General features: G+C 63.7%; 58 protein-coding genes, 1 tRNA gene, 1 pseudogene and 1 riboswitch (2 of these 61 only partly in view). Of the genes and pseudogenes, 18 read left to right on the forward strand and 42 right to left on the reverse strand.

Translation table 11 applies throughout. The annotated features are described in order from the left end of the window. Positions 1–265, reverse strand: partial view of a Wzz/FepE/Etk N-terminal domain-containing protein gene (locus AC0L4C_RS16240; RefSeq protein ID WP_473400740.1) — the 5' end (the start) only. The gene continues 2168 nt to the left of window position 1, outside the view; the window shows 265 of its 2433 coding nt (coding positions 1–265); its start codon is at positions 263–265; its stop codon lies beyond the left edge, outside the window. A 220-nt stretch (positions 266–485) separates the two neighbouring features. On the opposite strand from AC0L4C_RS16240, the gene AC0L4C_RS16245 reads away from it, so the two are divergent. The 4 genes from AC0L4C_RS16245 (at position 486) to AC0L4C_RS16260 (ending at position 5036) form a co-directional block, all read left to right on the forward strand. Continuing rightward, positions 486–977, forward strand: coding sequence for a polysaccharide biosynthesis/export family protein (locus AC0L4C_RS16245; protein ID WP_473400742.1), 492 nt, complete (start codon positions 486–488; stop codon positions 975–977). Further along, positions 977–2113 (forward strand): glycosyltransferase family 4 protein, encoded by a 1137-nt coding sequence (locus AC0L4C_RS16250; RefSeq protein ID WP_473400743.1) that lies wholly within the window; start codon positions 977–979, stop codon positions 2111–2113. The genes AC0L4C_RS16245 and AC0L4C_RS16250 overlap by 1 nt, the downstream gene beginning before the upstream one ends. A gap of 126 nt (positions 2114–2239) precedes the next feature. Continuing rightward, positions 2240–3763: an undecaprenyl-phosphate glucose phosphotransferase gene (locus tag AC0L4C_RS16255; RefSeq protein ID WP_473400744.1), complete on the forward strand. Its 1524-nt coding sequence runs from the start codon at positions 2240–2242 to the stop codon at positions 3761–3763. A 1-nt stretch (position 3764) separates the two neighbouring features. Further along, positions 3765–5036, forward strand: coding sequence for an O-antigen ligase family protein (locus AC0L4C_RS16260; protein WP_473400745.1), 1272 nt, complete (start codon positions 3765–3767; stop codon positions 5034–5036). Here the strand turns inward: AC0L4C_RS16260 and AC0L4C_RS16265 are convergent. The 13 genes from AC0L4C_RS16265 to AC0L4C_RS16325 all read right to left on the reverse strand — a co-directional run bounded on the left by AC0L4C_RS16265 (position 5022) and on the right by AC0L4C_RS16325 (position 13993). Then, positions 5022–5942 carry a phosphotransferase enzyme family protein gene (locus AC0L4C_RS16265; RefSeq protein ID WP_473400746.1) on the reverse strand — a complete coding sequence of 307 codons (921 nt, stop codon included), beginning with the start codon at positions 5940–5942 and terminating at the stop codon, positions 5022–5024. The genes AC0L4C_RS16260 and AC0L4C_RS16265 overlap by 15 nt on opposite strands. Positions 5943–5959: 17 nt before the next feature. Continuing rightward, positions 5960–7000: a hypothetical protein gene (locus AC0L4C_RS16270; RefSeq protein WP_473400747.1), complete on the reverse strand. Its 1041-nt coding sequence runs from the start codon at positions 6998–7000 to the stop codon at positions 5960–5962. Positions 7001–7111: 111 nt separating this feature from the next. Further along, a tRNA-Pro gene (locus AC0L4C_RS16275) sits at positions 7112–7188 on the reverse strand. Positions 7189–7356: 168 nt separating this feature from the next. Continuing rightward, complete coding sequence (locus AC0L4C_RS16280; RefSeq protein WP_473400748.1) at positions 7357–7962, reverse strand: DUF6680 family protein; 606 nt, start codon at positions 7960–7962, stop codon at positions 7357–7359. After that, entirely contained in the window at positions 7962–8312 is a 351-nt protein-coding gene (locus AC0L4C_RS16285; RefSeq protein ID WP_473400749.1) for a hypothetical protein, read from the reverse strand. Before AC0L4C_RS16285 ends, AC0L4C_RS16280 begins: the two co-directional genes overlap by 1 nt. A 177-nt stretch (positions 8313–8489) precedes the next feature. Then, positions 8490–9278: a HugZ family pyridoxamine 5'-phosphate oxidase gene (locus AC0L4C_RS16290; protein WP_473400750.1), complete on the reverse strand. Its 789-nt coding sequence runs from the start codon at positions 9276–9278 to the stop codon at positions 8490–8492. A gap of 62 nt (positions 9279–9340) precedes the next feature. After that, complete coding sequence (gene ybaK / locus AC0L4C_RS16295; protein ID WP_473400751.1) at positions 9341–9814, reverse strand: Cys-tRNA(Pro) deacylase; 474 nt, start codon at positions 9812–9814, stop codon at positions 9341–9343. Positions 9815–9839: 25 nt separating this feature from the next. Next, complete coding sequence (locus AC0L4C_RS16300; RefSeq protein ID WP_473400752.1) at positions 9840–10349, reverse strand: MerR family transcriptional regulator; 510 nt, start codon at positions 10347–10349, stop codon at positions 9840–9842. Positions 10350–10372: 23 nt separating this feature from the next. Continuing rightward, a complete protein-coding gene (locus tag AC0L4C_RS16305) occupies positions 10373–10684 on the reverse strand; it encodes an integration host factor subunit alpha (RefSeq protein WP_473400753.1) in 312 nt (103 codons plus the stop codon). A gap of 101 nt (positions 10685–10785) precedes the next feature. Then, positions 10786–11757 (reverse strand): beta-ketoacyl-ACP synthase III, encoded by a 972-nt coding sequence (locus tag AC0L4C_RS16310; RefSeq protein WP_473400754.1) that lies wholly within the window; start codon positions 11755–11757, stop codon positions 10786–10788. After that, positions 11754–12827, reverse strand: a complete 1074-nt coding sequence (plsX, locus tag AC0L4C_RS16315) for a phosphate acyltransferase PlsX (RefSeq protein WP_473400755.1) — start codon at positions 12825–12827, stop codon at positions 11754–11756. Before plsX ends, AC0L4C_RS16310 begins: the two co-directional genes overlap by 4 nt. Before the next feature lie 87 nt (positions 12828–12914). Further along, positions 12915–13469: a YceD family protein gene (locus tag AC0L4C_RS16320; RefSeq protein WP_473400756.1), complete on the reverse strand. Its 555-nt coding sequence runs from the start codon at positions 13467–13469 to the stop codon at positions 12915–12917. Next, positions 13466–13993: a ubiquinol-cytochrome C chaperone family protein gene (locus AC0L4C_RS16325; protein WP_473400757.1), complete on the reverse strand. Its 528-nt coding sequence runs from the start codon at positions 13991–13993 to the stop codon at positions 13466–13468. The genes AC0L4C_RS16320 and AC0L4C_RS16325 overlap by 4 nt, the downstream gene beginning before the upstream one ends. 182 nt (positions 13994–14175) lie before the next feature. On the opposite strand from AC0L4C_RS16325, the gene AC0L4C_RS16330 reads away from it, so the two are divergent. Further along, positions 14176–14622 carry an outer membrane protein assembly factor BamE gene (locus tag AC0L4C_RS16330; RefSeq protein WP_473400758.1) on the forward strand — a complete coding sequence of 149 codons (447 nt, stop codon included), beginning with the start codon at positions 14176–14178 and terminating at the stop codon, positions 14620–14622. Here AC0L4C_RS16330 and AC0L4C_RS16335 read toward each other — a convergent pair. The 5 genes from AC0L4C_RS16335 to glyA all read right to left on the reverse strand — a co-directional run bounded on the left by AC0L4C_RS16335 (position 14619) and on the right by glyA (position 19285). Beyond that, positions 14619–15809, reverse strand: coding sequence for an MFS transporter (locus tag AC0L4C_RS16335; protein WP_473400759.1), 1191 nt, complete (start codon positions 15807–15809; stop codon positions 14619–14621). The two genes, AC0L4C_RS16330 and AC0L4C_RS16335, sit on opposite strands and share 4 nt — an antisense overlap. Positions 15810–15875: 66 nt before the next feature. Further along, a complete protein-coding gene (nusB, locus tag AC0L4C_RS16340) occupies positions 15876–16388 on the reverse strand; it encodes a transcription antitermination factor NusB (RefSeq protein ID WP_473403538.1) in 513 nt (170 codons plus the stop codon). Positions 16389–16400: 12 nt separating this feature from the next. After that, entirely contained in the window at positions 16401–17495 is a 1095-nt protein-coding gene (locus tag AC0L4C_RS16345) for a bifunctional diaminohydroxyphosphoribosylaminopyrimidine deaminase/5-amino-6-(5-phosphoribosylamino)uracil reductase RibD (protein ID WP_473400760.1), read from the reverse strand. Then, a complete protein-coding gene (nrdR, locus tag AC0L4C_RS16350) occupies positions 17492–17974 on the reverse strand; it encodes a transcriptional regulator NrdR (protein ID WP_473400761.1) in 483 nt (160 codons plus the stop codon). Before nrdR ends, AC0L4C_RS16345 begins: the two co-directional genes overlap by 4 nt. A 9-nt stretch (positions 17975–17983) precedes the next feature. Further along, positions 17984–19285 carry a serine hydroxymethyltransferase gene (glyA, locus tag AC0L4C_RS16355; protein WP_473400762.1) on the reverse strand — a complete coding sequence of 434 codons (1302 nt, stop codon included), beginning with the start codon at positions 19283–19285 and terminating at the stop codon, positions 17984–17986. A 137-nt stretch (positions 19286–19422) separates the two neighbouring features. Continuing rightward, positions 19423–19504, reverse strand: a riboswitch (ZMP/ZTP riboswitch). A 132-nt stretch (positions 19505–19636) separates the two neighbouring features. Between glyA and AC0L4C_RS16360 the strand changes: the two genes are divergently transcribed. Further along, complete coding sequence (locus AC0L4C_RS16360) at positions 19637–19945, forward strand: BA14K family protein (protein ID WP_473400763.1); 309 nt, start codon at positions 19637–19639, stop codon at positions 19943–19945. Here the strand turns inward: AC0L4C_RS16360 and AC0L4C_RS16365 are convergent. From AC0L4C_RS16365 to AC0L4C_RS16380, 4 genes are all read right to left on the reverse strand, one after another. Continuing rightward, on the reverse strand, positions 19942–20163 hold the full coding sequence (locus AC0L4C_RS16365; RefSeq protein WP_473400764.1) for a DUF6898 family protein: 222 nt from the start codon (positions 20161–20163) through the stop codon (positions 19942–19944). The two genes, AC0L4C_RS16360 and AC0L4C_RS16365, sit on opposite strands and share 4 nt — an antisense overlap. Before the next feature lie 5 nt (positions 20164–20168). Further along, a complete protein-coding gene (locus AC0L4C_RS16370) occupies positions 20169–21395 on the reverse strand; it encodes a L,D-transpeptidase family protein (protein WP_473400765.1) in 1227 nt (408 codons plus the stop codon). A gap of 343 nt (positions 21396–21738) precedes the next feature. Beyond that, entirely contained in the window at positions 21739–22248 is a 510-nt protein-coding gene (ldtR, locus tag AC0L4C_RS16375) for a transcriptional regulator LdtR (RefSeq protein WP_473400766.1), read from the reverse strand. 192 nt (positions 22249–22440) lie between these two features. Further along, positions 22441–22824, reverse strand: coding sequence for a DUF6163 family protein (locus tag AC0L4C_RS16380; protein ID WP_473400767.1), 384 nt, complete (start codon positions 22822–22824; stop codon positions 22441–22443). A 121-nt stretch (positions 22825–22945) separates the two neighbouring features. On the opposite strand from AC0L4C_RS16380, the gene hemB reads away from it, so the two are divergent. The 4 genes from hemB to AC0L4C_RS16400 are packed head-to-tail and all read left to right on the forward strand — an operon-like array spanning position 22946 to position 26345. Further along, positions 22946–23959: a porphobilinogen synthase gene (gene hemB / locus AC0L4C_RS16385; RefSeq protein ID WP_473400769.1), complete on the forward strand. Its 1014-nt coding sequence runs from the start codon at positions 22946–22948 to the stop codon at positions 23957–23959. A 38-nt stretch (positions 23960–23997) separates the two neighbouring features. Further along, positions 23998–24501, forward strand: a complete 504-nt coding sequence (locus AC0L4C_RS16390; protein WP_473400770.1) for an RDD family protein — start codon at positions 23998–24000, stop codon at positions 24499–24501. A 56-nt stretch (positions 24502–24557) separates the two neighbouring features. Then, a complete protein-coding gene (locus AC0L4C_RS16395; RefSeq protein WP_473400771.1) occupies positions 24558–25286 on the forward strand; it encodes an arginyltransferase in 729 nt (242 codons plus the stop codon). A 24-nt stretch (positions 25287–25310) separates the two neighbouring features. After that, positions 25311–26345, forward strand: coding sequence for an endonuclease/exonuclease/phosphatase family protein (locus AC0L4C_RS16400; protein ID WP_473400772.1), 1035 nt, complete (start codon positions 25311–25313; stop codon positions 26343–26345). A gap of 3 nt (positions 26346–26348) precedes the next feature. Here AC0L4C_RS16400 and parC read toward each other — a convergent pair whose 3' ends face one another. From parC to rpoZ, 9 genes are all read right to left on the reverse strand, one after another. Beyond that, positions 26349–28598 (reverse strand): DNA topoisomerase IV subunit A, encoded by a 2250-nt coding sequence (parC, locus tag AC0L4C_RS16405; protein WP_473400773.1) that lies wholly within the window; start codon positions 28596–28598, stop codon positions 26349–26351. A gap of 34 nt (positions 28599–28632) precedes the next feature. Then, positions 28633–29355: a DNA repair protein RecO gene (gene recO / locus AC0L4C_RS16410; protein WP_473400774.1), complete on the reverse strand. Its 723-nt coding sequence runs from the start codon at positions 29353–29355 to the stop codon at positions 28633–28635. Positions 29356–29358: 3 nt separating this feature from the next. Beyond that, entirely contained in the window at positions 29359–30288 is a 930-nt protein-coding gene (gene era, locus AC0L4C_RS16415; RefSeq protein ID WP_473400775.1) for a GTPase Era, read from the reverse strand. Further along, on the reverse strand, positions 30285–30989 hold the full coding sequence (rnc, locus tag AC0L4C_RS16420) for a ribonuclease III (RefSeq protein WP_473400776.1): 705 nt from the start codon (positions 30987–30989) through the stop codon (positions 30285–30287). The genes era and rnc overlap by 4 nt, the downstream gene beginning before the upstream one ends. Continuing rightward, complete coding sequence (gene lepB, locus AC0L4C_RS16425) at positions 30990–31754, reverse strand: signal peptidase I (RefSeq protein ID WP_473400777.1); 765 nt, start codon at positions 31752–31754, stop codon at positions 30990–30992. A gap of 29 nt (positions 31755–31783) precedes the next feature. After that, on the reverse strand, positions 31784–32203 hold the full coding sequence (acpS, locus tag AC0L4C_RS16430) for a holo-ACP synthase (RefSeq protein WP_473400778.1): 420 nt from the start codon (positions 32201–32203) through the stop codon (positions 31784–31786). Then, complete coding sequence (pyrE, locus tag AC0L4C_RS16435) at positions 32200–32784, reverse strand: orotate phosphoribosyltransferase (RefSeq protein ID WP_473400779.1); 585 nt, start codon at positions 32782–32784, stop codon at positions 32200–32202. The genes acpS and pyrE overlap by 4 nt, the downstream gene beginning before the upstream one ends. Continuing rightward, entirely contained in the window at positions 32781–35060 is a 2280-nt protein-coding gene (locus AC0L4C_RS16440) for a RelA/SpoT family protein (protein ID WP_473400780.1), read from the reverse strand. Before AC0L4C_RS16440 ends, pyrE begins: the two co-directional genes overlap by 4 nt. Before the next feature lie 119 nt (positions 35061–35179). Further along, positions 35180–35548: a DNA-directed RNA polymerase subunit omega gene (rpoZ, locus tag AC0L4C_RS16445; RefSeq protein ID WP_473400781.1), complete on the reverse strand. Its 369-nt coding sequence runs from the start codon at positions 35546–35548 to the stop codon at positions 35180–35182. A gap of 314 nt (positions 35549–35862) precedes the next feature. Here rpoZ and AC0L4C_RS16450 point away from each other — a divergent pair, with 314 nt between their 5' ends. Both AC0L4C_RS16450 and AC0L4C_RS16455 read left to right on the forward strand, forming a co-directional pair. Beyond that, complete coding sequence (locus AC0L4C_RS16450; protein WP_473400782.1) at positions 35863–36468, forward strand: LabA-like NYN domain-containing protein; 606 nt, start codon at positions 35863–35865, stop codon at positions 36466–36468. Beyond that, the gene (locus AC0L4C_RS16455; protein ID WP_473400783.1) at positions 36428–37129 is read left to right on the forward strand and encodes a uracil-DNA glycosylase; all 702 of its coding nucleotides are present in this window, start codon (positions 36428–36430) and stop codon (positions 37127–37129) included. Before AC0L4C_RS16450 ends, AC0L4C_RS16455 begins: the two co-directional genes overlap by 41 nt. A gap of 20 nt (positions 37130–37149) precedes the next feature. Here AC0L4C_RS16455 and smpB read toward each other — a convergent pair whose 3' ends face one another. Together smpB and dapA are read right to left on the reverse strand one after the other, a co-directional pair. Next, positions 37150–37641 carry an SsrA-binding protein SmpB gene (gene smpB, locus AC0L4C_RS16460; RefSeq protein WP_473400784.1) on the reverse strand — a complete coding sequence of 164 codons (492 nt, stop codon included), beginning with the start codon at positions 37639–37641 and terminating at the stop codon, positions 37150–37152. A 9-nt stretch (positions 37642–37650) separates the two neighbouring features. Continuing rightward, positions 37651–38529: a 4-hydroxy-tetrahydrodipicolinate synthase gene (gene dapA, locus AC0L4C_RS16465; protein WP_473400786.1), complete on the reverse strand. Its 879-nt coding sequence runs from the start codon at positions 38527–38529 to the stop codon at positions 37651–37653. A gap of 266 nt (positions 38530–38795) precedes the next feature. Here dapA and AC0L4C_RS16470 point away from each other — a divergent pair, with 266 nt between their 5' ends. Both AC0L4C_RS16470 and AC0L4C_RS16475 read left to right on the forward strand, forming a co-directional pair. Further along, positions 38796–40826, forward strand: coding sequence for a lytic transglycosylase domain-containing protein (locus AC0L4C_RS16470; RefSeq protein WP_473400788.1), 2031 nt, complete (start codon positions 38796–38798; stop codon positions 40824–40826). Positions 40827–40907: 81 nt separating this feature from the next. Next, complete coding sequence (locus tag AC0L4C_RS16475; RefSeq protein WP_473400789.1) at positions 40908–41870, forward strand: alpha/beta fold hydrolase; 963 nt, start codon at positions 40908–40910, stop codon at positions 41868–41870. Positions 41871–41874: 4 nt separating this feature from the next. On the opposite strand, the gene AC0L4C_RS16480 is transcribed toward AC0L4C_RS16475, so the two are convergent. The 4 genes from AC0L4C_RS16480 to AC0L4C_RS16495 form a co-directional block, all read right to left on the reverse strand. After that, the gene (locus AC0L4C_RS16480) at positions 41875–43227 is read right to left on the reverse strand and encodes a hypothetical protein (protein ID WP_473400790.1); all 1353 of its coding nucleotides are present in this window, start codon (positions 43225–43227) and stop codon (positions 41875–41877) included. 124 nt (positions 43228–43351) lie between these two features. Then, positions 43352–46624, reverse strand: coding sequence for an OmpA family protein (locus AC0L4C_RS16485; RefSeq protein WP_473400792.1), 3273 nt, complete (start codon positions 46622–46624; stop codon positions 43352–43354). A 243-nt stretch (positions 46625–46867) separates the two neighbouring features. Beyond that, positions 46868–48211 (reverse strand): hypothetical protein, encoded by a 1344-nt coding sequence (locus AC0L4C_RS16490; RefSeq protein WP_473400793.1) that lies wholly within the window; start codon positions 48209–48211, stop codon positions 46868–46870. Positions 48212–48489: 278 nt separating this feature from the next. Next, a complete protein-coding gene (locus tag AC0L4C_RS16495; RefSeq protein ID WP_473400794.1) occupies positions 48490–50364 on the reverse strand; it encodes a tetratricopeptide repeat protein in 1875 nt (624 codons plus the stop codon). On the opposite strand from AC0L4C_RS16495, the gene AC0L4C_RS16500 reads away from it, so the two are divergent. Continuing rightward, complete coding sequence (locus AC0L4C_RS16500; RefSeq protein WP_473400795.1) at positions 50327–51070, forward strand: SDR family oxidoreductase; 744 nt, start codon at positions 50327–50329, stop codon at positions 51068–51070. The genes AC0L4C_RS16495 and AC0L4C_RS16500 overlap by 38 nt on opposite strands. On the opposite strand, the gene AC0L4C_RS16505 is transcribed toward AC0L4C_RS16500, so the two are convergent. The 4 genes from AC0L4C_RS16505 to AC0L4C_RS16520 all read right to left on the reverse strand — a co-directional run bounded on the left by AC0L4C_RS16505 (position 51067) and on the right by AC0L4C_RS16520 (position 54730). Further along, entirely contained in the window at positions 51067–51708 is a 642-nt protein-coding gene (locus tag AC0L4C_RS16505; RefSeq protein WP_473400797.1) for an NADPH-dependent F420 reductase, read from the reverse strand. The genes AC0L4C_RS16500 and AC0L4C_RS16505 overlap by 4 nt on opposite strands. A 63-nt stretch (positions 51709–51771) precedes the next feature. Continuing rightward, entirely contained in the window at positions 51772–52926 is a 1155-nt protein-coding gene (gene nagA / locus AC0L4C_RS16510; protein WP_473400798.1) for an N-acetylglucosamine-6-phosphate deacetylase, read from the reverse strand. Further along, complete coding sequence (locus tag AC0L4C_RS16515; protein ID WP_473403539.1) at positions 52923–53933, reverse strand: SIS domain-containing protein; 1011 nt, start codon at positions 53931–53933, stop codon at positions 52923–52925. Before AC0L4C_RS16515 ends, nagA begins: the two co-directional genes overlap by 4 nt. A 14-nt stretch (positions 53934–53947) precedes the next feature. Continuing rightward, positions 53948–54730, reverse strand: coding sequence for a GntR family transcriptional regulator (locus AC0L4C_RS16520; RefSeq protein ID WP_473400799.1), 783 nt, complete (start codon positions 54728–54730; stop codon positions 53948–53950). 284 nt (positions 54731–55014) lie between these two features. Between AC0L4C_RS16520 and AC0L4C_RS16525 the strand changes: the two are divergent. The 3 genes and pseudogenes from AC0L4C_RS16525 to AC0L4C_RS16535 all read left to right on the forward strand — a co-directional run. Further along, positions 55015–55143, forward strand: a pseudogene (locus AC0L4C_RS16525) (gfo/Idh/MocA family oxidoreductase); the annotation flags it as partial. 261 nt (positions 55144–55404) lie between these two features. After that, on the forward strand, positions 55405–55614 hold the full coding sequence (locus tag AC0L4C_RS16530) for a cold-shock protein (protein WP_473400800.1): 210 nt from the start codon (positions 55405–55407) through the stop codon (positions 55612–55614). Between the two features lie 60 nt (positions 55615–55674). Next, positions 55675–55837 carry the 5' portion of a hypothetical protein gene (locus AC0L4C_RS16535; RefSeq protein WP_473400801.1) on the forward strand. The gene runs 191 nt beyond the window's last position, so the window shows 163 of its 354 coding nt (coding positions 1–163); it begins with the start codon at positions 55675–55677; its stop codon lies beyond the right edge, outside the window.

Genomic DNA, 55837 nt, shown 5'->3' on the forward strand with positions numbered 1-55837 from the left:
CGATCTGGCTCGACATCAGCGCTTCGGCGGCTATGCCGGCCGAGGCCGGCGCATTGGCCGCGCTGGTAAAGGCATTGGAGCGCTGCTCGACCAAGATGCTGGCGGACGATTCATAGAGCTTGGGGACAAACATCAACACGGCGAAGGTCGCGCCGAGCAGCAGGACCAGAACCAGCACGATGCGCAGCCAGCGCGACAACACGGCCGCAGCGAGGGCACCCAGATCCATGCGCATGTCTTCGCCGCGGATCTCGTTGACAGTCATGAGGCGTCCCTTTCGTCCATACCGTCGGTATCGCCCGAACGTGGTCAACATTCCGTTAAGCGCAGTGCAAATCGCAGCGACCCGGGGAGCCGCCTAAGGGGAATGTTAACCATGACGGAGGACATTGCGGACGTTCAAGGAGCTTTGAGTATTTCACATGCGTTGGTTGCGGCTGCTTCTGATATTTTTGCTTGTCCCCTTGGCGGGCTGTGCCCTGAACATGCGGCCCGCGACCTATCTGGTGGAGACCAAGGGGCCCTACGCGCTCGATACCGGCGACGTGGTCCGGGTGACGGTCTACGGCGAGGCAGAACTGACCAAGAGCTATCGGGTCGATGATGACGGCGCCATTTCTCTGGCGCTGGTCGGCAGCGTGCCGGTGCGCGGGCAAACGACGCAGATGGCGGCCGCCAGCATCACGGCGCGACTGGCCGACGGCTATATCCGCGAGCCAAGCGTGGCCGTCGAAATCGAGGCATACCGGCCCTTCTTCATCCAGGGTGCAGTCAAGAGTGCCGGCCAGTTCAGCTATGTGTACGGTATGACGGTGCGGGCAGCGATCAGCACGGCCGGCGGGTTCTCCGACACGGCCGACCGCAGCCGGGCACTGGTCTATCGTCGTCAGGGCACGGAAATGGCCAAGGGCACCGTCGACCTCGATTTCCCGATCTATCCCGGCGATACGATCGTCATCTCGGAGCGCTGGCTCTAATGACCGACGCACCGCTGCGCATCCTGCAGATCCTGCGGGCACCCGTCGGGGGGTTGTTCCGGCACGTCCGTGACCTGACGCGGGAACTGGCGGCGCGGGGCCACCAGATCGGCATCGTGGCCGACAGCCTGACCTCGGACGGGCTGACCGCCGAACGGCTGCAGGGGCTGCAGCCCTATGCCAAGCTGGGCATCCACAGCGTGCCGATGCCGCGCACCATTGGTGCGGGGGATTTCACCACGCCCTTCCGCATCCGCAAGCTGGCTGCCGATCTCGATATCCAGGTGCTGCACGGGCATGGCGCCAAGGGCGGGCTCAATGCCCGCTGGGCCCGGATCGGCGTCCCCTCGCGGGTGGCGCTCTACACGCCACATGGCGGGGTTCTGAACTACAAGGTGGGCTCCCCTGTCGGACTGGCCTTCCGGCTGTTCGAGCAGGCGATCGTGCGGTTTACCGACGCCTTCATCTTCGAGAGTGCGTTCGCCCGGAATGCCTTCTACCGCATGATTGCGGAACCCACGCAACCGGCGCAGGTGATCCATAACGGACTGGCGCAGGTGGAGTTCGAACCGATCACCCCGGCAGCCGATGCCCGGGATTTCGTGTTCATCGGCGAACTGCGTGAAGTGAAGGGCATCCGCTATCTGCTGGAGGCGCTGGTGGACGTGCGGGCGCCCGACGGCAGTCCGGCGACGCTGGTCATGGCTGGCGACGGCCCGATGATGCCCGAGGCCAAGGCGATGGTGGCCCGGCTGGGGCTGTCGGAGCGCGTGTCGCTACTGGGTGCCAAGCCGGCCCGTCCGACCCTCCATCTGGGGCGCTGCGTGGTGGTGCCATCGCTGGCCGAGTCTCTTCCCTATGTGATCCTCGAGGCGGCCTCTGCCGCGCGACCGGTGATTGCGACCAATGTGGGCGGCATTTCCGAGATCTTCGGGCCGACCGCCGGCAGCCTGATCGCGCCCGCCGATACGGCCGCGCTGCGGGGCGCGCTGCAGGGCTTCATCAACGACCCGGCGGCGGCCGATGCCGAGATGGCGCAGCGGCTCGACCATATTCGCAACCGGTTCTCGCTCGGGCACATGGTTGACCAGATCGAGGCGCTGTACCGCCAGGTCCTCGCGGTGCGGGCAGGTTAAAATCCGAGCAATCACAGCGGGTTGATTAAACACGTCGGCGTTAGGCTTAACGCCAGCCTTTCACCGAGTCTTCACTCCCGACGGTGTAAACTCAGCTAAACTTCAAGTGCCCAGGACGCGCCCGAGATGTTTCGCCTTGATCCCAAACAAGCTGTGCTCGACCACGTTGCCGCCAATGGCGCGCAGACTTCCAGCCCTGTTGTCCTCTCTGCTGCTGCGGAGCGGATCGTGCAGATGCCGGCGGAGACGACCTATTCGGGGACGGTGATCGTCGGTGTATCGCAGGTGATCGAGGCACTGCTGCTGGCGACGCTGGGCTTTGCCATCTTTGGCGCCTATGTCGGCGCGGCCGAGGCGTTCTTTTACGTGCCGCTGATCATCAGCGCCGTGGTGGCGGCGAACGTGCTGTTCAACGCCGCGCGCACGCACCGGGTGCCGGCCTACCGGACGCTGGTGGACCAGTGCGGACGCGTGCTGGCCGGCTGGTCGGTGGTTTTCACCATCCTCCTCGTCGGCATCTTCCTGTTCAAGGCGCAGGACTACGTGTCGCGCGTCTGGCTGGTGAGCTGGTACGCGAGCGGCGCTGTCGTACTGGTGATCTTCCGCGTCTCGCTGCGGGTGCTGGTGCGGCAGTGGACGGCGGAGGGCAAGCTGCGGCGGCGGACGGTGATCGTCGGCGGCGGCAAGGATGCAGAGGCGCTGATCGCCTCGCTGCAGAAGGGCGCGGACAGCGATATCCAGCTCTTCGGGCTGTTTGACGACCGCAATGACGACCGCTCGCCGGAATCGGTGGCCAGCCTGCCCAAGCTGGGCAAGGTGTCGGACCTGATCGAATTCGCCCGGCGGACGCGGGTTGACCTGGTGATCGTGTCGATGCCGCTGTCGGCGGAGAAGCGCGTGCTGCAGATGCTCAAGCAGCTCTGGGTGCTGCCGGTGGATATTCGGCTCTCGGCGCATATGAGCCAGCTGCGCTTTACCTCGAAAGCCTATTCCTATGTCGGCGACGTGCCGGTGTTTGACATGGCCGACCGGCCGATCTCGGACTGGAACCTGGTGTTCAAGTGGGTGTTCGACCGGGTTGTGGCGGTGGTGGCGCTGATCCTGCTGTCGCCGGTGATGCTGGTGACCGCGATCGCCATCAAGCTCGAGAGCAAGGGCCCCGTAATCTTCAAGCAGAAGCGCCATGGCTTCAACAACGAGCTGATCGAGGTCTACAAGTTCCGCTCGATGTATACCGACCGCTCGGACGCCAATGCCAGCAAGCTGGTGACCAAGGACGATCCGCGCGTCACCAAGGTCGGCAAGTTCATCCGCAAGACCTCGATCGACGAGCTGCCGCAGTTCATCAACGTGCTGCAGGGCCGGCTGTCGGTGGTGGGACCGCGCCCGCATGCCCTGCAGGCCAAGGCGGCCAACCAGCTCTATTACGAGGCTGTGGACGGCTATTTCGCCCGGCACAAGGTGAAGCCGGGGATCACCGGCTGGGCCCAGATCAATGGCTGGCGCGGCGAAACCGACACCGTCGACAAGATCATGCAACGCGTGCAGTTCGACCTGCACTATATCGAGAACTGGTCGATCGTGATGGACCTCTACATCCTGCTGATGACGCCGGTGTCGCTGTTTTCGCGCAGCGAGAACGCCTACTAGCGTGAGCATCGCCGCCCTCAGTGCCAATGACCTGACCGGCGGCGAGGCCTATCTGAAGGCCCGCGCCGCCAAGCTGCTCGACGGGCTGATGGCGTTCTGGATCTTCTGCGGCAGCATGGTGATCACCGAGCCGTCGCCCTACGAGGTCAGTTTCCTGCTGGCGCTGGGCATGGCGATCTATGCCGGGCTCGGGATGTACCGGTCGACGCTGGGGCTGCTGGTCCTGACGATGGCCTTCATCCCGTTTGCCTTCATCGCGGCGTTCCAGGTCAAGTTCACGGAGATCACGCCGGCGCTGCTATTCCAGGCGGTGACGGTGTTCCTGTTCATCACCAGCTATTTCGTCGCCAACTATGTCGCCGAGGCGCCGCAGAAGCGGATGCGGCTGATCGTCCGGGCCTATGTCGCCTCGGCGGTGATCTCGGCGCTGCTGGGGACGCTGGGCTACCTCGGGCTGATTCCGGGCGCGCATGACTTGCTGACGCGCTACGGGCGGGCCAAATCGCTGTTCAACGACCCCAATGTGTTCGGGCCGTTTCTTATCCTGCCGGCGATGTTCTGCCTGCAGCAGGTGCTGATCGGCAAGCGGCGCAAGGCGATTCTCAGCGGCATCGCCTTCATGATCCTGCTGATCGGCGTCTTTGCCAGTTTTTCGCGGGCGGCCTGGGGGCATTTTGCCGTGTCGGCGGCAATGGTCTACCTGCTGGTCTTCTTTCTCGAGGCGCATGCCCGCGAGAAGGTGCGGATGATGCTGATCGCGCTCATCGGGGCGATGATGGTGCTGGTGGCGCTCGGCGGGATGCTGAGCATTCCGGCGGTGCAGAAACTGTTCGAGACCCGCGCCAGCGCGCAGAACTATGACGAGGGGGAAACCGGCCGTTTCGGACGGCAGGCCTATGCGTACGAGCTGGCGCTGACGCATCCGTGGGGCATCGGGCCCTACGAATTCCGCAACCTGCGCATCGTGGAAGAGCCGCACAACGCCTATGTCAGCACGCTGCATGTCTATGGCTGGGGCGGCGGCTTCGTGTTCATCCTCTTCATCTTCACCACGATCTGGCGCGGCGTGAGCTTTGTGGCGCGGCCGGGGCCGAACCGGCTGCTGCTGATCCCGCTGGTGTCGGTGTTCGTGCCGCTTTGCGTGGAGGCGATGATCATCGATCTCGACCACTGGCGGCACTTCTACCTGGTGGGCGGGCTGATCTGGGGCGTCACGGCGGCCTACAACAAGGTGCTACCCGGCGAAGAGGCGCGACACTCAGCGCTGGTCTAGCCAGGTCTCTGCGAGACGCGCCGTGTCGGCGGCGAAGCCGGGCGCCTGGGCGCGGGCCAGATCGGTTTCGGCATGGGTGCCGATCCAGGCCAGCAGGACCATGCGGCGCAACAGGATCATGGCCGGGATGATGGCGATATCGTCGGGGCCGAGGGGCCGGATGGCGGTGTAACCCTGCAGCCAGGCGGCCTGCAGCTGCGGCACCTCGGGTGTCGTCTCGATGAAGGACAATGCCGCGGCGAGGTCGTAGACGAACCAGCCGAAACCGGAATCGTCGAAGTCGAGCAGGACGGTGCGCGGGCCATCGACGAGCAGGTTGGCGAGGCGCATGTCGGCGTGGATGAGACCGAAACGGTCGGGTGCCGTACCGTAGGAGGCAAGATCCCGGGTGAGCGCGTGGCAGACAGCATCGAGCGTGGAGCGCTCGGCGCTGCTGCCGGGGGCCAGGCGCCAGTCGCCCCAGAGACCGTCGGGCGCCAGCATGGTGGCGGCGGACCAGGTTGGCCGGGTGAATGCTTCCGGCCGCTGCCAAGATTGCGCGTGCAGATGCGTCTTCGCGGCAAAGCCGCCGATGGTGCGGAAGAGGTCGACCTGGCCGTTGCCGGGTTCCTGCCCGGTTTCGAAGGCAAAGAGTACGGCAAAGCGGCCGGGGCTGACTTCCTGCAGCAGTTCGCCATCGCGGCCAGGCAGCGGACGGACGACGGGCAGATCGGTCTCGCGTCGCAGCGCGGCGAGCCAGGCGAGTTCGCTGCGGATGGCGGCAGCGCTCTGGTAACCGGGGCGGTGCAGCCGCAGCACCGTGGTGCCGCCAGGCGCATCAATCCTGAAGGTGTGGTTTTCCGAGAGGTTGATCAGAGTGGCGCGACCGTTGTCGGTCTCGCTCCAGAGGTCGAGGCGCAGGTTCAAGGGGCGCAATCCGTCCGTCAGTAGCTGCGTGGCCCGACGCGACCGGGGCCGGACGTGGCGCAGTCGCGCGGCTCGACGATCTGCAGGTCGGGGGAAATGGCGTAGTCATACTCATAGGCGTAGACACGGCCGGGACTGGCCGCGGCAACGGCAATGCCGAAGCCATCCGGGGTGAAGGCGATGCGCAGTTCGGTGCGTCCGGCGGTCGCGCAGGCCCGGGCCTCGGCGGGTGAGCCGACCGGCTGCAGCCCGACCGTGACCTGTGACAGCCCCTGCCCGGCCAGCGCGGCAACGACCGCATCGCGCACCGGAGCGAAGTCGCTGCCATCCCAGAAGCGGTAGTCGGGATCGAGGACGGCACGCTCGTAGGCGGCGTTGTAGGCCGCATAGACGATGTCCTGAAGCTGCCGGTCGCTGGGCGCGGCGGGATCGAACAGCGGCGGCGGTGCACCAAAGGGCGCCGCATCCTCGGTGATGGCCGGGTCGTCGGGGATCAACTGCTCGTCGGGTTCGGCATCGTCAGCCGGGGCGGTATCGTCGCTAGTGACCGGTCCGGCGGCGCGATAGGCGTCGGCAACGATCTGCTCGACGCTGTCGGCGTGGCAGACGGCGTCGGCCAGATCGAGGGCATAGGTGGCGTCGGGCACGGGATAGCCGGTGACGTAGCCGGCGTAGCAGGCGCCGTTGCGATTGAGGGCGAAGGGGATGATGGGCGGGGTATCGACGCCGGGCGTGCCTTCGCCGCGCGGCATGACGTATTGCGGATAGAGTGCCAGTTCACCTGCCTTGAGAGCTTCGCCCTCGAAGCTGCTGACAATGAAGAAGGCGCCGACGTGAAAGAGTACCGAATTGGCATCCATGCCGAAGGGATTGAAGGCGTCGTCGCCGGCCTCCTCGCGGGTGCGACCACCGACGAAATAGAGCACGGCCTCGCCAACGAGACCCTGAGGGCTTTCGGGGGCGGCAAGCGTTCCGGGCAGATCGACGGCCAGCGCCGGCAGCGGCAGAGCCGGAAAGATGGCGGCCGCAAGGGCCAGACTGGCGAACGCTAGACGCATGGCTCTTCCTCGCTCCGTTGGGCGGAGTTTTGGGCCGGAACCGGCAACAGGTCAATCAAGGCGGGGAAGAATGCCGACCCGGCAAGGATTGGCCACGAGGGGGGAAGAGAATGGTCGGAGTGACAGGATTTGAACCTGCGACCCTTTGTCCCCCAGACAAATGCGCTACCAGGCTGCGCTACACCCCGACTGGGCGAACCCCTACCGAACCGGTCTTTTCATTGCAAGTGGGGATTTCGGGACGAGGCAGGGAAATGCTTGGTATGATCGTCACAACACCGCTAAGCCGCTGAACTAGTTTCAAGGGGCTTCCAGGATCCGTGTCCAGTAGATTCACCCTCACGCAACTCGAACAGCTAGAGTTCACCGTTTGGAACCTGACTAGGTTTTGGTGGAAACGCCGTTGAAGGAGCCGTGGATGGCTGGGCGGCGGTATTTGCTGTTGGCGACTGCTGTGGTAGCAGGCGAGCCAGCGCAGCTTGTCGCTCAAGATGTGCGACGCGATCCATTTCTGACATGGCATTTGGGTAGTAGACCCGTCCAAAGTCATCTGGTCGAAGTCCATCGGCCAAATTCATGTCAGTGGCCATGGCCTTCATCAAGGCCCTCATGCGTTCGTCCTGAACGTGGCCAGGGACCTGACGGGAACCATCAAAGGTCAGGAACAGCTCGGCCCAGGCTTCACGCACCTTCAGCGAGTCTTTAAACACAACATCAATAACATTCAGGGCGCGGACGGATTCGACCGACGCAATTGAAGCTCTCTCCTGCATAAGGGTGGTGAATACCCACATCTTCATGCGGCGACGCTCGACATCCCCCTCCGCTTCGCGCCGCAATTGCTCGGCCAACTTGGCTGCCGAATGCGGTCCTCTGAAGGTTGCATATGCTGCAAATAACGTGGCCAAAGCGCTGAGGAACGCGGCGACAACCTCTGGATGCTCGCCCAGATACTCCAACATTACAGCGCCCGTACCTTTGTTAGCTTCACATTGACAGGGCCCATAGGGGTCTTCAGAGCGATAAATGGCCGCTCAGAAAAATCGGCGGGAAGCTCTATTTCCACAATATAGGAGAGCCCGCTTGGTCCAGTGGATACACCTTGGACCAACGTCACGTTTGGGGGGGCTACGACTGACACTTTCCCTTTTAGATTTCCGTCCGATCCGTCTTGGAGATATTCACCATCAAACGTAACACCAAAAACATCTGCCCCCGCCAGAACACCATCGCTAATGACGAAAAGACCCAATCCATTTCCACTTTCCCCGCTGAAATGACCGGAGTAGATACCGTTGATGCCCGATGACATATTCCAACTCCGCTCATTTTGACCGCTCTCCGGTGTAGACGTAGTATAAGAATGGGCGCAGGAATCTCAACGTCGCTCCCCTTCTTTTTCAACTCATCTAGTGCCCTGGTCCTTTGCGCATGATCGGGCGAATTGTTGGCGGACTCTTCCTAGACCGCAGCCGCGTTCACGATATACTCAAGACCTATCAACAGCGCGGCCCTCGCCCTCCAGCCCTGCCCTTGCTTCCTTGGCCATGCGGACGAGGGTGAGGTGCATGTCGTCGGCGGAGGTCAGGGGGGTGGGGAAGGTGAGGCGGCGGATGTCGTCGCCGAGGAAGATGGTAATGCCATCCTCTTCGATGCCGGCGAGGGTCCAGTTGCCGGGCGGCGCCTTGAGGTAGAAGCGGGCGTAGTGGGCGATGGCGTCGGCGTGATCCTTGTTCATGTGGGCGACGGCGCCGGGCTCGCGCGCTTCGAGTTCGGCAGTGATGGACGAGCGCACGAGGAGATGGTCGGCGGTGAGGGCATAGGCCTTGCCGAAGCCGCCATTGAGGCTGGCCGATTGCGGGGCGAGGCAGAAGAAGCGGAAATCGCCGAGGTCGGCATAGAGCGCGGCCTTGGGCTGGTGGTTGAGATAGCGGGTACGCAGGCGGCCATGTTCGGGACTGTCGCGCTCGATTTCGGCAGCGAGGCAGGTGATGCTGAGACGCGGGTGGGCCAGCGGATCGCCCTTCCCGGCTTCGCCGACCAGCAATGCACAGCGTGGCTCATGCCGGAGTGCCGCAGTGTGCGGGGCGAGACCGGAGATCAGCAGGATCGGAGTGCCGTCGAGGTCAGTGGCGAGGCCGACGCGGCTGACGGCCGGGGCGCCGCTGGCAGGATCGAGGGTCGCCAGTGCGCCGGCCCGGGCCGTGCGGACGAGCGTGCGGGCCAACTGGATGGCATCGGCATCAACGTCGCGCAGCACTGATTTCTGCTCAGGCATCTGGCCTCACTCCTAAATCTGACAAACGTCATCATAATTTAGTGCGGACGGGTCGCCAAGGGTCACGCGGTGAGATCGGCGAGTTTTGCATCGGCGACGCGGGCGGCGTCGGCGGGGCGGAGGCCGACGAGAAGACCGCGCTGGCCGCCATTGATCAGCACCTCATCGAACAGCTCGATGGTCTCGTCGAACGCCGTCGGGACCTTGCGACGCTGGCCAAAGGGGCTGATGCCGCCGACCTTGAAGCCGGTGATGCGCTCGGCGTCGGCGGGCTTCATCATGTGCGCCGACTTGCCGCCGAAGGTGGCGGCGAGCTTTTTCATCGAGACTTCACAATCGGAGGGGACGACGACGCAGACGGGCTTGCTGTCGACTTCGGCCATCAGGGTTTTGAACACCTGATCGGGCGACTTGCCGAGCGCGGCGGCGGCCTGCAGGCCGACTTTTGGGGCGTCGGGGTCGTAGTCATAGGGAAATGGCGTGAAGGCGACGCCGGCGGCAGTGAGTGCGAGAGTGGCGGCAGTGGTTTTCGACACGACGCTTGGCCCTATCCGGCGTCAATCAGCCTTCGCGCGCCCGCTCGAGGATGCGCTTGCAGTCAAGCAGCTCGCGCAGCACATCGGCGAGCTTTTCGCGGTCCGCATCGGTGAGGACCTTGGCGCCCTGCCCCCGGCCGGTCGCCGGCAGGCGCGGCATGTCGGGTTCGCTGTGAGTCGCGGCGGGAGGCTCGGGGCGCGCGGCCGGCGCCTGGGTCCCGGCGTCGGGCTCGAGCGTGCCGACGACCAGTGCCTCGACCGGGCGGCCCTCGCCGATGCCGGCGACATAGCGGATGCCCTGATCCTTGAGGATCTTCTGAACGCCCTTGATGGTAAAGCCCTGATCGTAGAGCAGGTGGCGGATGCCCTTGAGCAGCAGCACATCCTCGGGGCGATAGTAGCGCCGCCCACCGCCGCGCTTGAGCGGCTTGATGGTCGAGAAGCGTGTCTCCCAGAACCGCAAGACGTGCTGCGGCAAATCGAGCTCGTCTGCCGCCTCAGAAATGGTGCGGAAAGCGTCTGGAGATTTTTCCACCTAGGTGCACCGCCGGGAAAGCTTTATTTTCCAGCGCGAACCATAGATTTGTTGATCTTGGATTTCAACACGTTGCTGGGTTTGAACACCAGAACCTGACGCGGCAGGATGGGCACTTCCTCGCCGGTCTTGGGATTCCGGCCGATCCGCTCGTTCTTGGATCGGACCTGGAAGGAGCCGAAAGACGAAAGCTTGACGTTCTCGCCCTTGACCAGAGCCTCGCTGACCATGTCGAGAACCCGCTCGACAAGCTCTGCCGATTCCGTGCGCGACAGACCAACCGATTCGTAGACTGCCTCGGCCAGATCCGCACGCGTTACTGTCTTTTGTGCCATAGGTCCCCCCGTTTCGCCAAACTGGATCCCGCGAGGCGCCCCACCCTCGAGATATGCGAGACTACAGTTAGACGAGGCCCGTTGGCAATCTGCCTTGGCAATCACCACCTTATGAGCGATGCGCCCCAAGTAAAGCCGCCGCCCATGGCCTCGATCATCACCAGATCGCCGCGCTTGATTCGGCCGTCCGCCACGGCTGTATTGAGCGCCAGCGGGACGGATGCAGCCGAGGTATTGGCGTGTTTGTCGACGGTGATCACGACTTTTTCGGGTGGCAGGCCGAGCTTGGCGCCGGCACCGTCGATGATGCGCTTGTTGGCCTGATGCGGCACGAACCAGTCGAGATCGTCGATGGTATGGCCGGTGTCCTCGAGCACCTTGTAGACCACGTCGGTGATCATGCCGACGGCGTGCTTGAAGACTTCCTTGCCCTCCATGCGGACGTGGCCCATCGACTTGGTCGATGATGGACCGCCGTCGGTATAGAGCTTGTTCCAGTGGTGGCCGTCCGAGCGCAGGGCGGTGGCGAGGACGCCGCGCTCGGGTTCGCCCGGCTCGCCCATTTCCATTACCACGGCGCCGGCGCCATCGCCGAACAGCACGCAGGTGGTGCGATCGTTCCAGTCGAGAATGCGGGACGCCGTTTCGGCGCCGATGACCAGCGCCCGCTTGCCCAGACCATTCTTGAGGAAGCTGTCTGCCGTGCCGACGGCATAGACAAAGCCGGAGCAGACCGCCTGGATGTCGAAGGCGGCGCCGTGATGCATTCCCAGCTTCTGCTGCACGACGGCGGCAGTGGCGGGAAAGGTCATGTCCGGGGTGGTGGTGGCGACAATGACGAGGTCGATGTCATCGGGGGTCAGGCCGGCGTTTTCCAGAGCCTTGCGGCCGGCCGCGGCGGCCAGGTCGGAGGTGTTTTCGCCTTCGGCGGCGATATGGCGCTGGCGGATGCCGGTGCGCTGCACGATCCATTCGTCACTGGTGTCGACGATCCTGGCCAGATCCTCGTTGGTCATCACATGGGCGGGCAAATAGGCGCCGACGCTGCGGATGATGGTATGCTTGTCTGTCACGCGGGTTTGGCCTCGTTTTCGGGGCTGACGGTCGGCCCCTCGATGTTGAGCGTGGGGAAGCGGCGCATGCCCTCCCCGATCTTGTCCAGCACGCGGCTGCGGGCCATTTCATAGCCGAGCCCGAGGGCCGCCTTGTAGCCGATCTCGTCGGTACCGCCATGGCTCTTGATGACAACGCCATTGAGCCCGAGGAAGACGCCACCGTTGATGTTGCGCGGATCGAGCTTGCGCTTGAGCGCCTCGAGCGCCTGGCCGGCAATGGCAGCGCCGAGCATGGAGATGATGTCGGCCTTGAGGGCGTTGCGGATATAGGTGCCGACCTGCCGGGCCGTGCCCTCGGCGGTCTTGAGTGCGATATTGCCGGTGAAGCCTTCGGTGACGACGACGTCGACGGTACCCTTGCCGATGTCATCGCCCTCGACAAAGCCGTGATAGACGAAGCCGGCGCCGCTGGCGGCGTGCAGGATGCGGGCGGCTTCCTTGACCTCGTCATGGCCCTTCATTTCCTCGGTGCCGACATTGAGCAGCCCGATGGTGGGCGCTTCCTGATCGAAGAGGGCGCGGGCCAAAGCCGTGCCGAGGATGGAGAAGTCGACAAGTTGCTTGGCATCGCCGCCGACCGTGGCGCCGACATCGAGGACGATGATGTCGCAGCGCAGGGTAGGCCATATGGCGGCGATGGCGGGGCGCGAGATGCCCTCCATGGGACGCAGGCAGAAGGTGGCCATGGCCATCAGCGCGCCGGTATTGCCGCCGGAGATGGCAACGTCGGCTTCGCCGTCCTTGACCGACTGCAGGGCGGCCCACATGGAGGAATTGCCGCGCCCCTTGCGCAGGGCCTGGCTGGGCTTTTCATCCATGCTGATGACATTGTCGCTGTGGACGACACGGGACACGGCCTTCAGATCGGGCATATCGGCCAGCAGCGGCTCGATCTCGGCGGCGCGGCCGTGAAAGATGAAGCTCGTGTTCCTGCGCTCTTTCAGCGCCAGCCGGGCTCCCTGCACTGCCACGCGCGGGCCGTGGTCCCCGCCCATGGCGTCTACCGAAATACGTATCGAGTCGGTCATGTTCGCCTGGATTCTGGCCCGCAAAGGCGGCTCGCCACAAGGATACTCAATCGCTTAAGCGGCGCAACCCCGCGCCGGACAGCGGCATCAGCTCTCGTCGAGGTCCCGCCTGAGCTTCTTGAGTGCGGCAAATGGATGAACCTCTTCGTCGGTCGGCTTGAACCCGGCATCTTCCAGGCTTTCGCCGGGCGCGCGGGGATAGGGATCGATGGCCAAGGACATGGTCTCGAGGATGAGATCGGTGAGATCGGCTTCGTTGCCATCGAAATGGTCCGGAATGTCCTCGCCTTCAAGATCGACAAAGACTTCGGCATCGGCCGGACCGGAGAAGGCCTTTTCGGTGCCGGGGAGGAAGACGCGGTCGACGGGTTCGCCGATTTCCTGCACCACCGGCTCGAACGTGACGACGCTCTGTTGCACGATGACGGCGCTGAGGCGTCCGGTGACGCGGATCCCGCCCTTGAAGCGGACGGCGTGCAGCTTGATTTCGAGACGGTCGATGGAAACCACATCGAGGGCTTCGGCAAGCTGATCGCGCTCGTCCTTGTCGACTGTCAGATGGAGGTCGCGGCCGGCAGTCGGCATGGAATCGAGGCGGATGGTGGCGTCAGTGATCCGCAGGCGGGGTCGGGGTGTGCTCATGCAGCCGCTCCCAGTTCGAGTTTGCCGCCCACAATCGAGGCGGTCGGCTGGCGGTCGAGCCGCGCCGCTTCCTCGAACAGATAGGCGGTCAGGTTCTGCGTGGCCGCGTCGCTGCCATCCTCGAACAGATTGCGACGGATGACGGCCTCGACTTCGGCACGATCGTCACGATCCATGGCCTCGGTGAGGCTGGTCATCAGGCCGTAGAAGGCGTTGGCCATCTTCTTGATCCGCTTGGGAACGGCGAGGTCCCCTACCCCCATCTCGCGCAGCGAGCGGTCCATGTCCTTGAAAAACAGGTCAAAGACCGCCTGGGAAAAGTCGCTCACCTGCTTGCCCTCGTCGTGCAGGCGCCGGAACAGCAGGGCCAGATGCAGGCTGATCATGTCGAAGCGGCCGGTGACAGTGTCGGGGATCCCCCAATCGGTGTAGAAAACCGGCTGCCGGGATTGCGCCACAATGGCAGCATAAACGGCGTAAACCGCGTCCGAGGCAGTGTTTTTGCGGAACAGGTTGAGGATCATCTTGTGGGTGCTCGCGTCCTCTGCCGATCAAAAAGCTGCTGGACCGGAGGGAGGTACCCAAGCCCAAAGCCAGCTTGCCAGCAATGGCATTTGGCAGCTAAACAGTCCGGCGTCTGCAGTTCAACGACTGCCCGGGCGCCAGTTGCGTGCCTATAGTCGAGAGCAATCGGGAAAGTCAAATTATGCCTTTTAGCGCCAAACGCCACATTTTCCCGATCTCGGCAGCCGTCGCACTGAGCCTGACGCTGAGTGCCTGCGGCAGCGGCATGGCACTGACCACACAGCGTACGCAGGGCTACGAGATTTCCCAGGATGCGCTGGCGCAGATTCGTCCCGGCCAGAGCCAGGCCCTTGTGGTGACGGTGCTGGGTTCGCCGCAGACGACGAACGCCTTCGGCCAGGAAACGGCGTACTACTATGTGCAGACCAAGATCGAGCGCACGGCGTTCGGCATGGATATGATCAAGGACCGGACGGTTCTGGCGATCTACTTCGACAAGAACAAGAAGGTTGCCGACAAGGCCGTGTACGGCGCCAAGGACGGCAAGGTGTTTGCTATCGAATCGCGCCGCACGGCATCGTTCGGCATCGATCGCAGCTTCATCGAGTTGCTGCTGTCCTCGATCTAGGTCGCGAGGCGGCCGGTTCTCTTCCTGAAATCACCGTAGGCCAGCGCCAGAATGGCGATGGCGGCGATCGGGATGGCGATGATGTTGATCGTCTCCCAGCCGACCAGCTCAAGCAGCAGGCCTGAGCTGACCGAGGCAACGGCCATCAGCCCGAAGACCAGTTGCTCGTTGAGGCCCTGCACGCGTGCAGCCTCCTCGGGGCGATAGGTTTCGGTCAGCAGCGCCGTCGAACCGATGAAGCCAAAGTTCCAGCCGGCCCCCAGGAGCACCAGCGCCAGGTTGAAATGCAGCACGCTGGTGCCGGTTAGCGAGATGATGGCGCCGCCGGCGATCATGACGAGGCCTAGACCGGCAGTGAGATGCGAGCCCAGCCGCGTGATCACCCAGCCGGTAATGAAGCTGGGCGCAAACATCGAGACCACGTGCCACTGGATGGCAGTCGTCGCGTCAAGGCTGGAGTGGCCGCAGACATAGACCATGGCGAGCGGCGCGGCGACCATCACCAGCGTCATCAGGGCGTAGCTTGTCGTGGCCGAGATGATCGGGATCATCACATCGATGGAGCGCAGCAATTGCGGAATGCTGCGGCCTTCGTGGCCAACACGTTTTTCCACCGTGGGGGCAAGCCTCGCCTGGCTCAGGACGGTGGTGGTGACAACGGCGAGCGCGGCCATGATGAGGAACGAGCCGGCAAACGGCGCGCCGGGAATGCCATCCCTGGTCAGGCCGCCGAGTCCCGGGCCGATGAAGCCAGCGAAGACGCCGCCGAGCATGACCCAGGAAATGGACCTGGCTTTCCAGTCGAGCGGCACGCTGTCGGCGGCGGCGAAGCGATACTGGTTGCCGAAGGCATTGGACATGCCGACCATGAACAGCCCGACGCAGAATAACACGAAGCTCTGCATCATGATGGCGGTCGCGGCGATCAGGCCTGCCGGCAGGCTGAGCGAAGCGCCGAGCATGAAGCCCTGACGGCGGCCGAGCCGGTGAATGAGGAAGGTGGCAATGCCGCTGGTGACAGCAAGGCCAATGACCATGGCGGTGACCGGCAGGGTGGCCAGCGAGCGGTCCGGAGCCAGCGTGGCGGCGGCAAGGCCGCCCACCGCAATGACGATGGCGCCGTTCGAGCCATTCAGCGCCTGGCTGACCGACAGCAGTGCGATTGTTCGAACCGGATTATCTGCCATTTTTATGCCTCGTCCCCGCTGCAGCGCTTAGCGGCTTGGACGGGGGCCGGTCAACTGGCCAGAAGGCTATGGCGCCGGCCGTTCGATGGTCTTGGCGATGGTATCGAGCACGCCATTGACCAGCGAAGGCGCATCGTCCTCGTAGAAGGCCTTGGCGACATCGACATATTCGGTGATCACGACGCCCGAGGGGATGTCCTGGCGGCGCAGCAGCTCGAAGGCGGCAGCGCGGAGGATGGCGCGCAGCGTCGCATCGATGCGCGATACCGGCCAGTCAGCGGTCAGCGCCGCGTCGATGGCGGGATCGATCTGCAACTGGTTCTTGATGACCCCGCCGACAATCTGGCGGAAGAAATCGGCATCGGCGGGCAGGTATTGCTCGCCTTCGATCTCGCGGCCGAGGTGAAAGGCACTGAACTGGCTCAGCGTATCTTCGAGCGACTGATGCCCCACTTCCATCTGGTAAAGGGCCTGGACGGCGGCCAGACGTGCGGCGCCGCGCTGATTGGCGGTCTTTCCCCCGGCCGCCTTGGGAGTGGCGGGCCTGGGTGCCGGTTTGGGTTTGGACGTCTCGGCCATCATCTAGTCCGGTCACTGCTCGCGTTCGAAGGTGCGCAGCTTATCGGGCCCCAGCGTCCGCTGGTCAACCTCGACGAATCCGGCGGCGCGCAAACGCCCGTCGATGCCGCCGAGCAGTGTTGCCGGAATGCCGCCGCGGCCGACGACAGTGTCGGTGGCGACGAGGTGAAACCGCTCCATCAGCTCGTTGGCGATAAAGGCCTCGATGAGCCGGGCGCCCCCTTCGACCAGCAGGTTGACGATGCCCCGTGCGCTGACCGCGCCCATGGTGGTGCGCAGGTCCGGGCGGCCGTTGCGGCCATCTGCGATGATCAGGTCAACGGCCTCGGGAACATCGAACTCGCGGCCGGAAACAGAAATGATTGCAGTGGGATGGCCGGAGACGCCAGCAATCAGATTCAAGCGCGTGTCGAGCTCGCGGGTGCCGGCAACGACGAGGCGATGGTAGATGCGGCTATCGAGACCCTTGATGCGGACGAAGAGTTTTGGATCGTCGATGCCGGCGGCGCGGGCACCGATCATGGTGGCATCGGAGGTGGCCCGGAGCATCTGCACCCAGCGCTGGGTCTGGCTGCTGCCGGGCACGGCATCGCGGGTATCGGGGCGGCCGATCATGCCGTCCCTGGAAACAATCAGCTTGCCTGTGACGTATGGCCGCCCGTGCCGGTAGGACAGGCGTTCGGCGGCATAGAGTTCGACAGAAGGCGCATGGTCGGCGAGCACCACATCAATTCCGGCCGCGCGCAGCCGGGCAATGCCCTGCCCCGCCTGCAGGCGATCGGGCGACTGACAACCGATAACGACGCGACCAAGCCTGGCCTTGATGATGGCTTCGGTCGATGGCGGGGTGCGGCCCCAGAGGCTGGAGGGTTCGAGCGTCGTATACATGGTGCGGTTGCGCGCACTGCCCCGGGCTTCCTCGAGCGCATAGGCATCGGCGAAAGGGACGGAACGGCCGGTGACACCGCGGCCGAAGACGAGTTGCAGTTCCTCATCGACGATGATGGCGGCGGCCGGGGAATAGCCGGGACTGGCACCGATTGCGGCCCGGGCGAGTCGCGCGGCTGCATCAAGCCAGCGGCGATCGAGCCCGGAGATCTCGTTCAATCGTCTTCGTCCGGACGCAGCTGGCCGCCTTCATGCGCCAGCTGGCGGAGGAAAGCGCTGAAATCGTCGGCAGCGGAGAAGTTCTTGTAGACCGAGGCAAAGCGCACAAAGGCAACGTCGTCGAGCCCCTTGAGGCCTTCCATGACGAAGGTACCGATGCGGTCGGAGGTCACCTCAGTGTCGCCCAGGCTTTCCAGCTGGCGGACAACGCCGGAGATCATGCGGTCGACGCGTTCGGCATCGACATCGCGCTTGCGCAGCGCGGTGTTGACCGAACGCGCAAGCTTGTCGCGGTCGAAGGGGACCTTGCGGCCGGACTTCTTGACGACCATCAGTTCGCGCAACTGCACCCGTTCGAAGGTGGTGAAGCGGCCGCCGCAGGCGCTACAGATGCGCCGGCGACGAATCGCGCTTGAGTCTTCGGTCGGGCGGCTGTCCTTGACCTGCGTATCGTCATTTCCGCAATAGGGACACCGCATGGCGTGTCATCAACCCTGGTAGATCGGGAAGCGCGCCGTCAGCGCCTTCACCTTTTCACGCACCGCCAGTTCGACGGCGCCGTTATTGTCTTCGCCGTTCTGCGACAGGCCGTCAAACACCTCGACCATCAGTTCGGCGACCTGGCCGAACTCGGCTTCCCTGAAGCCGCGCGAGGTGGCTGCCGGAGTCCCGACGCGAATGCCTGACGTGATGGCGGGCTTTTCCGGGTCATTGGGGACGGCGTTCTTGTTGGTAGTGATGAAGGCGCGCTCCAGCGCCTTTTCACTGGCCTTGCCGGTGAGGTTCTTGGGGCGCAGATCGACCAGCATCAGGTGGTTGTCGGTGCCGTCGGTGACGATTTCGAGGCCGCCCTTAATCAGGCCATCTGCCAGTACGCGGGCATTGGCCACGACCTGTTGGGCGTAGAGCTTGAATTCGGGCTGCAGCGCCTCCTTGAAGGCCACGGCCTTGGCAGCGATGACGTGCATCAGCGGGCCGCCCTGGATGCCGGGGAAGATGGCCGAGTTGATCTTCTTGGCGAGATCCTCGTCATTGGTCAGGATCATGCCGCCGCGCGGTCCGCGCAGGGTCTTGTGGGTGGTGGTGGTGGCCACATGCGCATGCGGGAACGGGCTGGGATAGACGCCGCCCGCCACGAGGCCGGCCACGTGCGCCATATCGACCATCAGCAGGGCGCCGACCTCGTCGGCGATGGCGCGGAAGGCGGCCCAGTCCATGACGCGGGAATAGGCCGAGAACCCGGCAACCATGAGCTTGGGGCGGTGCTCCCTGGCCAGCGCCAGCACCTCGTCCATGTCGACGCGGCCATCCTGCTTGCGCACGCCATACTGGATGGCGTTGAACCATTTCCCGGACTGATTGGGCCGGGCGCCGTGGGTCAGGTGTCCGCCACCGTCGAGGCTCATGCCGAGGATGGTGTCGCCGGGCTGCAGCAGCGCCTGATAGACGCCCTGATTGGCCTGGCTGCCCGAATTGGGCTGTACGTTGGCGAAGCCGACGCCGAACAGTTGTTTGGCGCGCTCGATGGCGAGGTTTTCCGCGACGTCGACGAATTCACAGCCGCCATAGTAGCGCTTGCCCGGATAGCCCTCGGCATACTTGTTGGTCATGATCGAGCCCTGGGCTTCGAGCACGGCGCGGGAGACGATGTTCTCGGAGGCAATCAGTTCGATCTCGTGGCGCTGGCGATCGAGCTCGTTGCGGATCGATTCGGCGATCTCGGGATCGCTGTCGGCCAGGCTGCCGGAGAAGAAGTTCGGAAAGAGCGAGGGGGACGTGGTGGCGCTCATGGGACGGTGACCTCGCAGAAAGACGGAATGGTTGGGTTGGCGGTGGCGTTATCATGCCGGGAGGCACGATTCCAAGACCGGATCGTGTGGATTGCAGGCAGCAGGCGAATTGAGGGCATGGGGCTCCCCTGATTGCGGATGGGTGCCCAGGCGAGCGGCTCTCTGAAGGTCGCGTTCCCCGATGGTTCCCCATCTCTCTCGCCAGTCGCGCGACCTTGGCAATTATGGCGCAGAACCGGCGGGAGGAAAAGAGGCCGGCAGCATTATCGGCAGGGCAGCGTGCCGGCCCGACGCAACCACTGGTGCCAATCTGCCGTTGGGGTACAAATTGTCGCACAAGGGAGAGACCTGATGAAGAAAGCCATTATCGCCGCCGCCGCAGCTACACTGCTGCTGGGCCTTGCTACTGCGCCCGCCTCTGCAGCGTCGTGGAACTGGGGATTTTCGACGCCGTGGGTCGGCGTCCAGCATGACCGCAGCGTCAGCTCGCGGCATCTGCGTGCCAATGACAGTGTGCGGGTCGGGCCATTCAAGTGGAGTGGCGGGCTGAACCTGAGCAGCGACCACGTCCGCCGCTGCTCGGCGAAGTACCGGTCGTACAACTCGGTCACCGACACCTACGTGACGTTTGGCGGCTCGACCCGACGCTGCCGCCTCTAGAACAAACGCCGCTCTTCGGCTGGCTTCGGCAGCTCCGCAAGTCGCTTGCGGAGCTTTGCCAGCGCGACGGTCTGCATCTGAAGCCTGGTGGCGCTCAGCGGCGCGATGACCACGACTTCCGTGCCGGTATCGGCGTCGATCGCGGCGACGCGCATCTGAGCACCCAGCTGGGTGAACTCAAAATAGACCTCACCGGAAGAGCCCCCACCCTCCGACATCAGCGTCAGCTGCTGAAGTTGACCGTGCCTTGCGCGTCGAAATTATAGACGTCGTCGCGGAAGCTCACGGTGCCCTGGCGGTTGGCCCAGGCGGTAATGTAGGTAGTGTGGATCGGCACCTGTACCTTGAGTGGCACATCCTCACGCAGGCCCGCCTCGAACGATGACTGCACGGTCGGGAGATCCCAGCCGCCATTGTCGCGCAGCAGCCAGGCCGCCAGCGAGTCGATGCCGTCGCAGCGCACGCAGCCCGAGGAATGGAAACGAGCGTTCTCGCCGAACAGCGCCTTCTGCGGCGTGTCGTGCATGTAGACGTCGTAGGGGTTGTAGAAGTCGATCTTGCAGTGGCCCATCGAGTTCTCGGCGCCCGGGTCCTGACGGAAGGTGTACTGAACCGCTTCTTCGGTCGACCAGTCGATGTCGGTCGGCGCCAGTTCGTTGCCCTTGCCGTCGAAAATCCGGATGCGGAACTTGGTCAGGTACTCCGGATCCTCGTTCATGTACTTGATCAGATCCTTGCGGATGATGCTCTTGGGCACCGTCCAGTAAGGATTGAACTTCACCTGATGAACCTTGGAGTTGAGGATCGGGGTGGCGCGATCAACCTTGCCGACCACGGCGATATGGCGCTGGACCACCTGGCCGCCTTCGACGGCCTCGATCTTGGCGGCCGGAATGTTGACGACAATGTAGCGATCGGACAGCGCCGAGGCCCACTGCTCGATGCGCATGGCGTTGAGCCGCAGCTGGTTGAGCCGGTACTCGACCGGCACGCCCAGGGCGTAGAACGTGGGCTCGTCGACCATGCCGTTGATGATCAGGCCATGGCGGGCCTGAAACACGCGGACGGCGGCGTCGAGGCTGTCGTCGAAATCGTTGTTGACGCGCTTTTCGTAAGGCATGTCGCCATTGATCATCAGGCGACGCTTGAGCGCACCGGCAGCGCGACCGTTCTTGCCCAGCACAAGGCCGAAAGTCTCGCGACCCGGCGCTTCCCAGCCGCCGCCGGCAGCGATGAATTCCTCGTGGTTCTTGATGGCGAGCTGCAGGTTGTAGGCCGTGTCGTAGCTCAGGATCGGCTCGATGGTATCGACAAGGCTCTTGGCCGTTGCCGTGTTCCCGTCCTTGTCCGTGTCGCGCATCATGCGGCCGCGGGTCAGGTTGTCCCAGAAATCGCCATCCTCAGCGCGAACCACTGCGGGCATGGCGAGTGCTGCGCTGGTCGCTGCCATCGTTCCAAGAAGTGTACGCCGACTGAGCCGCATCAAATCACTCGCTTCCGTCATTCAAACTGGCCCCTCACTATACCCGAGGCGTTAACGTCTCAATGCGAGTCAAGCAGCTGTGAACTGCCGGCACCGGGGACGCAAACATGAAGGGTTGCGCCGGGACAGGGGCACGCGCCTGACGCGTTTCAATCAGATAGCCGAATTTGCGGCGCAAATAAGAACCGGCGTGCCTCCAAAACGCATTGCCACGCAGGTGTGGCGAAGACGCAACAACGGGATCACCGCACAAGCAAACGGGGCGCTTGCGGCGCCCCGTGATGTCCCCTGCCCCGATGAGATGTCGAGACTAGAGCTTGTAGAGAATCTGGTCGACCCAGAAGCGCTCCAGGCGGCCGAGGGCCTTGTTGAGGCCTTCGAAAGTGCCATCGTCGAGACCGCCGACCTTGTCGATGGACTTGAGGTGACGATCGTAGAGCTCGTCGATCACTTCGGCGACTTCCTCGCCCTTGGGAGTGAGACGGATGCGCACCGAACGACGGTCCGAACGCGACCGCTCCTGGAAGATGTAGCCCGTCTCGACAAGCTTCTTGAGATTGTAGGAGACGTTGGAGCCCAGATAGTAGCCCCGCGACCGGAGTTCGCCTGCGGTCATCTCGGCATCGCCGATATTGAACATCAGGAGCGCCTGGACGGGATTGATGTCATCCCAGCCCATCCGGTCGAACTCGTCCTTGATCAGGTCGAGCAAACGACGGTGAAGCCGCTCGACACGGCTGACAGCCTCAAGATAGAGGGGCTTCAGTCCCGTCGGCTGTTCATGCGCCACTGCCTCGGCTGCATTAGATTTGATTGCCATTTCTGCCTCACTGTTACGTAGTCTGCGCGATTTTCCCGCGTCTCATGGGGCCAAATTACGACGCTCCAAATAAGATCGCATTAAGCCGCACACTTAACGCTACATTACTGAAAAAGTTCGGGAATTTGGCTTTACGAACAGTTACACCCGGTCAGACAATTGTAACCTAAACAGGGTGTTTACAGCGGCTGATCAGTCGTGCGCGCGGCGCATGCGCACCGAAAGGACGAAGATCACCGTGATGGCAATGAGCAGGACCAGGCGCAGGGCGAAACCGATAGCGTCGAGGCGGACGTCCGGGTTGCCGAAGAGATAGAGCAAGAGCTCCGCCGCCGTGGCGGCGACCAGCAGCACCGCACCCCAGCTGGCGCGGATCCACAGGCCGACCGCCGCGAAGAGGCGCGCCAGGCAGAAAATCGCGAGGTAGACGAAGCCGGCCGTCCCGAGCGTGGCCAGCGGGCTGACGGCGCCGGTGGAGACACCCAGCAACCGTGCGGCATCGGCCAGACCCAGCAGCAGCGCGATGATTGCAACGATCCGGACATAGCGGCCGGCGACTTCGCCTTTGAAATCCATGAGGCATCCCGTTTGAGCGTCGGCAAGCGTCATAGCCGCCGCGCGCGGCTGCGACAAGCTTGGGGCTTTGCCGCGGACGGGCCGGACTGGTAGAAGCGGCCACTTCTCAAGGAGGCGCAGAATGGCCGACCGCTGGCTCAGGCACGACATGGAGTTTCTCAACGGTCGACGGCAGCGCCGGCTGCGACGGTCGGCCTGGATGCGCGACCTGGTGCGCGAAACCGTGCTGACACCGCATGACTTCATCTGGCCGCTGTTCATCATCGACGGCCAGAACGAGAAGACCCAGATCAAGACCATGCCGGGCGTCGAGCGCTTGTCGGTGGATCTGGCCGTAGCGGCGGCCAAGGCGGCACATGCCGAAGGCATTCCAGCGCTGGCGCTGTTTCCCAATACGCCGGACAACCTGCGCAACGAGGACGCGACCGAAGCCTATAACCCGGACAATCTGATGTGCCGGGCGCTATCGGCAATCAAGGCGGCCGTGCCCGAAATCGGGCTGATCGCCGACGTGGCGCTGGACGAATATTCCAGCGACGGCCAGGACGGGCTGGTGCAGGACGGCGAAATCCTCAACGACGAAACGGTCGAGGTGATGGTGCGGTCGGCGCTGGTACAGGCCGCAGCGGGGGCCGATATCATCGCGCCATCGGACATGATGGACGGCCGGGTCGCGGCGATCCGGGAAGCGCTGGACGGCAGCGGCTTCGAACAGCGCGCCATCATGTCCTACTCGGCAAAGTTCGCTTCGGCATTCTACGGTCCGTTCCGGGAAGCCGTGGGATCGGGGGCCCGACTCAAGGGCGACAAGCGGACCTATCAGCTCGATTACGCCAACACCGACGAGGCCCTGCGCGAAGTGGCGCAGGATATCGATGAAGGCGCCGACATGGTGATGGTCAAGCCCGGCATGCCCTATCTGGATCTGGTGCGGCGGGTGCGCGACGACTTCAACGTGCCGGTGTTCGCCTACCAGGTGAGCGGCGAGTATACGATGCTCAAGCTGGCGGGCGCGGCCGGAGCGATCAATGGCGAGGCGGCCATGATGGAGAGCCTCTGGGGCTTCAAGCGTGCCGGCGCCAACGGGGTGTTGACCTATTTCGCTCTCGAGGCGGCGCGCAAACTGAACGCCTGAGGCCTTGCGTCCGCCCTGCGGGCGCTTATCTTATCGGCATGTCGAACACCACGTCTGATGCACGACCCGACCTGCCCAATCCGGCGACGGCGCCGGAGCTGTTCGAATCCATCCTGCAGAGGCGGGTATTCGCGTTCGTGATCGATTTTGTTCTGCTGAGCATTTTGAGCGGCGTGCTGTTCCTCGTCGGAGTGATCTTCGGCGTGCTGACGTTCGGCATCGGACTGATCGCGCTGCCGCTGGTCGTGCCGGTCGCCATCCTTGGCTACTACGCCCTGACACTCGGCTCGGCAGCCCGTGCCACCATCGGCATGCGGGCCATGGATATCGTGTTGACGCCGACACGCGGCCAACCGCTGGATGGCTGGAAGATCCTCGTCCATCCGCTGGTGTTCTGGGTGACCTGCTGGATTGCCTGGCCGGTGTCACTGGCGATAGCGCTGTTCACGCCGCGTCGCGAAATGGTGCACGATCTGGTGACTGGCACGTTGATGGTGCGGCGCTCACCGATGGTACGGCACTGGCGGCGCGTCGGCGCCTAGTTGCCGGAACGCAGAACGCGGCGTAGGGTGGCCGGAATGCCAGCAATGAGCGCCCGATGACGGATCAGACGCCGGAAAACACGCAGCTTTTCCTCACGGCGGCCATGCCCTGCCCGTACTTGCCCGGACGGCAGGAGCGCAAACTCTTCACACACCTGACCGGACGCCGCGCCGCGACGCTGCATCACCTGCTGAGCGACAACGGCTTTCGTCGCAGCCAGAACCTGATCTACCGCCCCGCCTGTGATGGCTGTGCAGCCTGCCAGTCGGTGCGGATCGTCGCCAAGGAGTTCGAGCTTTCGTCGCGCTACCGGCGCATCCTGAACGCCAACAAGGACATTTCCGTCGAAGTCTGTGCGCCGCGTGCGACGGCCGAGCAGTTCGCGCTGTTCAAGCGCTATCTCGACGCCCGCCACGCCGGCGGCGGCATGACGCAGATGAGCTTCGTCGACTACGAGTACATGGTCGAGGATACGCCGGTGCAGACCATCCTGGTCGAATACCGCATCACCTCGCTACCGGGAAATCCGCTGGTGGCGCTGGCCCTGACGGATGTGATGCCGGACGGGCTGTCGATGGTCTACAGCTTCTTCGATCCCGATTTCAGTTCGCGCGGTCTCGGGAATTTGCTCATACTTGATCACATCAGCCAGGTGAAACTGGCATCATTGAGCTATGTCTATCTCGGGTACTGGGTCAAGGACTCGCCCAAAATGGCCTACAAGGGCCGCTTCCGCCCGCTCGAAGTCCAACGTGGTCCGCTCGGCTGGCGCCGACTCGACTGACCGCGTTCTGGTTCCGGATCCTTCATGAAACTGCTTCTCGGTATCGTCCGGATTGTGACTGCGCTTGGCACTTTCGGGCTCGCGGCGCTGGCGCTGCTGGCGCTGCTGGGCTTTGCCGTGCCGGAGTTCGACCTGATCAATCATTTCCAGGTGCTCGTGTTCTTCGGCGCGCTGCTGGCGGTCATCGTGGCGATCCTGGTGTTCCAGGGCAGCCGCTGGAAATCCTGGGTGACGGGCGCGGCGCTGGCCGGGCTGGTCGCCTCGGGCATCATCTTCGTGCCCGAACTGGTCTCGGGATTCATGCCGCGTCCGCCGATGCCAAGCGATGGCAGGCCGGTGTTCAAGCTGATGACGCACAACCTGTTCGGTCTCAACTACGACATGGACCGGGTCGAAGCCGCGATCCAGGCGGAAGAGCCCGACATCATCGCCTTCCAGGAGTATTTCGGCGAGCAGTCCAGCGAACTGCACCCGATGCTGAAGGCGGACTATCCTTATTTCGCCCAGTGCCGCGGCGGCAAGCGCGCCAATATCGCAATCTACTCGAAGCTGCCCTTCGACGAGGCCGAAGATGATGGCGCCTGTCCCAACGATGCCTATGGCAAACAGCGGACGGCGCGTATCCTCGCTACCTTCACGCTGGCCGACGGCACGCAGTTCTCGATCCTGACGACCCATCTGGACTGGCCGCTGCCGGTGGCGCGGCAGGTCATGGAATTTCAGGAGCTGACGGCGGCGGTGAACGAAACCAAAGGCCCGCTGGTGGTGGTCGGCGATTTCAACTCGACGCCGTGGTCCTATGCGATGCGCGATTTTGCCATGCGCAGCATGCTGGAGCGGCAGACCCGCAATGTCGTGACCTTTCCGCTGCGCTTTACGGTGCCGCACCGGCTGGCCAAGGACGGACTGATGGACACCCTGCCGCTGTTGCCGCTCGACCACGTGCTGACGCGCGGCGGCATCGAGGTGCATGACGTGCATGCCGGCGCCGAGACCGGCAGCGACCACCTGCCGATCATTGCCAGCTTCTCGGTCGCACCCGCCCTGCCGCCGGCCTGAGTTCTAGCCGACGAACCTGTTGTTGCGCGGGAAGCCGTTGGGGGGCTGCCGTCCGGCGGTGGCGCGATCGCCGATCCATTCGGTGAGCTCGGCGGCGGGCTTGGTGTAGGTGCGCCCCGAAGAGTCGGTCCAGGTGAGACCGTCGCTGCCGTTGAAGGTCTTCAGGTCGGAAATGCCGCCATCCTTGTAGCGCTGCAGCCTGACGCCCTTGCCGCGGGTCATTTCCGGCAGCTGGGTGAGCGGGAAGACCAGGAGTTTCCGGTTCTCGCCGATGACCGCGACCATATCGCCAGCGACCGGCACGGCCAGCCTTGCCTCGTCGGTGCCGGAGACGTTGAGCACCTGCTTGCCCTTGCGGGTATTGGCGATCAGTTCGTCCTCGGCAACGACGAAGCCGTTGCCAGCGCTGGAGGCGACGATGCGCCGGGCCCCGGCCTTGAAGACGAAGAGGTCGACAATGTCCTGCCCCTCTTCGATGTCGACCATTAGGCGTACCGGTTCACCCTGGCTGCGGCCGCCCGGCAGCTTGTCGCCGCCCAGGGTGTAGACCTTGCCGCCCGTGGTCAGCAGCAGCAGCTTGTCGGTGGTCTCGGCGTGTACGAAAAGCTTCAGGCGGTCGCCGGCCTTGAAGCTCTTGTCGTCGATGTCGGAGGTGTGGCCCTTCATGGCGCGGATCCAGCCCTTTTCGGACAGGATGACGGTGATCGGCTCGCGCTCGATGAAGGCGACCGCAATGTCCTCGTGATTGGCGTCGGGCGCATCGGCAAAGGTGGTGCGGCGCTTGCCGACGGCGGTGTTGGGACCATAGGCCTTGCGCAGGTCGGTCACCTGCGTGGTGATTTCGCCCCACTGCTTCTTCTCCGAACCCAGCAGCGTGGTCAGGTGGCCCTGCTCTTCAGTCAGGTTGGCGTGCTCGGTGCGGAGCTCGATCTCCTCCAGCTTGCGCAAGGAGCGCAGGCGCATGTTGAGGATGGCCTCGGCCTGGACGTCCGTGAGACTGAAGGTCGCGATCAACGAGGCCTTGGCGTCGTCCTCCTCGCGGATGATACGGATCACCTCGTCGAGGTTGAGATAGGCAATGATGTAGCCATCGAGCACTTCGAGGCGATGGGCGATCTGGTCGAGCCGGTGCTGGGTGCGGCGGACAAGCACGTCCTTGCGGTGCGCCAGCCAGGCCTTGAGGGCCTCGGCCAGGCTCATGACCTTGGGCGTGGTGCCCATGTCGAGCACGTTGAGGTTGAGCGGGACGCGCTGCTCGAGATCGGAGAGCTTGAACAGCTGCTCCATCAGGATGACCGGATCGACAGTGCCGGCGCGCGGCTCGAGCACGAGACGGATGTCGTCGGCGCTCTCGTCGCGGATGTCCTTGAGCAGCGGCAGTTTCTTGGCCAGCAGCAGCTCGGCGACCTTTTCGACGAGCTTGCTCTTCTGCACGCCGTAGGGAATCTCGGTGACCACAATCTGGTAAACGCCGCGGCCCTTCTGCTCGACGTCCCAGCGCGAGCGCAGGCGGAATGAACCGCGTCCCGTGGCATAGGAATTGGCAATGCTGGCGGCACTCTCGACCAGGATGCCGCCGGTCGGGAAATCGGGGCCGGGGACGAAATGCAGCAGATCAGCGCTGGTGGCCGACGGGTTCATGATCAGGTGCAGCGCGGCGTCGCAGAGTTCGGCGACATTGTGCGGCGGCACCGAGGTTGCCATGCCCACGGCGATGCCCTGCGAGCCGTTGGCCAGGAGGTTCGGGAAGTTGGCGGGCAGGACGACGGGCTCTTCGTTCGAGCCGTCATAGGTCGGTTTGAAATCGACCGCGTTCTCGGCCATGCCCTCCATGAGGCGTATGGCGATATCGGTCATGCGGGTTTCAGTGTAGCGCATGGCGGCAGCGCTATCGCCGTCGATATTGCCGAAATTGCCCTGACCGTCGGCCAGCGGGTAGCGCATGGAAAAATCCTGCGCCAGGCGCACCAGCGCATCATAGATCGACTGGTCGCCGTGCGGGTGGAATGAGCCCATGACGTCACCGACGACCTTGGCCGACTTCTTGTAGGCGCCACCGGGATCGAGCCGCAGCAACCGCATGCCGTGCAGGATGCGCCGGTGGACAGGCTTCAGGCCGTCGCGGGCATCGGGGAGTGCCCGCTGGGTGATGGTCGAGAGCGCATAGGAGAGATAGCGCTCTTCGAGCGCTTTGCGCAGATCGACAATGCGGTCGGTGCCCTCATCGGGGGGCAGGGTGTCGGCGTCGGACATCTAGGCTTTCTGGGTCAGGCGAATCACGCCGGCATCATACCGGATCGACAAGGATTGCAGCCAAAGAAGCCCGGGTTGCCGGTGGATCGATCTGGCGGGCGGCCCAGACATGCATTTCGAGAAAGTAGCCGGTGAGAGCCAGGCCGCTGGCGACATCGGCAGAATCGGCCGTGGCGTCGCCAATGAGGAAGGCCGGGAGTTCAAACAGCCGCCCGATATAGGGCGCCGCGGCGGCGAGACAGACGGCCCGCCCCGATCTGGGCGACACATGGGTGAGGCCGCTGGTGACGCCGGTGACGGCACAACTGCCCAGGTCGAGGCCGAAACCGAGTTCATCCAGGAGGGTCAGTTCGAAGCGGGCCAGGGCCATGCCCAGATCGAGGGGTGACAGTCCGGCATCGAGGATGCGGATGGCGAGCCCCAGCATGCGGTCGTGGGGATCGCGCTCGGGCAGCAGGCGCAGATGGTCGCACAGCAACTGGCTGGTGTAGAGCCGGACGCGGTCGATGATCAGCCCGGCGGCGCGGGCATCGGTGACCTCGATGGTGGTGAAGAGCCCGAGATGCTCCTCCAGACGGGCGCGCCAGGTGATCTGCACCGAGTTTCCCGGCTGCAGCGTGGCGGCGAGCTTGCTCGAGCGGCCGCCGCGGACGAGGCCCATATAGCGCCCCCTGCCCTCGACCATGACCTCGGCGATGACGCTGGACTCGCCATGGCGCCGGACGCCGATGATGAGGCCTTCACCGCTCCATTCCATGGCTTACTTCGTCCAGTCCAGCCCCATTTCGCGGTAGCGCTCGGGGTCGTCGCCCCATTTCTCGCGTACCTTCACGAAGAGGAAGAGGTGAACCTTGGTCTCGAAAATGTCCATCAGCTCAGCACGGGAGTCGGCGCCGATGGCCTTGATGGTATTGCCGCCAGCGCCCAGCACGATCTTCTTGTGCGCCTCGCGGGCCAGGTAGATCACCTGGTCGATGCGATAGGAGCCGTCCTTCTGGACGGTGAATTTCTCGGTCTCGACAGTGGCGTTGTAGGGGATCTCGTCGTGGATGCGCAGAAAGAGCTTTTCGCGTGTCACTTCTGCGGCGGTGAGGGCCAGGGTCAGGTCGGTGAGGTGATCCTCGGGGAAATGCCACGGGCCCAGCGGGGCCCTGGTCTGGGCCCAGGCGAGGAGGTCTCGCACGCCATCGCCCTTGGAGGCGGAAATCATGAAGGTCTCATCGAATTTCAGCCGGGCGTTGATGGCTTCGGACAGGGCCAGAAGCTTCTCGCGCTTGAGCAGGTCGATCTTGTTGAGGACGAGGATGCGCGGGGTGTGCACCGCCTCCAGACCTTCAAGAAGTGATTCAACTTCCGGAGTTACGCCCCTTTCGGCATCAACGATAAGCGCCACGAAGTCGGCATCGCCGGCGCCAGTCCAGGCGGCCTCGACCATGGCGCGGTCGAGGCGCCGCTTGGGGGCGAAAATGCCAGGGGTATCAATGAAGATCACCTGCGACATGCCATCGGTGACGACGCCGCGAATCTGGGCGCGCGTGGTCTGCGCCTTGTGGGTGACGATCGAGACTTTCGAACCGACCAGGGAGTTGAGCAAGGTCGACTTGCCGGCATTGGGGGCGCCCACAAGCGCAATAAAACCGCAACGGGTGTCGACGGGAGCGTCTGGCGGCGTGGTATCGAGTTCGGTCAAAATGTTTCCCGCCAGACCTTCTCGCGGACGAGAAAGCGTTCGGCGGCCTTGTGTTCAGCGAGCTTCTTGCTCGGGCCGGTGGCAGTCAGCGGTTCGTAGGGGCCGAGCCGCACCGAGATGGTGAATTCGGGAGCGTGGTCGGGCCCGGTGCGCTCGACTTCGGCATAGACCGGCGGCTCGTGCCCCTTGCCCTGCGCCCATTCCTGCAAAGTGGTCTTGGGATCGGCGCGGACGCTGCCGGCCTGATTGATATGCTGGCCGAACAGGCGCTCGACAATGTCATAGGCCTGTCCAAAGCCGCCATCGCAGAAGACGGCGCCGATGACAGCTTCGGCGATATCGCCAAGGATGGCTTCCTTGCTGGCGCCACCGGTGCGGGCCTCGCTCTCGCCCAGGTTCATCTCCGAACCGAGGTCGAGTTCGCGGGCAATGGCGGCGCAGGTTTCCTTGCGGACGAGGCTGTTGAGCGAGCGGCTCAGTTCGCCCTCGTTGGCCTTGGGCAGGTGACGATAGAGCATGTCGGCCACCACCAGGCCGAGCACACGATCGCCCAGGAATTCGAGGCGCTGGTAGCTCCGGTCGACCCGCTTGCCGGGCGACACGGCGCTCGAATGGGTCAGGGCACGATCAAGCAGGTCCGGGTCCGCGAAGCGGTAGCCCAGGCGGGCCTGCAGCTTGTCGTGGCCCCGGCTCTTGCCCATCTATTCGTAGACGGACTGGAACATGCGATCCAGCCGCAGCGTTTCCGGCCATTCCCAGATGGCCCAGGGTGCCCGGTTGTCCTTGACCGAGAAGAAGCGGGCTTCCGCCTTGCCGATCAGGTTGTCGGACGGGACATAGCCGACGGCGCTGAGAACGCGCGAATCCTGGGAACGGTCGCGGTTGTCGCCCATCATGAAATAGTGGCCCTCCGGCACAACGTACTCGGCGGTGTCGTCGAGCGGCTGGTCGTCGGAGATTTCCTGAATGGTGTGGGTGACGCCGCTGGGCAACGTCTCCTTGTAGACGGTGACCGGAACGTCGCGATACTGGCTGTCGCGATCGAGGGCCTGACCGACAAGCTCGCGCTCGACGATCGTGCCGTTGATATAGAGGCGTCCCTCTTTCATCTGGACCTTGTCGCCGGGCAGACCGATCACCCGTTTGATGTAGTCCTCGTTGCTCGCCTCGTTGTGGAAGACGGCGACATCGCCCTGCTTGGGCGCACTGCCGAGCAGGCGGCCGTTGAATGGCAGCGGCACGACGAAGGAGTACTTGCCGTAGCCGTAGGCAAACTTGCTGGCGACAAAATAATCGCCGATCATCAGCGTCGATTGCATCGAGCCGGTGGGAATGGAGAACGGCTGGAAAAGGAAAGTCCTGAACAGGACGGCAATGATCAGCGCCTCGACGATCACGACGATCGTGTCGACGAACTCACTGCGTGCGGTTTTCTTCTTTTCCACCTTGGTGGCTGCTTGGTTCATCTGGTCCCAGACCTTCAGGTCAAATGTGGTTACGGGAGCGCTGCCGCGTGGTCAATCGGCAGTGCCTCGATGATGACAAAAGCCTGGGCCATGCCGCCATCGTCAGTGATGGTGAGGTGGATATGAGGCTTCATGCCCTGCGGCACAAGCCGTTCGAGGGCCCGGGCCGCGCCATTGGTCAGTTTCATGGTGGGTTTGCCCGATGGCAAATTGACGACGCCGAGGTCGCGCCAGTAGACGCCCCAGCTCATGCCGGTGCCCAGCGCCTTGGCGCAGGCCTCCTTGGCGGCAAAGCGCTTGGCATAGCTGGCAGCGCGCTGCGCGCGGGCATCGGACTTGCGGCGCTCGATTTCGGTGAAGCAGCGCTGGGTAAAGCGCTCGCCGTAGCGCGCAAGGGTCTTTTCGACCCTGCCGATCTCGCACAGATCGTTGCCGAGGCCGACGATCACTGCAGGCCCCTGCTGCCGGGCTTGATCGGCGGAATTGCGGCCAGTTCAGGAGGAAGCTGGTCGGCGGGATAGGCCGGCACCTTGTACTGGGTCAGGGCGACGAGCGGCACGCCGATATCGGCCTTGCCGGCGCTGCGATCGATCAGGCAGGCGGCGGCCACCACATCGGCGCCGATCTTGCGGATGGCGTCTATGCATTCGCGGATCGACAGGCCGGTAGAGACGATATCCTCGACGATGATGACTTTCTCGCCTTTTGCTATCTCGAAGCCCCGGCGCAGCTCGAAGACGCCATTGACGCGCTCGGTATAGATCGCGGGAACGCCAAGGTGGCGGGCCGTTTCATAGCCGGGAATGATGCCGCCGACGGCGGGCGAAACGATTTGACTGACGTCGCCATAGCCGGCCTCGCGGATCTTTTCCGCCAACGCCTTGCAGAGTTTCTCGGCCTTGTCGGGATGCATGAAGACCCGGGCCTTCTGCAGGAACACCGGCGAGCGCAGCCCGGACGACAGGATGAAGTGTCCCTGCAGCAGGGCGCCACTTTCGCGAAACAGGTCAAGCACGTCTTCGGTGGTCACGCCGGCTCCTTTTCTTCAGGCCGCACGGCCCATTCGATTTTCGACAGGGCGCGCGCCTCGGCAATCGGGGCGCGCTGGGCTGACGAGAGACCGGTTGTCAGCTTCAACTGTGACAGAACATCGGTCAGTTGCGCCAAATCGCGCACCTCGAGCTCGATGATGAAGTTGTGGAAGTCCGGCGACCCCATCCGCATGGTCATATTATGGATGTTGCCCTCGGCCGCGGCAATCGCCGTGGAGAGATGTGCAAGGGAACCGGGACGGTTTACCGCCAGCACCGAGATGACCACCTTGTGCAGGGAGTGCTCGCGGCCAGTCATGTCCCATCGGACATCAATCCAGGCGACATCGGAATCGTGCAATTCGACCAGGGCATCCGAGTGGATCGGATAGACCTCGATGGGTGCCCCCGGCCGCATGATGCCGACCAGCCGGTCGCCGGGGACCACGCCTTCGGGCGAGACCTCGACCCGGGTGTTGAAATCGAGCTGTTCCAGAGCGGCCTTGGCATTGGGCCCCGAGCGCTGCCCGCCGGGGACGCGGAAGCGGAAGACCTCGGAGTGCCGCAAGGCAAACCAGCCTTCGGCCTTGTCGGGCACCGGCAGATCGATCTTCTTGCTGCGCCGCTTGCGCAGACCCTTGACGGCCGCCAGCTCGGTGGCGACGGCATCGGAGTCGACCTTGCCCTCGCCCATGGCGATCAGCAGTTCGCGCCGGCCGGCAAAGCCGAGCGCTTCGGCCAGCAGCTTGCCTTCGGCGTCGTCGATGGTCACTGCTTCGCGCTCCAGCACGACGCCCAGGACATGCTCGCCCAGTGCATGGGCACGCTGCTGGGCCGCCTGGCGGACGGCGCGGCGGATGGCGGAACGGGCCTTGCCGGTGGCCGCGATGTTCTCCCAGTTGCTGGGCGGCAGATGGTTGTGGTCGCGGATGATCTCGACCTCGTCGCCGGAGCGGAGCTGGGTCACCAGCGGCATGATGGCGCCATTGATCTTGGCGCCGACGCAGGTGTCGCCGATATCGGTATGCAGCGCATAGGCGAAATCGATCGGCGTGGCGCCGCGCGGCAAGGCGATCAGACGGCCCCGGGGGGTGAAGCAGAAGACCTGGTCCTGAAACAGCTCGAGCTTGGTGTACTCGAGGAATTCCTCGCCCGAACCACCCTTGGTGAGATGTTCGATGGTCGACCGCAGCGAGGCGAAGGCCTTGCTCTCCCCTTCCAGCTTCTGCAAGTGCTCGGTCGCGCCCTCTTTGTAGAGCGCGTGGGCGGCGATGCCGTATTCGGCCACGCGATGCATCTCGTCGGTGCGGATCTGCAGTTCGGCGCGCTGCCGCCCTACCCCGACAATGGTGGTGTGGATCGACCGGTAGTCGTTGTGCTTGGGGACCGAGATATAGTCCTTGAAGCGTCCGGGAACGACCTTCCAGTTGGTGTGCACGATGCCGAGCGCGCGATAGCAGTCGGCGACCGAACGGACGATGATGCGGAAGCCGATCATGTCCGAGAGCTGTTCGAGCGCGATGGCCTTGCGATCGATCTTGGTGAAGATCGACCAGGGCGATTTGACGCGCGCCGAGACTTCGGCCTCGATGTTCTCGGCCTTCAGCTTGTCGAGCAGCTCGGCCTGGATCGTGGCGATGGTCTCGGCGAACTCGGACTGCATCTCGTCGAGACGGCTGGTGATAGCCCGGTAGGGTTCGGGCTGCAGCACCTTGAAGGACAACGCCTCGAGTTCGGAGCGCATGTCCTGCATACCCATGCGGCCGGCCAGCGGCGCGTAGATCTCCATGGTCTCGTTGGCGATCCGCCGCTGCTTCTCGGGCGCCATGAACTCCAGCGTGCGCATGTTGTGCAGACGGTCTGCCAGCTTGACCAGCAGGACACGGACGTCGGCAGAGATGGCGAGCAGGAGCTTGCGGAGGTTCTCGGCCTGCGCTTCCTCGCGCGTGACCAGCTGCAGCCGCTCGATCTTGGTCAGACCTTCGACAATGGCGCCGATCTCGGCGCCGAACAGCTGGTCGATCTCGGCCCGGGTGGCGTCAGTGTCCTCGATGGTGTCGTGCAGGAGCGCAACGGCAATCGAGGCGTCATCGAGCCGCAATTCGGTGAGGATGGCCGCGACTTCGAGCGGATGGTTGAAATAGGGATCGCCGGACGCGCGTTTCTGGCTGCCATGTTTTTGCATGGCATAGACGTAGGCCTTGTTCAGAAGCGCCTCGTCGGTGTGCGGGTTATAGGCCTGAACCCGTTCAACGAGTTCGTACTGACGCATCATCTGGAACGCCGCGCTCCCAGCGGCCGGGCGTCACGTACGCCCCGCAGAACAAAAAAGGCGCCGGATAGAGGCCCGGCGCCCTTCGAATATAGGAGATTTGCGCGCGGGCGCAAACGGCCTCAGTCGTCCCGGCGCTCGGGGGGCGCGAGGCTCTCAATGCCGCGCAGCAGCTCATCTTCGCTCATGGTGTCGAAGGTGTCGCCATCCTGATCGGCATTGGCGTCGAGCAGAGGCGCGGAGTGCTTCTCGGGCTCGTCGACTTCAACATATTTCTGCAGCGAGTGGATCAGATCCTCGTGCAGGTCGTCTGGGGAGATCGCGCCGTCACCGATTTCACGCAGCGCAACAACGGGATTCTTGTCGTTGTCGCGCGCCACGGTGATCTGTGAGCCGGCCGAAATCATGCGGGCCCGATGGGCAGCCATCAGGACCAGATCGAAGCGATTCTCGATCTTTTCAATGCAGTCTTCAACGGTGACGCGTGCCACGGACGTCTCCAGCGGTTGTGGAAAGAGGTGCCCTCATACACGACACATCCCGCCGGGGCAAGGATGTGATCGTTTTCCGAGATAACGTTGCCATATGAAATTGAGCCACGTTTATCACGACTTAGTTCGGAAGTCAGATTTTTGACGGGTTTTTGGGACAGTTTTTGTGGTTGCAAACGGCAAGCTTCTGGCGCTGATTGGAGTTCCGGACGCAAGCTTTAGAAACATAATCGGAGTCCTGGCCTCTCCCATTTCATTATTTCGGTCATTGCCGTGCCGCCTGAGAGGCCGGCCGCACGGGTCAGGAGCAGTGCATGTCGATCGACCCGCGCGAGAAAATCGTCCTCTTCATCGATGGCGCAAATCTCTACGCAACATCCAAGGCTATCGGTGTCGACATCGATTACCGCCGCCTGCTGAGCGAATTTCAGGGCAAGGCCTATCTGCTGCGCGCCTATTACTACACGGCGCTGGTCGAGGATCAGGAGTACTCCTCCATCCGGCCGCTGATCGACTGGCTCGACTACAACGGCTACACCGTGGTGACCAAGCCGGCCAAGGAATTCACGGACTCCGCCGGTCGTCGCAAGATCAAGGGCAACATGGACATCGAACTGACGGTCGATGCGCTCGATATGGCGGCGCATTTCGATCACATGGTGCTGTTTTCCGGTGATGGCGACTTTACCGCGCTGGTGGCCGCGCTGCAGCGTCGCGGCAAGCGCGTCACGGTCGTGTCGACCCTCACCACTCCGACGCCGATGATCGCCGACGACCTGCGTCGCCAGGCCGACTTCTTCCTCGACGTGGCCGATCTCTGCAAGACGGTGGGGCGTACGCCGCCGCTGGATCGCAATGTGGTGGACCGGAGCACGACGGTTGACCGGCCCGCGCCTGTCGCCGAACCTGTGGGAAAGTGAGTCCCCTGCCCCAAGGTTGCCTTTGCCACCCACAGATCCGCCGCTCGACTGCCCGCTTTGTCCGCGGCTAGCCAGCTTTCGCGCCGACAACCGCAGGCAGTTTCCGGACTGGTTCAACGCACCCGTGCCGAACTGGGGGGACGCGAAGCCGCGGCTGATCATCGTCGGGCTGGCGCCTGGCCTGCGCGGCGCCAACCGCACGGGACGGCCGTTCACGGGTGATTATGCCGGCGACCTGCTCTACGCGACACTGCGGAAATTCGGCCTGGCGTCGGGAGACTACGAGCAAAGCCCGCAGGATTCGCTGCAACTCAATGGCGTGCTGATCGTCAACGCCGTGCGCTGCGTGCCGCCGCAGAACAAGCCGACCGGACCCGAAATCGCGACCTGCCGGCAGTTTTTGACGGCGACGATCGACGAAAGCCGGCCGGACAACTTCCTGGTGCTGGGGCGGATCGCCCACGATTCACTGCTGTCGACGCTGGGCGAGAAGCGGGCGAGGTTCCCGTTTACGCATGGCGCAGAGCACCGACTGAGCAGCGGCGCGACGCTGTTCGATAGCTACCACTGCTCCCGCTACAACACCAATACCGGCGTCCTGACGACGGAAATGTTCGAAGACGTTGTCGGGCGAGCGGCCCGAGCGGTGCTGGACGCCTAGGGGCTGCCAGCAAGAGCTGCCTACTCGCGACCGCCCTGCTTCATCAGGCGGGACTTGTCACGGTTCCAGTCACGATCGCGCTCGGTGGCGCGCTTGTCGTAGTTCTTCTTGCCCTTGCCGACGCCGATCAGCAGCTTGGCCATGCCGCGATCATTGAAATAGAGCTTGAGCGGCACGATGGTGTTGCCGGCCCGGTCGACATCCTGACTGAGTTTGGCCAGCTGCTTCTTGCTGACCAGCAGCTTTCGTGGCCGCCGTTCTTCGTGATTGAAACGGTTGGCCTGCAGGTATTCGGGGATATGCGCATTGATGAGCCAGAGCTCGCCACGCTCGGGCGAAGCATAGGACTCGGCAATCTGGGCCTTGCCAGTGCGCAGCGACTTGACCTCGGTGCCGGTCAGCATGATGCCGGCCTCGAGGGTGTCGATGATCTCGTAGTCAAAGCGGGCCCGCCGGTTCTCGGCGGCGAGGCCGCTGACCAGCATAGTGGGCTTGTTGGGTTTGGTCGCCATGGTCCGTATCTAGTGCAGCAGACCCGCATGTGTAAGGGCGGCATCGATCGCAACTTCACTCGCCTCGGTCACCGGGACGACCGGAAGGCGGAATTCGTTGCGGCAGAGCCCGAGCCTGGCGGCGGCATACTTGACGCCGGCGGGGTTGTTTTCGAGGAACAGGGCCTTGTGCAGAGGCACGAGCTTGTCCTGCAGGGCCAGCGCCTCGGCATAGTTGCCCTGCTGGCAGGCGTTCTGAAACTGCGAACAGAGCCTGGGCGCCACATTCGAGGTCACCGAGATGCAGCCATGGCCGCCGTGGGCGTTGAAACCCAGAGCCGTCATGTCCTCACCCGAGAGGAGGATGAAGTCCGGCCCGAGCCGCGACCGCTCCAGGCTGGCGCGTTCCATGCTGGCGGTCGCATCCTTGATGCCGACGATATTGCCGTGCGCATCACGTAGCCGGGCGATGGTATCGACGGTGAAATCGACAACGGTCCGCCCGGGCACCGAATAGAGGATGATGGGCAGATCGGTGGCCTCGGCGACGGCGGAGAAGTGCTGGAAGAGGCCTTCCTGCGTGGGCTTGTTGTAGTAGGGCACCACGGACAGCACGCCATCGGCGCCGACATCCTCGGCGAAGCGGGTCAGGGCCACGGCTTCGGCAGTCGAGTTCGATCCGGCGCCAGCGATCACCGGTACGCGGCCGTTGGCCACCTCGACGCAGACCTCGATGATACGGCGGTGTTCCTCGTGCGTGACCGAGGGGCTCTCACCCGTGGTCCCGACCGGCACCAGACCGTGCGAGCCTTCCTTGATCTGCCATTCGACGAAATCGGCGAAGGCTTTCTCGTCCAGCGCGCCGCTTGCAAACGGAGTGATGAGCGCTGTGATCGAGCCTCGAAACATGCGGAATTTTCCTCGAATAGGCGCCGCTTGGCGCGGCTTGGGGTTATCGGCTGCCAGATTGCGGTCATAAAGCGACCTTGGCCCGGCCATAGTGGCGCAGCATAGTTTTTTACGTGCGACGCGACAAGCTGGGAGGCTCGTGACGTACACCCACAAGGACCGGCGCGGAAACCCTTTGTTCACCTGAAAAGGGCAAACTTTGGGTTAACCGCAAGGGGTGGGGGCACCTTGTTGGATTTGTACTGTGGACCAACAGGACGGTTACCATGTTTCGCGCGCTCAGGAGGCCCGCCCGCCTCCTCATCGGCACTCTTGCCGCCACGCTGACCCTCAGCGTTGCCCCCGCCGGCTTCGCGACGGACGGGATCGACGACATTGTCACCGGTTCGATCGACAGCAGCGGCGCTGTCGCCGCGCCGAATGGTTCGGCCGCGTTCAAATCGGCGCTGGCCCTGATTGCCGCCGGTGACCGGGCCAAAGCCTATGAGGCAGCGCGCTCGCTGCCCAGCGACCTCGAACGCCGCACCATCCAGTGGGCAGCAATCTATTTCGGCGACGGCGATATCGACTACGGCACGGTGCTGCGATTTGCGGCGGATGCGCCCGAATTTGCCAACACCTCGGTCTTCAAGACGCGGCTCGAGCAGGCGCTGAACAAGGCGGGGCCGGCGCATGCCGAGGTCATCAAGGTGCTGGGCGGCGCCATGCCCAATACGCTCGACGCACAGATTTCCCTAGCCCTCGCCTACGTTGCAGACGGGCAGCAGGCACGCGGTGCGCGGATTGCGCGCGCCATCTGGACCGAGAACTTCCTCGACCGGGCGGGCGAAGACAAGGTCTACAAGGCACTCGGCCGCCTGCTCGACCAGAAGGACCACTGGGCGCGTGCCATGCACCTGATGATGCATGACCGTGCGTCAGGGGTCGAACGCATCATGTCGCTGCTGACGCCGGCGCAGAAGTCGCTGGCGGTGGCCCGCAACGCGGTGTCGCGCAATGACAAGGACGCCAAAAAGCTGCTCGACAGCGTCGACCCGTCCATGCAGTCCAACCCGGTCTACTATTTCTCACGGGCACAGCGCGCGCGGCAATTCGAGCTCTGGGACGATGCGATCGCCTGGCTCAACAAGGCCGAGGGCGATGCTCCCGACGCGGCAGAGTTCTGGTACGAGCGCCGGACGCTGATCCGCCAGTTGCTGGGCAGGAATGACGCAAAGCGCGCCTATCTGGCGGCTGCGCACTACACCGAGGGTCCGGAAGGGCGGCTCGTCGAGGCCCGCTTCCACGCCGGCTGGATCGCATTGGCCTTTCTCAAGGAACCGGCCGCCGCGGCGGACCAGTTCAGGGTGATGACGACGCTGTCGACACTGCCGGATTCGGTGACGCAGGCCAATTACTGGCTCGGCCGGGCGCTCGCCGCTAACGGCGACAAGGCCGGTGCCCAGGCGGCCTACAAGGCAGCCGCGCAATATGGCACGGTCTATTACGGCATCCTGGCCCGCAGCGAGCTCGGGCTGACTGACGTGCAACTGCGCAGCATGCCTGAATGGCGGTCGGCGCAGGCCAGTTTCGAGCGCCATGACATGGTGCGCGCGGTGCGACTGCTGAGCGAGAACGGCAAAGCCGATCTGGCTCGTCCCCTGCTCCGCAGCTTCATCTTCGGTTTCAAGAGCGGCGGCGAAATGGTGCTGGCGGCGCGGCTGGCGCAGGACATCGGCGCGCACGACCTGGCCATCCAGGTCGCCGACATTGCCGACAAGCGCGGCGCGCCGCTGGATCTGTTCAGCTTTCCGAGAGACGGGCTGCCGGCCGACAAACTCGCTTCGGTCGACACGGCAGCGGTCTATGCTGTGGCCCGGCAGGAGAGCCATTTCCGGGCCGACGCCGTGTCGGGCGCCGGGGCTCGCGGACTGATGCAGCTGATGCCGGCGACTGCCCAGGAAACCGCCCAGAAGGTGGGCGTGGAATACTCGAAGTCACGGCTCACCAGCGATCCGGAATACAACGCCTTGCTGGGCTCCACCTATCTGGCGGCGCAGCTCAAACGCTTTGACGGGTCACTGGTGCTGGCGGCGGCGGCCTACAATGCCGGCGGCGGCAATGCCTCGAAATGGATCAGCGCCTTCGGCGATCCGCGATCGGACAATGTCGATCCGGTGGTCTGGGTCGAACTGATCCCGTTCGAGGAGACCCGGATGTACGTGAAGCGCGTTCTGGGGAACTATGTCGTCTATCAGGCGCGTCTCGGACATAGCGAGATCGGCATCCGGCAGGCACTGCGCAAGCTTCCCGGCTAGTGGCGGTTCCGGTCCTTCGCCCTGTGGGCGAGTGCCCGGCCGCGATGGCGCTACCTAGGTAGCCCTGTTATGGACTTGAGCATGTTCGAGCGCCCTCGCACCGTCCCCGCCGCCCTGCCCGCTTTCGCCAACCTGCCGGTGCAGCGACTGACCGTTGGAGCCGGCGGCGAAAGCCTCGCCGTGCATGTTGCGGGCAAGCTCGGCGTCGGTCAGATCCCGCTCGTCTGCTTGGCCGGCTACCACCGCAACATGGCGGACTTCAGCGACTTCGTGGGCAATTTCCACCGCCGGTTCGGCGAAACGCTGCCGGTCGTGCTGGTCGATCTCAAGGGCCGGGGCCGGTCATCTGATCGCGCCGACAAGACACTCTATGTCTCACCAGCCGATGCGCACGACCTGCGTCAGGTCTGCGCGGCACTGGCGATCGACAGCGCCATCTTTCTCGGCCAGGGCTATGGCGGTCAGGTGATCATGGCGCTGTCAGCGCAGCAGCCGAGGCTGATTGCCGGAACGGTGCTGATCGATGCAGGACCGGTATCGGATCCGCGTGGGCTGGTTCGCCTGCGCAACAACCTGCATGAGCTCGAGGGAACGCGGAGCGAAGCGGGGCTGCGGGCCATGCTTCGGCGCATGCTGCAGACGGACTATCCATCCGTGCATGACGGACTGCTTGATGTGCTTGCCGGGCGGACCCACTATCTCGAGGGCAAGCGGGTGCATCCGCTGTTCGACCCGCATCTGCTCAAGATGCTGGATGTGTTCGAACATGATGATGTGTTGATGGCGCAATGGCCGCTGTTCCAGAGCCTGGGACATGCGCCGCTGATGATGATGCGCACGCAGCTGACCGAGCAGCTGCGGCGCGAAACATTCGAGGAAATGATGCGCCGGCGGCGCGATGCCGATGGCTTCATCATTGAAGGCCAAGGATCGCCGGCGCTGCTCAATACGCAGGACGATGTCGAACCGATCGCCGAGTTTGTCCGGCAGATCGTGCGCAAGAAACCGCGTCCGCGTGTCACCGCGGAGGCGGCGACCGCCTGAACTCTCAGGTGGACTTTCGCGCCAGTTCCCGCGCCTGTTCTTGCCACTGCTCGCGGGCGATGCGGCCCTTGAAGCCGAAATGGCTTTCCACCCAGGCGACCGACTTGTCATCCCAGCCGGCAATCTGATCGAAGTGGAAGATGCCGAGACCGTTGAGTGACGACTCGATGGCCGGGGCTACTCCCTTGATCCTGCCCAAGTCATCCTTGCCGCCATCGCGGGCCTGCTTCAGCGCCTGGGGGCGGCCGGGCGGGCCATCCAACTGTTTCTCAGTCGGGGCGATCTCGTTGAGGACGGAGGTGGCACGGGCTGTCGCATTGGCAACGGCGGCGGCAGATTTTTCGACGGCGGTATCGGCAGCGACCACGTCTTCGACCGTCACACCCTCGGGCAGGTCGGCTGGCTGGCGGGCACTGACAGGCTGGGTCGGGGTCCAGCCGCCTTCAATGGCGCGCATGGCCGCGAGCTCGTCATTGACCGTTGATGCGATATCTTCGGCGCGAACTGGTGCAGTCGTGGGGCCGGCCGGAGCGGGTTCGTCCTCCGTGTCCGCCTCGACAGCCCCCTCATCCTCGTCGCGCTCGAAGACCGGCTCAACCAGGGGCATTTCGGCAGCGACATCGGGCGCCACGCCCGGAGTGTCGGTCTCGTGCACATCCTGCAATTCGGCGGCAACTTCCTCAGGGCCTTCGAGGACCCGGAAGTCGTCAGGCTTGATGCCCGGCTCATGCCGCGCCTCGACCGGCAGCCGAGATTCGCCATTATCTTCCGTACCGGCAACGGACTCGGCGGGAGATGTTGCAGGCGCAGCAGGCGCTTTCGCCGCTGGTGCCTCTGTCTGATCGTCCGCGGGCTTCGCCTGCTCGATTTCGGTATTGGAATGGCCATTGTCGGTCGGGGCGGCTGCCGCCGCTGGCTCCGACGATGCGGCCAACGGAGTGTTTTGCGAGCCGTCTGCCGGCGGCACATGCTCCGGGTTGTCGATGTGGCGCCCGGAAACGGTCTCTCCGGCGACCCGTGACGGTTCGATGGCCTTCGGCTCGGGCAATGTCACCTTGGGCATGACAACGGAGGACGACATGCCGGAGGCAGTCACCACCGGCTTGGAGGTGCCGGCCGAGGCTGCGGCGATGCGATCTGCCGGCGTGGGACGACCGGCGATCGGCGCTATTTCGGGGGCCGTGACCAGTTGCGGGGTGGTTGTCACCGCCGGCGCGGATGCCGCGGCGGCCGTCGCCGTTGCCTGGGTTTTCGGGCGGGCCAGTAACCGGCGGGCAACCAACCCGATGGTTGCGCCAGCCAGGAAGGCGGCCAGCATGAGCAATGCAGTCTCAAACAACAGAGGAGCGTTCATCATCCGGTTCAGCTCTTCCGCGACAGGCTGAGCCAGCCCGTTACCAGCCCGACGGCAAACGCTGCCAAGAGGAAGGGCCAGTCGTATTCAACAAGATAAACCAGTGAATCCAACGACATGACTGAACCTACTCATCCTGATCGAGGATGGTGAAAGCAATGCGCCGGTTGGCCTGTTTGCCGGCCCGCGTATCGTTGCTTTCAACCGGCAGGCTTTCGCCATAGCCAATGGCATACAGCCGCTCGTAGCCGACGCCGCGTGCGATCAGGGCCTCGACGACGGCCTCGGCTCGCGACACCGATAGCGCCAAATTGAGCGCTTCGTCGCCGTCGGAGTCGGTGTGTCCTTCGACGTGAACGGTGGCATTGGGACAGGCCATGAGATCGGCGGCCAGTTCGTCCAGGGCGGGAGCCGAGTCATCGGTGATCCTGGCGCTACCCGACTGGAAGAGGATGGCATTGCGCGCCGCAAGGGCCGCCACCGTATCCCTGCAGAGTTCGATTTGCGGCAGCAAGGTGATGCTGGTTTGCCACGCGCCGGTTGCGGGCTCCGACGACAGCTCGCTGAGCGCCGCCCTCCGCTTCTCGTCATTGGTTGCCTCGCCGCTGATCGCCCAGGATGCACCATCGAACGCAAGCGTCCCCAGTTCGAGCAGATCCAGCGTACGGATGCCGGCAATGGCACCGTTGATGAAACCGGCCGGCAAATCGCTGCTGACGGTCATGCCATCGGTGGGCACCCCGCCGGCAATGACACCAAAGTAGCGGCGGGCCGCGTCAGCCGGCACCTTGCCGGAGAGTTCGATCGGTGCGCCGCGGAGCTTGGTGGCACTGAAGACAGTATCTCGGGCAGCGGGTTGGTCAGCGGTGGCCGGCGCTGCGGGTTCCACCGCTTGCACGGCCGTTTCCGGCACCGGCTCAGCCACCGGCTCCGGCTCCGGCTCGATTGCCGCTGGCTCCGGTAGCAGCTTAACCAGCGGGGGTTCTGGTTCCGCCACCGGTGCCGCGGGGGTGGCCAGATCCTTCGACCAGGCGCTGCCGCCATCGGTGGCCGAAGACAACGCGGCGAGCGCCGCGTCGCGATCGGCGGTCGTGGCTGGAACTCCGGTCAGGCTAAAGGTCGTGCCGTCGAAAGTGACAGAGCCGGAGCGCAGATGGCCAATAGCCTCGAGCCCGGCGAGGACGTCGGCCATGAAACCGGCCGGCTCGCCCGAGGCGAGTTCTGTGGTATCCGAAACAACGTCCCCTGCCCGTACCGCCACAAACCGACGCAACTCGTCGGTCGTGACATAGCCCGAGAGCGAGATGCGGCCGTTGTCGCCCTTGACCGCCGACCAGGTGAACGGCGAGACGACAGGCGCAGCGTCTTTGGCCTGGACGGTGATCTGCCATTTGTCTTCGTCGACGGCGGCGACCAGGGCATCCTGAATACGGGCGCGCTCTGCGCCAGTGGCCGTCAGTCCGGATAGTGTCCAGCTGTCGCCAGCAAAGCTCAAGGCTCCTTCCTGAAGGCCAAGCAGAGCATCAAGCCCGGCAAGCGCTTCACCAATGAAGCCTTCGGGTGCGCCTGCGCCCAGCGCCGAATTGTCCTTGAGCTTTGCGCCGACACGATTGGCGAGGAAACGCTTGAGGATGTCGGTGGGCAGGAAGCCAGCAAACGTGACGGTGCCGTCGGCAGCCTTCTGGGCCCGCCAGGTGTAGGGTTCGATGACCGGGAGCGCCGCAGTGGCGGACGGCTTGGGCAGATCGACCGAATAGCTCCAGCCGGCTGCATGCAGACCGGCCGCGGTGAAGGCTGACTGGGCGGCAAAACCCTTCTGGGCCGAGTCGACGGCACCGCTGATGGACCACACCGACCCATCATAGACGACCTTGCCGGTGTCGAGCAGTTCAAGCACGTCGAGCGCCGCGACGCTGAGGCGCACGAAATCATCGGGTTCGCCATCGGCGATGCTGGCCGTATCCGCCCCGATCGGCGCGGCCTCGTGCTGCGCAACCTGCGCGGCCTCGTCGGGCACGTAGCCGGAGAGATTGATGGTGTTGCCGTTCGTTTTCACCGCCGTCCAGGTGAAGGGCGACGCCATCGGGGGGAGAACGTCCGCGTGCCTCAGAATGAGCCCCTGCGGTGCTCCCAGGTTGAGAGTCGTCTGCAACTCGTGGAAATCGCGGAGCGTAGATGCACGACCGGACAACGAGATGCTAGTGCCCTCGAGCCGGACGCTGCCCTCGCTCATCAGCCGCAGGGCATCGATGGCAAAGTCGAGCCCGGACTGGAAACGCTCCGGCGCGCCGCGAGCCAACTCGACGCCGGTGGCATCGACATCCTTATCCCCGGCCAGACGATCCAAAGTCGACTGGTCAGGCAGGAAGCCGTCCAGCTTGATCTTGCCACCGACGATGGCCGCTTCGAGGATGAACTCGTTGATCTTGGGTGGTTCGAGCGACACCGCTGCGCCGCTGGGCGTCATGGCAAGCCGCACACTTTCGGCGATTGCGGCATCTGCCGGTGCGCCGACGAGCGACAGATCAGCATCGGAGATGCGCGCCTCGCCATATTCCAGCTGCATCAGATTCTGCAGCAGCAACACGGCGTTGTCTTCAAATCCTGCAGGGGCACCTGAAGCCAGCAGCATGCTGGTCGAGACGGGCCGCCCGGCGATGTCAGCGATCTTCAAGCGATCAACGAACGACTCGTCGGGCTTGTAACCGGATATCTCGAGCCTATTGCCGTCGAAGGTGGCAATCCAGTCATAGGGACTGGCCAGAGCGGGCGTGACAGCAGCGCTCTTCAATTCAACCCCTGCCGGCGGTGAGGCCAGCAATTTCTGGGCGGCATCGAAGGCACGAGCCGATCTGGCGCGCCCGGACACCTGAACTGCGAGGTCGGCGATCTCGATCTCGCCAGCATCAAATTGCTGCGCCAGTTCAAGCGCATAACTTGTGGCGCTACGCCATTTTGTACGATCCGGAACGCCCGACATCAGCCGGAGCTTGTCCTCCGCGCCGCCGCTGGCAAGCAGGATTTCGGCATGGGCCGTTTCGTCAGGCACACCGCCGGAGAGCGACATCTGCCCGTTCGACACGGTGGCGGCAAATGGAAACGGGCTGACGAACTCGGCCAGGATCACATCGTCGCTGGAGACAGATCGGACGCCGTACAGTTCGGAAAGGCGCGACGCGGCAGCGGCTATGGTGCCGGCGTCGGTTGCCGTGCCGGAGAGCACCGCATCGCGGCCATCAAATCGGATATCGGCCCAGGGGAAATCGGCAGCGGTTGCGCTTACGCTTCGAGCGGTCAGGTCGGCGGTCATCGTGGCGCCGGTGGACAGCACCGCAGTAAACGTACCCCCGACAACGGTGAGCAATGCCGGAACGCCCCAACGCAGAATGATGCCGTTCATGTCGCCTCTGTTCGCTGTGTCCGCCCGCGAGTCCGACCCTTACCCGTTTCCTCTGACTCGGAAAAGGGCGCCAACTCTTTGTTATCCGAAGAGTTCTGGGTGCATTGCTGGAGATAGGCGTTTGAAAGATGAATGCAGTCTGAAGCCGCACGGTCGGCCAAAGAGATTGCAGGAACCTATGCCCTAGAAACAGAAAGGCCCGGCTTGCGCCGGGCCTCCTGATGTCCGTGTAAGCGGTAAGGCTTACTGGAAGGACTTGGCAGCCTTGAAGGTCGCCTTGTAAGCGCCATTCGAGTAGGCTTCGCCCTTGAGCGAGGTGGTGAAACCACCGCCCGGAGCCCAAGCAACGGTAGCCGCACCGTAGTAGGTGTCCGAAGTCAGGTTGGCAGTCGAGTCGTAGAGGCCAACTTCACCGGTGATAGTGATGGTCTCAGTGACGGCAGCAACGAGCTGAGCAGCGACCTGATATGCGTCGTTAGCGGCAGATGCATCGTGATACCAACGACCACCAAGATTGATGGTGACAGTATCGGTCACAGCAGCCGAGCCCGAAACACCAAAGCCGTAGTCCTGGCCACCGACAGTGTTTGCGGCCTCAACCGAAGCAGCGAGCGTGAACATGTCGAACGTGGCGGAAGCCGACGCGAGACCATTCCAGTAGCCCGTGTTGTCACCGGCGATAGCGGCAACGAACTTGAACATGTCGAAGGTACCGGCGAAACCAGCGTGGTAACCCCAGTTCTCGACAGTGCCGTCAAGCACACCACCAGCAACAACGGTCAGGTGAGCCGCAATGCCGTCACCAGCATAAGAGATCACGCCAACGGCCGTACCAGCGCCAGCAATGTTGGTGCCGGTCAGGTCGAGCTTTTCCAAGCCAGCAGCAACCGACACACCGTTGCCGAGATCGGAAGCGATCTGGATCACATGGCCGCCGTCGCCGAGAGCGCCGGCAGCAAGAGCAGCGCCGCCGCCCCACTTCACGCCCGTATCAACCTTTTCGGAATTGAACAGACCGAGGAAGTTCAGAGGGGCGTCTTCGCCCATCTTCATGATCGAGCCCTTCTTACCAGCCATGATCACAGTCGTATCGCCGACAGAAACATAGGCTTCGTCGAGGACAACACCAGCGTTAGCCGAACCGCTGCTGGTTGCTGCTGTCAAGCCACCGCCAACAACACCTTCATTGGTGACGAGCGAGTACTGCTTCTGCTGCAGCTTGATCACGGCGCTAGCCGGACCAAAATCAGACGAAGCCGTACCGACGAACCTGACCCAAGCCTTCAGCTTGGATTCCCAATCAAGGTTTTCGCCAGTGGGGGGCACGATCGCATCATCGGCCACGTTGAACGCGCCAGCAGCGGTCGTAACGAGCACAGTGCCCGGAGCGTAGTCGCCCCACTTGAATTCGTACTCGACGCCGCCAGAGATCTGCAGGCAGTTGGTGTCGGACGAGATCGTCAGGCCGGAAAGGCCGAGGGAGTCGCAAACGTCGAGCGACGTCAGAACACCCAAATCAGCTGCGTAGCCTGCGGTCGAGAGACCGGCGGCAGCCACAGAACCAAGAACTAGGCTCCGAATCTTCATTGTTGACCTCCAAAGTCAGTCATTCTTTGAACCGGTTGCCCGGCGGTTTGTCGAAACGCGACCACACTTGTAAGTGTGTGTTGTCGTCGCGTTGCGACCGACAAACGATCCCATGCATGGATTCGCAAGACCAACCATACGCATGCTGACGGGGTTCGCAACGACGGAAAGCCCAAAAGACGTGGCAGCAATGTGGTTGCGATATGGATGTTGCAGATTCAACACAGCTTTGGAAACCTCCTGTTAACCCGCGTCTACGGGCGGTTAACAGAGGGGGCTCAGGGCAGGTCAAGCGCGGCAATAGCCGCCAGGATTGCCGGCGAGGCTGCATCGCGCGGTGGCGGCGACGAGACGAGCCGCGGCTCCGAGATGAACGGCTCCGCTATGTCCGGCAACGATGTGAGGCCCAGGTGATCGGCGACCTGCTGCATTGCGCGACCTGCGTCGTTGCCGAAGTTGGAAACGTCGAAAGTGCTCATGAAGCCGGGAAACCGGCGGTTCCAGAAGCTCTGCAGATCGGCGTTGAGCCTTGCAAAGGCCAGGGCGTCCGCCAGATCGCAGGCATATTCGTTTCCGGACAAGGCGAAGTACTTCTGGTGCATTGCTGCGGCCAGGTGTTGGGGGGACCGGTGGCAGGAGATGACGCGGGCGGCGGGCATGGCCAGGCGGATGGCACCAACCAGCCAGAGATTGTTGGGCATGGTATCGATGATGCGGCGGCCCGGAGCGAGCCGTTCGGCCATGGCGAGGTAACGACGGCCGAGTTCCGTGGCCAGCCCGATCGAGGCAGCGGCTGCCGAATCCTTGCCATCATTGCCCAAGGCCGCTGCCACATTTGCGAGCACCGGGAGTTCGCCGGCGGGGAACAGTTCGGGGTGCTGGGCCAGCATGCCTTCCAGTGTGGTCTTGCCTGAGCGGGGGAGGCCGACAATGAAGATGGGGCCATTGGCCGGACGGAGTTCCGGCACATCTGAGTCATCAAGAGAAACGAAGGCCTGCCGGAGGGCGGCTGCGCGCGCCTCAGCCGCGGCAAGGTCAAACGGACGGTGCTCCCGGACGCGAGCATTGGCAGATTGGAAAGCGGCCAATGCCTCGGCGCCATCGCCAGCGTCGGAGCAAGCTTGGCCGAGCGTAAACTCAAGTTGGGCACGCTGATCAGCCGACAGATCGGGGTGGGCCAGAAGATCGTTGACCGCGGCCACCTCGGGGTCGTCGGCGGAGACGCGCGGAACAATGAGGCCGAGCATGCGGTGGGCTTCGGCGTCTGCGGGACTGGCGAGAATGGCGCGGCGATAGGCATTTGCTGCCTGCCCCGGATCACCGGCCAGCCAATGTGCCCGCCCCAGTGCCCGCCAGATTTCGGATTCGGCGGGGAAACGCGCAGCGTAGTCTGCTGCAACGGCGATCGCCTGCTGGCGCTGCTGGAGACCTTCAAGGGCGTTGCAGAGGCCGGTCAGGGCGTTGGGGAAGTTGGGGCGGAACTGCAGTGCGCGGCGATAGGCATCGGCGGCGCCGTGCCAGTCGCCCAGCGCGGCCAAGGTATTGGCGAGGTTGCGATGAAAGCCCGCTTCGCTGGGTGCCAACTGGATGGCCAAGCGGAAAGAGGCGATGGACTCGTCAAAGCGCGACAGTGATTTGAGGGCCATGCCGCGATTGTTGAGGAACCCGGGACTCTGCGAACGAAGGCCGATTGCCTTGTCGAAAGCCTCTACGGCCTCGGCCGCCCGTCCTGCGCTGTTGAGCGCGGTGCCCAGATTGCCAAGATAGTCGGGATCGTTGCTACGCATCCGCACGGCGCGTTGCAGGCGGGCGATCGCGCCGGCGGCGTCACCGCGCTGCAGCAGCGCCAGTCCGCCGAGATGGTTGGCCGCCGGATGGCTGGGCTGTCTGGACAGGACCTTGGAATAGATCGCCTCCGCTTCGGCGATACGGCCCGACTGGTGCAATTGCAGTCCCTGCTGCATCAGATCGTCGATCTTACTCATCGGTGGGCCACATACTCGCGGGTCTAGGTCGAAAGTAGGTACCTTCCTAGTGGCGCCGAACTCTGACCGCAATTGCATTATCGGCTGCCCGTGGTCATGGTCGGCCGCGTCGCACAAGAGAGAGGGTTCCATGTCTGAAGGTAAGGTTGTGGTGGTCAGCGGGGCCACTTCGGGGATCGGGCGGGCTACAGCCATCGGCCTGGCCAAGGCGGGGTTCCGCGTCGCCATCCTGGGTCGCCGCGAGGCCGAGCTTGAAGAGACGGCCAAGGTCGCCGGCGCCGCCTATCATGCGGTGTGCGACGTTGCCGATCCGGCCGCAGTGCATCGGTTCTTCTCGGATGTGGTGGCAAAGCTCGGCCGGGTGGACGTGGTCTTCAACAATGCCGGGCGTTTCGCGCCGCAGGCCTCGTTCGGCGATATCGACATCGCCACATGGCAAGGCATGGTCGACGTCAACCTGAACGGCGCCTTCTATGTGGCGCGCGAGGCGTTTCGGGCAATGCGGGATCAGCAACCGCAGGGCGGACGGATCATCAACAACGGCTCAATCTCGGCCTATACGCCCCGCCCCGGGGCCGCGGCCTACACCGCGACCAAGCACGCCATTACCGGGCTGACCAAGGCGATCTCGCTGGACGGCCGGGCATACAACATCGCCTGCGGCCAGATCGATATCGGCAACACAGCGACGGACATGACCGCATCAATGACCAGCGGCTCACTGCAGGCGAACGGTACCATGCTGCCGGAACCGACCTTCGACGTGAAGCACGTGGTCAATGCCATCATCTACATGTCGGAACTGCCGCTTGCGGCCAATGTGCAGTTCATGACCGTGATGGCGACAACCATGCCCTATATCGGGCGCGGCTAACGCTTAAGGATGGCGAAGTTGAATTCGCCGGTGCCGAGGACACCGTAAAGCCGGGTCCAGAGGGGCAGCATCTGCTCGGTGGCGCGGGCCGACGTGATATCGCCAAGATCGATGATCTGCTGCCAGCCAATGCTGCGCAGCAGATCCATGACCTTGCCCTTGGCGTGCTTGTCATTGCCCGAGACAAAGACGGCATGTGCGCCGTGGATCATAGCCGGATCCACCATCACCGCAGCGGTGACGGTATTGAGCGTCTTGACGACCTGGGCCTCCGGGAAGCTCCGCTGGATCAGTTCACCGAGCGAATCCGTGTTGGAAATCGACAGCGACGGCGGAAACCCCCTGGAGAAGTCGAGCGGATTGGAGATATCGACCAGGATCTTGCCGGCGAGGTTGGCTGCCCCGGCCTGGCGCAGGACCTCGAGGGCGGTATCGCCACGCGTGCAGTGAATCAGCAACTCCCCGTAAGCTGCTGCATCGGCGAAGTTTCCCGGTTTTCCGCCGGCGCGGGCGACGAAGGCCTGAACCTTCTCGTTGTCGGCGGAGCGGCCGCCCATCATCACGTCATGACCAAGGGCGACGAGCTTTGCCCCCAAGGTCTGGCCGACCACACCGGTGCCAAGCACGCCGATCTTCATTGCACACTCCCAAATGGCTGAGAAACCTTAGTGCGCTGGCAGGTCGGCGAACAGACACAATGTCTAGGTACCGGCTGCAAATCTTTGCTGGCCGTCGATATAAGTTGCCTGCACCGTCATTGCTGGAGACAGCACGGCGAAATCGGCCCGGGCACCGCGGCGAAGATTGCCGTATTCTGAGCCAAGTCGCATCGCCTCGGCCGGGTAGACCGATGCCATGCGCAGCGCTTCGTCGAGTTCAATACCGACCACGCGGGTCAGATAGGAGATGGCACCGATCATGGTGAGATCGGCACCGGCCAGAGTGCCGTCCGCGAGCCGGAGCGCGCCATCCTTGCGATAGACCATCTGACCGGTGAGGTCGAAGCTCTGCAAGTCCGTGCCGGTCAGCGGCATGGCGTCCGTGACGATGAAGATGTGCCCCGGGCCACGTTTGCCGCGCAACGCGGCGCCGATGGAGGCGGCATGGACGTGGATGCCATCGGCGATGAGCCCGGCGCTGAGGCTGCCGATATCGAGGGCCGCGCCAACGACGCCGGGCTCACGATTGCCGATCTGGCTTTGCGCATTAAAGAGGTGCGTCACCATGGTGGCGCCGGCGTCAGCGGCGGCCTTCACCTGGGCATAGGTGCTCTCGGAATGGCCGATCGAAACGACAATTCCGGCTGCCGTGAGACGGGCTATCTGCTCGGGGCCCACGGTTTCGGCAGCCACCGTCACCAGCAGGTGGGGCAGCTTCTGTCGTGCAGCGAGGAGCCGCTGGATATCGGACTCGTCCATCGGACGGATAAGAGCGGGGTCATGGGCGCCCTTGCGGGCTACGGACAGATGCGGACCTTCGAGGTGCAACCCGAGAAATCCCGGGACGGTGCCCGCGGCCTCGACGCCGGCGGCAATCGCGGCATCATTCTGCGCGGGTGTGTCGGTGATCAAGGTGGGCAGGCAGGCGGTCGTGCCGAACTGGGCAAAGGCGATGCAGATGGTCTGGATCGCATCCAGTGTGGGCGAATGGTTGAGGAGAGCGCCGCCGCCGCCATTGACCTGAAGGTCGATGAAGCCGGGTACGATCATGCCGTCGACCGGCACGCGTTCGGCGTCAGTCGGCGAGTTGGCGGCGATCAGGCCCTCGACGTGGCCGTCGGTGACAACGAGTGCCATGTCGTCGTGCCATTCGAACCCGTCGAAGATCCGGGCTCCGGAAAAAGCCAGCTTGCTCATATGGTTTCCGTTACCTTCTTGAGATGAGGGGGATGATCGGGATCAAAGCCGCGACGGCGCGACAGCGCCTCGACGAAGCCGTAGAACGAGACGATCAGGGCCAGCGCGTCGGTGACCGGGTGCCCCGATGCGGCGAATGGCAGGCGTTCGGCATCGACAGCGTTGACGGAGGTGACGAAGACCCGCGCCCCCTGCCCTGCGAGCTGCTGGGCCACTTCGGCGACAGAGGCTTCCGACGCGTCGCGGGCGGCGAGGGCAAGCACCGGGAAGTGGCGCTCGACGATGCGGGCGGGACCGTGCAACACCTCTGCAGCACTATAGGCCTCAGCGTGCATGCCGCAGGTTTCCTTGAACTTGAGCGCGGCCTCGTTGGCGATGGCGAGGGCCGGGCCACGGCCCAGCACATAGAGCGAGTCGAGCTTGTCCAAGGCGCCGAGCAGCGGCGACCAGTCGCAGGCGATGGCTTCGGTAAATAGCTGCGGCAGCGCCTCAAGCGCGGCGAGCAGGCCTTCATCCTCCTGCCAGTGCGCGATCAGCCCGAGCCCGGCGACGACCGATGACACGAAGGTCTTGGTGGCCGCGACACTTTTTTCTTCGCCGGCGTCAAGATCGATGGTGACGTCGGATGCCGCCGCGAGCGGCGACCCAGGGGTGTTGGTGATGGCAAATGTCGATGCGCCGCCCGCCCGCGCCGACTGCGCCATGGCCACGATATCCGGGCTCTTGCCGGACTGAGAGATTGCGATGGTAGCGCAGCGGCCGAGCTTGAGTTGCTTGCCATAGATCGAAACGATCGACGGGCCCACCGATGCGACCGGCACACCGGCAGTCAGCTCGATGGCATATTTGAGGAAGGCGGAGGCGTGATCCGAGGAGCCGCGGGCGATGGTGACGACCGAGGCAGGATCGAATTCGCGCAGGGTCTTGCCGCCGGCAATCAGCGTGTTGCGGGAGGAGTCGAGCAAACGCGCAACCGCATGGGGAATCTCCTCGATCTCCTGACGCATATAGGTGGCACTGGTCACTTGCGGCCGTCTCCTTGCTGATTGCCGATGCGGAGCTCGGCGACAAAATCATAGGTATCGCCGCGATAGATCGAGCGTGTGAACTCGATGACGCGGCCCGAGGCGAGATAGGAAATCCGTTCGATATGCAAAGCAGCAGCACCCGCCGGCAGTTCCAGCAGCTTTGCGTCGGCGGGACCAAGACTGGCAGCCCGAAGGCGCTGGATGGCACGAACCGGCCGATTGCCGCTCCTGTCGAGGTGCGCGTAGAGCGAGGTGCCGACCCTTTGCGGATCGGGAAGGATGTCGGCCGAGAGCGCCGCACGCTCGATGGCAAGCGGGATGCCGTCCGAAATACGCAGGCGCGAGACGCGCGCCACCTGGCCGCCAGAGGAGAGACCGAGCGCCACGGTCTCCTCGGGTGACGGATCATAGATGTCGCGGTCGAGCCAGACCGAGGTGACGGCCATGCCGCGCCGCGCCATGTCGTCGGCGAACGAGGTGAGTTGACTGAGCGATTGCTCGACCCGGTGGGTTTGCGTGGCGACGAAGGTACCCGAGCCGTGGCGCTGCAGCAGGACGCCGTCACGGACCAGTTGCTGGACAGCCTTGCGCACCGTGACACGCGATACATCCACCTTGTGGGCGAGATCGCGTTCCGATGGCAGGGCATCGCCCGGCTGGATGGCTCCCGAGTGGATCGCGTCCTCTATCCATCGCTTGAGCTGCAGGTACAACGGACCACCTGGCGGCAAGACGACCGACTCGGCGCTGAAAATGGCGTGCTGGACGTCAGACATCTTCGACCCTTGCGTGACGCGTGACTGACACGTCAGGAGCGTGCCGTCATTGTGCTGAGCTACAGCATGGAGCCGGCTACGGCCAGCCACCCTCTTACAATACCAATAAAATACCATTCGCCAAGCTGATTCTGGGTGCCCGCGGATTTGCAGAGCCGGCGCGAGCACGCGAGGTCCTCGATAGGCACAAGCTCGCGTGGCCGCCAGACAAGTGGTATGATTTTGGCATTATCTAGGTAGGAAGCAAGACCGCCCCTGCCTGTGTCGATCCTCCCCAGGAGTTGATTGCCGAAGATCTCGATCTCGGCCGGCACATGGATGACGCGGTGATGTCGCTGCGCATCTGTCTCGCCGCCGACGAAAGAGTGCGCACGGGCCTCGCCGTCAAACTCCAGGGGCCACGAACGGACTGACCGAGCGTCATTTCTCCAGCTTTTCCGTGGCCTGCAGGGCTCCGAAGCCGGGCAGCGGACGCAAGCGGTTGTATTCCTGTGACTTAAGGCGCATATAGGGTGCACGTTTTACAGCGATCTCGCGCTATCTCGACTGACCGGCTCTGCCGGTTCGCTTTGGCTATCACTTGATATTGTGAACGGTAGTCCGCTTTGGCATGTCGCCAGAGCGTAACTTGTCGCGTCCGACTGGACGCGCTCTCACTTTGAAAGTGAAAAAAAATGGCCACCAAAGGCACCGTGAAGTTCTTCAATTCCACCAAGGGTTTTGGCTTCATCTCCCCCGACGACGGCAGCAAGGACGCTTTCGTCCACGTGACCGCGCTTGAACGCGCTGGCATCTCGGGCCTCAATGAAGGCGACAAGGTCAGCTACGACCTCGAAAGCGGTCGTGACGGCAAGGTTTCGGCCACCAATCTGCAGGTCCTCTAGGACGTCTTCGGGCGCCGCTTTGCCGGCGCCCGATTCCTCTTATCAACGCGGAGCACGTCCATGAGCGATCTTGAGACGAAGCGGGCGCGGAAGATCGACTACGACGCGCGTGCCGGACTGTTCCAGGGGCGCGGACGGCATCGTGGCAAGGGCCTGCAGTTTCGCGGCTTCGACAGTGCTGCTCTCGCCATTCAGTTCGCCGTGGAGGACATGCACCCGTCGC

The sequence above is a fragment of the Devosia sp. J20-27 genome, assembly GCF_055808595.1.

Coding starts and splice junctions, on each gene's coding strand:
- AC0L4C_RS16245 (WP_473400742.1), top strand. CDS start 486: ATGCGGCCCGCGACCTATCTGGTGGAGACCAAGGGGCCCTACGCGCTC.
- AC0L4C_RS16250 (WP_473400743.1), top strand. CDS start 977: ATGACCGACGCACCGCTGCGCATCCTGCAGATCCTGCGGGCACCCGTC.
- AC0L4C_RS16255 (WP_473400744.1), top strand. CDS start 2,240: ATGTTTCGCCTTGATCCCAAACAAGCTGTGCTCGACCACGTTGCCGCC.
- AC0L4C_RS16270 (WP_473400747.1), bottom strand. CDS start 7,000: ATGCGTCTAGCGTTCGCCAGTCTGGCCCTTGCGGCCGCCATCTTTCCG.
- AC0L4C_RS16280 (WP_473400748.1), bottom strand. CDS start 7,962: ATGTTGGAGTATCTGGGCGAGCATCCAGAGGTTGTCGCCGCGTTCCTC.
- AC0L4C_RS16285 (WP_473400749.1), bottom strand. CDS start 8,312: ATGTCATCGGGCATCAACGGTATCTACTCCGGTCATTTCAGCGGGGAA.
- AC0L4C_RS16290 (WP_473400750.1), bottom strand. CDS start 9,278: ATGCCTGAGCAGAAATCAGTGCTGCGCGACGTTGATGCCGATGCCATC.
- AC0L4C_RS16305 (WP_473400753.1), bottom strand. CDS start 10,684: ATGGCACAAAAGACAGTAACGCGTGCGGATCTGGCCGAGGCAGTCTAC.
- plsX (WP_473400755.1), bottom strand. CDS start 12,827: ATGACCGACTCGATACGTATTTCGGTAGACGCCATGGGCGGGGACCAC.
- AC0L4C_RS16320 (WP_473400756.1), bottom strand. CDS start 13,469: ATGAGCACACCCCGACCCCGCCTGCGGATCACTGACGCCACCATCCGC.
- AC0L4C_RS16325 (WP_473400757.1), bottom strand. CDS start 13,993: ATGATCCTCAACCTGTTCCGCAAAAACACTGCCTCGGACGCGGTTTAC.
- AC0L4C_RS16330 (WP_473400758.1), top strand. CDS start 14,176: ATGCCTTTTAGCGCCAAACGCCACATTTTCCCGATCTCGGCAGCCGTC.
- AC0L4C_RS16335 (WP_473400759.1), bottom strand. CDS start 15,809: ATGGCAGATAATCCGGTTCGAACAATCGCACTGCTGTCGGTCAGCCAG.
- nusB (WP_473403538.1), bottom strand. CDS start 16,388: ATGGCCGAGACGTCCAAACCCAAACCGGCACCCAGGCCCGCCACTCCC.
- nrdR (WP_473400761.1), bottom strand. CDS start 17,974: ATGCGGTGTCCCTATTGCGGAAATGACGATACGCAGGTCAAGGACAGC.
- glyA (WP_473400762.1), bottom strand. CDS start 19,285: ATGAGCGCCACCACGTCCCCCTCGCTCTTTCCGAACTTCTTCTCCGGC.
- AC0L4C_RS16360 (WP_473400763.1), top strand. CDS start 19,637: ATGAAGAAAGCCATTATCGCCGCCGCCGCAGCTACACTGCTGCTGGGC.
- AC0L4C_RS16365 (WP_473400764.1), bottom strand. CDS start 20,163: ATGTCGGAGGGTGGGGGCTCTTCCGGTGAGGTCTATTTTGAGTTCACC.
- AC0L4C_RS16370 (WP_473400765.1), bottom strand. CDS start 21,395: ATGGCAGCGACCAGCGCAGCACTCGCCATGCCCGCAGTGGTTCGCGCT.
- ldtR (WP_473400766.1), bottom strand. CDS start 22,248: ATGGCAATCAAATCTAATGCAGCCGAGGCAGTGGCGCATGAACAGCCG.
- AC0L4C_RS16380 (WP_473400767.1), bottom strand. CDS start 22,824: ATGGATTTCAAAGGCGAAGTCGCCGGCCGCTATGTCCGGATCGTTGCA.
- hemB (WP_473400769.1), top strand. CDS start 22,946: ATGGCCGACCGCTGGCTCAGGCACGACATGGAGTTTCTCAACGGTCGA.
- AC0L4C_RS16390 (WP_473400770.1), top strand. CDS start 23,998: ATGTCGAACACCACGTCTGATGCACGACCCGACCTGCCCAATCCGGCG.
- AC0L4C_RS16395 (WP_473400771.1), top strand. CDS start 24,558: ATGACGGATCAGACGCCGGAAAACACGCAGCTTTTCCTCACGGCGGCC.
- AC0L4C_RS16400 (WP_473400772.1), top strand. CDS start 25,311: ATGAAACTGCTTCTCGGTATCGTCCGGATTGTGACTGCGCTTGGCACT.
- parC (WP_473400773.1), bottom strand. CDS start 28,598: ATGTCCGACGCCGACACCCTGCCCCCCGATGAGGGCACCGACCGCATT.
- recO (WP_473400774.1), bottom strand. CDS start 29,355: ATGGAATGGAGCGGTGAAGGCCTCATCATCGGCGTCCGGCGCCATGGC.
- rnc (WP_473400776.1), bottom strand. CDS start 30,989: ATGGGCAAGAGCCGGGGCCACGACAAGCTGCAGGCCCGCCTGGGCTAC.
- lepB (WP_473400777.1), bottom strand. CDS start 31,754: ATGAACCAAGCAGCCACCAAGGTGGAAAAGAAGAAAACCGCACGCAGT.
- AC0L4C_RS16440 (WP_473400780.1), bottom strand. CDS start 35,060: ATGATGCGTCAGTACGAACTCGTTGAACGGGTTCAGGCCTATAACCCG.
- AC0L4C_RS16450 (WP_473400782.1), top strand. CDS start 35,863: ATGTCGATCGACCCGCGCGAGAAAATCGTCCTCTTCATCGATGGCGCA.
- smpB (WP_473400784.1), bottom strand. CDS start 37,641: ATGGCGACCAAACCCAACAAGCCCACTATGCTGGTCAGCGGCCTCGCC.
- dapA (WP_473400786.1), bottom strand. CDS start 38,529: ATGTTTCGAGGCTCGATCACAGCGCTCATCACTCCGTTTGCAAGCGGC.
- AC0L4C_RS16470 (WP_473400788.1), top strand. CDS start 38,796: ATGTTTCGCGCGCTCAGGAGGCCCGCCCGCCTCCTCATCGGCACTCTT.
- AC0L4C_RS16475 (WP_473400789.1), top strand. CDS start 40,908: ATGTTCGAGCGCCCTCGCACCGTCCCCGCCGCCCTGCCCGCTTTCGCC.
- AC0L4C_RS16480 (WP_473400790.1), bottom strand. CDS start 43,227: ATGATGAACGCTCCTCTGTTGTTTGAGACTGCATTGCTCATGCTGGCC.
- AC0L4C_RS16485 (WP_473400792.1), bottom strand. CDS start 46,624: ATGAACGGCATCATTCTGCGTTGGGGCGTTCCGGCATTGCTCACCGTT.
- AC0L4C_RS16490 (WP_473400793.1), bottom strand. CDS start 48,211: ATGAAGATTCGGAGCCTAGTTCTTGGTTCTGTGGCTGCCGCCGGTCTC.
- AC0L4C_RS16500 (WP_473400795.1), top strand. CDS start 50,327: ATGTCTGAAGGTAAGGTTGTGGTGGTCAGCGGGGCCACTTCGGGGATC.
- AC0L4C_RS16505 (WP_473400797.1), bottom strand. CDS start 51,708: ATGAAGATCGGCGTGCTTGGCACCGGTGTGGTCGGCCAGACCTTGGGG.
- nagA (WP_473400798.1), bottom strand. CDS start 52,926: ATGAGCAAGCTGGCTTTTTCCGGAGCCCGGATCTTCGACGGGTTCGAA.
- AC0L4C_RS16515 (WP_473403539.1), bottom strand. CDS start 53,933: ATGCGTCAGGAGATCGAGGAGATTCCCCATGCGGTTGCGCGTTTGCTC.
- AC0L4C_RS16520 (WP_473400799.1), bottom strand. CDS start 54,730: ATGTCTGACGTCCAGCACGCCATTTTCAGCGCCGAGTCGGTCGTCTTG.
- AC0L4C_RS16530 (WP_473400800.1), top strand. CDS start 55,405: ATGGCCACCAAAGGCACCGTGAAGTTCTTCAATTCCACCAAGGGTTTT.